The sequence below is a fragment of the Pseudomonas sp. 05N432 genome, assembly GCF_056396945.1.
In genome coordinates, this window is sequence record NZ_JBFTMM010000028.1 from 1 (window position 1) to 56,864 (window position 56,864).

General features: G+C 60.8%; 55 protein-coding genes, 1 pseudogene and 1 riboswitch (1 of these 57 running past the window's edge). Of the genes and pseudogenes, 32 read left to right on the forward strand and 24 right to left on the reverse strand.

Going from position 1 to position 56,864, the window contains the following annotated elements; all coding sequences use genetic code 11:
• Positions 1–171 precede the first annotated feature (171 nt).
• Positions 172–1,542: an aspartate aminotransferase family protein gene (locus tag AC1DHT_RS27310; protein WP_442114811.1), complete on the reverse strand. Its 1,371-nt coding sequence runs from the start codon at positions 1,540–1,542 to the stop codon at positions 172–174.
• Positions 1,543–1,564: 22 nt separating this feature from the next.
• Positions 1,565–3,055, reverse strand: coding sequence for an aldehyde dehydrogenase (locus AC1DHT_RS27315; RefSeq protein WP_427543251.1), 1,491 nt, complete (start codon positions 3,053–3,055; stop codon positions 1,565–1,567).
• 245 nt (positions 3,056–3,300) lie between these two features.
• On the opposite strand from AC1DHT_RS27315, the gene AC1DHT_RS27320 reads away from it, so the two are divergent.
• Positions 3,301–4,215, forward strand: coding sequence for a LysR family transcriptional regulator (locus AC1DHT_RS27320; protein ID WP_054598237.1), 915 nt, complete (start codon positions 3,301–3,303; stop codon positions 4,213–4,215).
• Between the two features lie 10 nt (positions 4,216–4,225).
• Here AC1DHT_RS27320 and AC1DHT_RS27325 read toward each other — a convergent pair whose 3' ends face one another.
• The 5 genes from AC1DHT_RS27325 to AC1DHT_RS27345 all read right to left on the reverse strand — a co-directional run bounded on the left by AC1DHT_RS27325 (position 4,226) and on the right by AC1DHT_RS27345 (position 13,259).
• On the reverse strand, positions 4,226–6,964 hold the full coding sequence (locus AC1DHT_RS27325; RefSeq protein ID WP_427543248.1) for a winged helix-turn-helix domain-containing protein: 2,739 nt from the start codon (positions 6,962–6,964) through the stop codon (positions 4,226–4,228).
• 217 nt (positions 6,965–7,181) lie between these two features.
• The gene (locus tag AC1DHT_RS27330; protein WP_427543245.1) at positions 7,182–8,546 is read right to left on the reverse strand and encodes a DUF1329 domain-containing protein; all 1,365 of its coding nucleotides are present in this window, start codon (positions 8,544–8,546) and stop codon (positions 7,182–7,184) included.
• Positions 8,547–8,574: 28 nt separating this feature from the next.
• The gene (locus AC1DHT_RS27335; RefSeq protein ID WP_427543242.1) at positions 8,575–10,464 is read right to left on the reverse strand and encodes a DUF1302 domain-containing protein; all 1,890 of its coding nucleotides are present in this window, start codon (positions 10,462–10,464) and stop codon (positions 8,575–8,577) included.
• A 337-nt stretch (positions 10,465–10,801) separates the two neighbouring features.
• Positions 10,802–12,484, reverse strand: coding sequence for a fatty acid--CoA ligase (locus tag AC1DHT_RS27340; RefSeq protein ID WP_054595665.1), 1,683 nt, complete (start codon positions 12,482–12,484; stop codon positions 10,802–10,804).
• Between the two features lie 145 nt (positions 12,485–12,629).
• A complete protein-coding gene (locus AC1DHT_RS27345) occupies positions 12,630–13,259 on the reverse strand; it encodes a LysE family translocator (protein ID WP_054595664.1) in 630 nt (209 codons plus the stop codon).
• Positions 13,260–13,351: 92 nt separating this feature from the next.
• On the opposite strand from AC1DHT_RS27345, the gene AC1DHT_RS27350 reads away from it, so the two are divergent.
• The 3 genes from AC1DHT_RS27350 to AC1DHT_RS27360 all read left to right on the forward strand — a co-directional run bounded on the left by AC1DHT_RS27350 (position 13,352) and on the right by AC1DHT_RS27360 (position 16,185).
• Positions 13,352–14,317 (forward strand): 2-hydroxyacid dehydrogenase, encoded by a 966-nt coding sequence (locus tag AC1DHT_RS27350; RefSeq protein WP_427543239.1) that lies wholly within the window; start codon positions 13,352–13,354, stop codon positions 14,315–14,317.
• A 33-nt stretch (positions 14,318–14,350) separates the two neighbouring features.
• Complete coding sequence (locus tag AC1DHT_RS27355) at positions 14,351–15,349, forward strand: methyltransferase (RefSeq protein ID WP_427531408.1); 999 nt, start codon at positions 14,351–14,353, stop codon at positions 15,347–15,349.
• Between the two features lie 39 nt (positions 15,350–15,388).
• Positions 15,389–15,512, forward strand: a riboswitch (yybP-ykoY riboswitch).
• Between the two features lie 88 nt (positions 15,513–15,600).
• A complete protein-coding gene (locus AC1DHT_RS27360) occupies positions 15,601–16,185 on the forward strand; it encodes a TMEM165/GDT1 family protein (RefSeq protein WP_427543236.1) in 585 nt (194 codons plus the stop codon).
• 133 nt (positions 16,186–16,318) lie between these two features.
• Here the strand turns inward: AC1DHT_RS27360 and AC1DHT_RS27365 are convergent, their stop codons facing one another.
• Positions 16,319–17,137, reverse strand: coding sequence for a M48 family metallopeptidase (locus AC1DHT_RS27365; RefSeq protein ID WP_427531411.1), 819 nt, complete (start codon positions 17,135–17,137; stop codon positions 16,319–16,321).
• Between the two features lie 1,365 nt (positions 17,138–18,502).
• Here AC1DHT_RS27365 and AC1DHT_RS27370 point away from each other — a divergent pair.
• Positions 18,503–18,700 (forward strand): annotated as a pseudogene (locus AC1DHT_RS27370) (HAMP domain-containing protein); the annotation flags it as partial.
• 111 nt (positions 18,701–18,811) lie between these two features.
• Positions 18,812–19,555, forward strand: coding sequence for a methyl-accepting chemotaxis protein (locus tag AC1DHT_RS27375; protein ID WP_371917635.1), 744 nt, complete (start codon positions 18,812–18,814; stop codon positions 19,553–19,555).
• A gap of 126 nt (positions 19,556–19,681) precedes the next feature.
• Here AC1DHT_RS27375 and AC1DHT_RS27380 read toward each other — a convergent pair whose 3' ends face one another.
• Genes AC1DHT_RS27380 through AC1DHT_RS27390 form a run of 3 tightly spaced genes read right to left on the reverse strand, consistent with a single transcriptional unit; the run spans position 19,682 to position 20,794 of the window.
• Positions 19,682–20,302, reverse strand: coding sequence for an SOS response-associated peptidase (locus AC1DHT_RS27380; protein WP_103320210.1), 621 nt, complete (start codon positions 20,300–20,302; stop codon positions 19,682–19,684).
• Between the two features lie 36 nt (positions 20,303–20,338).
• Positions 20,339–20,599, reverse strand: a complete 261-nt coding sequence (locus AC1DHT_RS27385; RefSeq protein WP_054595657.1) for a putative signal transducing protein — start codon at positions 20,597–20,599, stop codon at positions 20,339–20,341.
• A gap of 12 nt (positions 20,600–20,611) precedes the next feature.
• Entirely contained in the window at positions 20,612–20,794 is a 183-nt protein-coding gene (locus tag AC1DHT_RS27390; protein WP_081013733.1) for a CPXCG motif-containing cysteine-rich protein, read from the reverse strand.
• A 140-nt stretch (positions 20,795–20,934) separates the two neighbouring features.
• On the opposite strand from AC1DHT_RS27390, the gene AC1DHT_RS27395 reads away from it, so the two are divergent.
• On the forward strand, positions 20,935–22,101 hold the full coding sequence (locus tag AC1DHT_RS27395; protein WP_427543232.1) for a 1-acyl-sn-glycerol-3-phosphate acyltransferase: 1,167 nt from the start codon (positions 20,935–20,937) through the stop codon (positions 22,099–22,101).
• A 60-nt stretch (positions 22,102–22,161) separates the two neighbouring features.
• Here AC1DHT_RS27395 and AC1DHT_RS27400 read toward each other — a convergent pair whose 3' ends face one another.
• The gene (locus tag AC1DHT_RS27400) at positions 22,162–22,449 is read right to left on the reverse strand and encodes a hypothetical protein (protein WP_477761545.1); all 288 of its coding nucleotides are present in this window, start codon (positions 22,447–22,449) and stop codon (positions 22,162–22,164) included.
• 182 nt (positions 22,450–22,631) lie between these two features.
• Here AC1DHT_RS27400 and AC1DHT_RS27405 point away from each other — a divergent pair, with 182 nt between their 5' ends.
• A complete protein-coding gene (locus AC1DHT_RS27405; protein ID WP_427543226.1) occupies positions 22,632–22,838 on the forward strand; it encodes a hypothetical protein in 207 nt (68 codons plus the stop codon).
• 660 nt (positions 22,839–23,498) lie between these two features.
• Here AC1DHT_RS27405 and AC1DHT_RS27410 read toward each other — a convergent pair.
• Positions 23,499–24,083 (reverse strand): YajG family lipoprotein, encoded by a 585-nt coding sequence (locus AC1DHT_RS27410; RefSeq protein ID WP_019693608.1) that lies wholly within the window; start codon positions 24,081–24,083, stop codon positions 23,499–23,501.
• Between the two features lie 182 nt (positions 24,084–24,265).
• On the opposite strand from AC1DHT_RS27410, the gene AC1DHT_RS27415 reads away from it, so the two are divergent.
• A complete protein-coding gene (locus tag AC1DHT_RS27415) occupies positions 24,266–24,490 on the forward strand; it encodes a hypothetical protein (RefSeq protein WP_054595652.1) in 225 nt (74 codons plus the stop codon).
• Between the two features lie 748 nt (positions 24,491–25,238).
• Positions 25,239–26,747, forward strand: a complete 1,509-nt coding sequence (gene mqo / locus AC1DHT_RS27420) for a malate dehydrogenase (quinone) (protein ID WP_427543223.1) — start codon at positions 25,239–25,241, stop codon at positions 26,745–26,747.
• Between the two features lie 81 nt (positions 26,748–26,828).
• Here mqo and AC1DHT_RS27425 read toward each other — a convergent pair whose 3' ends face one another.
• Complete coding sequence (locus AC1DHT_RS27425; RefSeq protein WP_054595650.1) at positions 26,829–27,116, reverse strand: PA4642 family protein; 288 nt, start codon at positions 27,114–27,116, stop codon at positions 26,829–26,831.
• A 178-nt stretch (positions 27,117–27,294) separates the two neighbouring features.
• On the opposite strand from AC1DHT_RS27425, the gene AC1DHT_RS27430 reads away from it, so the two are divergent.
• From AC1DHT_RS27430 to AC1DHT_RS27490, 13 genes are all read left to right on the forward strand, one after another.
• Entirely contained in the window at positions 27,295–27,975 is a 681-nt protein-coding gene (locus tag AC1DHT_RS27430) for a GntR family transcriptional regulator (protein WP_054595649.1), read from the forward strand.
• 106 nt (positions 27,976–28,081) lie between these two features.
• Positions 28,082–29,017: a 4-hydroxyproline epimerase gene (locus AC1DHT_RS27435; RefSeq protein WP_427543219.1), complete on the forward strand. Its 936-nt coding sequence runs from the start codon at positions 28,082–28,084 to the stop codon at positions 29,015–29,017.
• Positions 29,014–30,129, forward strand: coding sequence for an NAD(P)/FAD-dependent oxidoreductase (locus tag AC1DHT_RS27440; RefSeq protein ID WP_427543217.1), 1,116 nt, complete (start codon positions 29,014–29,016; stop codon positions 30,127–30,129). Before AC1DHT_RS27435 ends, AC1DHT_RS27440 begins: the two co-directional genes overlap by 4 nt.
• The gene (locus AC1DHT_RS27445; protein WP_427543214.1) at positions 30,126–30,362 is read left to right on the forward strand and encodes a (2Fe-2S)-binding protein; all 237 of its coding nucleotides are present in this window, start codon (positions 30,126–30,128) and stop codon (positions 30,360–30,362) included. Before AC1DHT_RS27440 ends, AC1DHT_RS27445 begins: the two co-directional genes overlap by 4 nt.
• Positions 30,359–31,627 carry an FAD-dependent oxidoreductase gene (locus AC1DHT_RS27450; protein WP_427543211.1) on the forward strand — a complete coding sequence of 423 codons (1,269 nt, stop codon included), beginning with the start codon at positions 30,359–30,361 and terminating at the stop codon, positions 31,625–31,627. Before AC1DHT_RS27445 ends, AC1DHT_RS27450 begins: the two co-directional genes overlap by 4 nt.
• Before the next feature lie 28 nt (positions 31,628–31,655).
• The gene (locus AC1DHT_RS27455) at positions 31,656–32,402 is read left to right on the forward strand and encodes an AraC family transcriptional regulator (RefSeq protein WP_427543208.1); all 747 of its coding nucleotides are present in this window, start codon (positions 31,656–31,658) and stop codon (positions 32,400–32,402) included.
• Positions 32,403–32,683: 281 nt separating this feature from the next.
• Positions 32,684–33,502 (forward strand): ABC transporter substrate-binding protein, encoded by an 819-nt coding sequence (locus tag AC1DHT_RS27460; RefSeq protein WP_103318457.1) that lies wholly within the window; start codon positions 32,684–32,686, stop codon positions 33,500–33,502.
• A gap of 222 nt (positions 33,503–33,724) precedes the next feature.
• A complete protein-coding gene (locus AC1DHT_RS27465) occupies positions 33,725–34,390 on the forward strand; it encodes an amino acid ABC transporter permease (protein WP_054595642.1) in 666 nt (221 codons plus the stop codon).
• Between the two features lie 9 nt (positions 34,391–34,399).
• Entirely contained in the window at positions 34,400–35,050 is a 651-nt protein-coding gene (locus AC1DHT_RS27470; RefSeq protein ID WP_054595641.1) for an amino acid ABC transporter permease, read from the forward strand.
• Positions 35,043–35,765, forward strand: a complete 723-nt coding sequence (locus AC1DHT_RS27475) for an amino acid ABC transporter ATP-binding protein (protein ID WP_427543204.1) — start codon at positions 35,043–35,045, stop codon at positions 35,763–35,765. The genes AC1DHT_RS27470 and AC1DHT_RS27475 overlap by 8 nt, the downstream gene beginning before the upstream one ends.
• 27 nt (positions 35,766–35,792) lie before the next feature.
• Positions 35,793–36,830, forward strand: a complete 1,038-nt coding sequence (locus tag AC1DHT_RS27480; RefSeq protein WP_427543201.1) for a trans-3-hydroxy-L-proline dehydratase — start codon at positions 35,793–35,795, stop codon at positions 36,828–36,830.
• 96 nt (positions 36,831–36,926) lie between these two features.
• Complete coding sequence (locus tag AC1DHT_RS27485; protein WP_427543198.1) at positions 36,927–37,844, forward strand: dihydrodipicolinate synthase family protein; 918 nt, start codon at positions 36,927–36,929, stop codon at positions 37,842–37,844.
• A 56-nt stretch (positions 37,845–37,900) separates the two neighbouring features.
• Positions 37,901–39,493, forward strand: a complete 1,593-nt coding sequence (locus AC1DHT_RS27490; protein ID WP_427543195.1) for an aldehyde dehydrogenase (NADP(+)) — start codon at positions 37,901–37,903, stop codon at positions 39,491–39,493.
• Positions 39,494–39,509: 16 nt separating this feature from the next.
• Here AC1DHT_RS27490 and AC1DHT_RS27495 read toward each other — a convergent pair whose 3' ends face one another.
• Positions 39,510–39,983 (reverse strand): WbuC family cupin fold metalloprotein, encoded by a 474-nt coding sequence (locus AC1DHT_RS27495; RefSeq protein WP_427543193.1) that lies wholly within the window; start codon positions 39,981–39,983, stop codon positions 39,510–39,512.
• Positions 39,984–39,985: 2 nt separating this feature from the next.
• Entirely contained in the window at positions 39,986–40,543 is a 558-nt protein-coding gene (locus tag AC1DHT_RS27500; RefSeq protein ID WP_427543190.1) for a hypoxanthine-guanine phosphoribosyltransferase, read from the reverse strand.
• A gap of 166 nt (positions 40,544–40,709) precedes the next feature.
• Here AC1DHT_RS27500 and upp point away from each other — a divergent pair, with 166 nt between their 5' ends.
• Positions 40,710–41,348, forward strand: coding sequence for a uracil phosphoribosyltransferase (upp, locus tag AC1DHT_RS27505; RefSeq protein ID WP_477761546.1), 639 nt, complete (start codon positions 40,710–40,712; stop codon positions 41,346–41,348).
• A 2-nt stretch (positions 41,349–41,350) separates the two neighbouring features.
• Positions 41,351–42,625 carry a uracil-xanthine permease family protein gene (locus tag AC1DHT_RS27510; protein WP_427543187.1) on the forward strand — a complete coding sequence of 425 codons (1,275 nt, stop codon included), beginning with the start codon at positions 41,351–41,353 and terminating at the stop codon, positions 42,623–42,625.
• Between the two features lie 161 nt (positions 42,626–42,786).
• Here AC1DHT_RS27510 and hemH read toward each other — a convergent pair whose 3' ends face one another.
• Positions 42,787–43,809, reverse strand: coding sequence for a ferrochelatase (gene hemH, locus AC1DHT_RS27515; protein ID WP_427543184.1), 1,023 nt, complete (start codon positions 43,807–43,809; stop codon positions 42,787–42,789).
• Between the two features lie 13 nt (positions 43,810–43,822).
• Positions 43,823–44,725 carry a TIGR01777 family oxidoreductase gene (locus AC1DHT_RS27520; protein ID WP_477761547.1) on the reverse strand — a complete coding sequence of 301 codons (903 nt, stop codon included), beginning with the start codon at positions 44,723–44,725 and terminating at the stop codon, positions 43,823–43,825.
• Positions 44,726–44,921: 196 nt separating this feature from the next.
• Here AC1DHT_RS27520 and AC1DHT_RS27525 point away from each other — a divergent pair, with 196 nt between their 5' ends.
• The 6 genes from AC1DHT_RS27525 to AC1DHT_RS27550 all read left to right on the forward strand — a co-directional run bounded on the left by AC1DHT_RS27525 (position 44,922) and on the right by AC1DHT_RS27550 (position 50,640).
• Complete coding sequence (locus tag AC1DHT_RS27525) at positions 44,922–45,908, forward strand: NAD(P)/FAD-dependent oxidoreductase (protein ID WP_427531450.1); 987 nt, start codon at positions 44,922–44,924, stop codon at positions 45,906–45,908.
• Between the two features lie 159 nt (positions 45,909–46,067).
• Positions 46,068–47,030 (forward strand): YbgA family protein, encoded by a 963-nt coding sequence (locus AC1DHT_RS27530; RefSeq protein ID WP_427543178.1) that lies wholly within the window; start codon positions 46,068–46,070, stop codon positions 47,028–47,030.
• On the forward strand, positions 47,031–47,975 hold the full coding sequence (locus AC1DHT_RS27535; RefSeq protein WP_427543175.1) for a MerR family transcriptional regulator: 945 nt from the start codon (positions 47,031–47,033) through the stop codon (positions 47,973–47,975).
• A complete protein-coding gene (gene phrB, locus AC1DHT_RS27540; RefSeq protein ID WP_427543172.1) occupies positions 47,976–49,442 on the forward strand; it encodes a deoxyribodipyrimidine photo-lyase in 1,467 nt (488 codons plus the stop codon).
• A gap of 13 nt (positions 49,443–49,455) precedes the next feature.
• Positions 49,456–50,280 (forward strand): SDR family NAD(P)-dependent oxidoreductase, encoded by an 825-nt coding sequence (locus tag AC1DHT_RS27545; RefSeq protein WP_427543306.1) that lies wholly within the window; start codon positions 49,456–49,458, stop codon positions 50,278–50,280.
• Between the two features lie 54 nt (positions 50,281–50,334).
• The gene (locus AC1DHT_RS27550; protein WP_427531455.1) at positions 50,335–50,640 is read left to right on the forward strand and encodes a YkgJ family cysteine cluster protein; all 306 of its coding nucleotides are present in this window, start codon (positions 50,335–50,337) and stop codon (positions 50,638–50,640) included.
• A 119-nt stretch (positions 50,641–50,759) separates the two neighbouring features.
• On the opposite strand, the gene AC1DHT_RS27555 is transcribed toward AC1DHT_RS27550, so the two are convergent.
• From AC1DHT_RS27555 to hemA, 6 genes are all read right to left on the reverse strand, one after another.
• The gene (locus tag AC1DHT_RS27555) at positions 50,760–51,278 is read right to left on the reverse strand and encodes an acyloxyacyl hydrolase (RefSeq protein ID WP_427543169.1); all 519 of its coding nucleotides are present in this window, start codon (positions 51,276–51,278) and stop codon (positions 50,760–50,762) included.
• Between the two features lie 114 nt (positions 51,279–51,392).
• Positions 51,393–52,184: a glutamate racemase gene (gene murI, locus AC1DHT_RS27560; RefSeq protein ID WP_216741291.1), complete on the reverse strand. Its 792-nt coding sequence runs from the start codon at positions 52,182–52,184 to the stop codon at positions 51,393–51,395.
• Complete coding sequence (locus AC1DHT_RS27565) at positions 52,177–52,932, reverse strand: molybdopterin-synthase adenylyltransferase MoeB (protein WP_427543165.1); 756 nt, start codon at positions 52,930–52,932, stop codon at positions 52,177–52,179. Before AC1DHT_RS27565 ends, murI begins: the two co-directional genes overlap by 8 nt.
• A complete protein-coding gene (gene prmC / locus AC1DHT_RS27570; RefSeq protein WP_427543162.1) occupies positions 52,926–53,756 on the reverse strand; it encodes a peptide chain release factor N(5)-glutamine methyltransferase in 831 nt (276 codons plus the stop codon). The genes AC1DHT_RS27565 and prmC overlap by 7 nt, the downstream gene beginning before the upstream one ends.
• Complete coding sequence (gene prfA / locus AC1DHT_RS27575; RefSeq protein ID WP_054595622.1) at positions 53,757–54,839, reverse strand: peptide chain release factor 1; 1,083 nt, start codon at positions 54,837–54,839, stop codon at positions 53,757–53,759. It lies immediately after the preceding gene.
• Positions 54,836–56,125 carry a glutamyl-tRNA reductase gene (gene hemA, locus AC1DHT_RS27580; RefSeq protein ID WP_145019834.1) on the reverse strand — a complete coding sequence of 430 codons (1,290 nt, stop codon included), beginning with the start codon at positions 56,123–56,125 and terminating at the stop codon, positions 54,836–54,838. Before hemA ends, prfA begins: the two co-directional genes overlap by 4 nt.
• Before the next feature lie 216 nt (positions 56,126–56,341).
• Here hemA and AC1DHT_RS27585 point away from each other — a divergent pair, with 216 nt between their 5' ends.
• Positions 56,342–56,864, forward strand: partial view of a tetratricopeptide repeat protein gene (locus AC1DHT_RS27585; protein WP_429540275.1) — the start only. The gene runs 1,202 nt beyond the window's last position; only the first 523 of its 1,725 coding nucleotides appear in the window; it begins with the start codon at positions 56,342–56,344; the stop codon falls past the right edge of the window.

The window sequence follows — 56,864 nt, forward strand, 5'->3', positions numbered from 1 at the left end:
GGGTGCGCGGGGTGGGTGCAGGCGGTGAGGAGTGTGTTGAATGGGCGAAAGCAATCGCGAGCAGGCTCGCTCCCACAGGGGTTCTATGTCGACCTCATTACCGAAGTCAACGCAGTTCCAATGTGGGAGCGAGCTTGCTCGCGATAAGGTCCGCAGGACCTTCCAGCAATCTCAGAGCCGGCCGTATTCCCGCGCCGTACGATCTACCGCGCGCAAGGTTTTGCCGACCAGTTCATCCACTTCTTCACGCGTGGCAATCAGTGCCGGAGCCATGATCATCCGGCCGAGTGTGGAGCGAATGATCACCCCTTCTTCGAAGCCAATCGTGCGGCAGCGCCAGGCGATGTCGTTCTCGTTGGCGAAGCGTTTGCGGCTGGTTTTGTCCTCGGCCAACTGCAAGGCCGCGACCATACCCACGCCCTGGATATCACCGACCAACGGGTGATTGCCGAACACTTCGCGCAGGCACTTTTGCAGGTACGGGCCGATGTCGTCCTTGACCCGCGTGACCACACCTTCATCGCGCAAGGCCTTGAGGTTGGCAATCGCCACTGCCGCCGCCACCGGGTGCCCGGAATAGGTCAGGCCATGAGCGAATACCCCGCCCTGCTCCACCAACACCTGGGCCATTTTTTTCGACAGAATCAGCCCGCCCATGGGGATGTAGCCCGAGGTCAGGCCCTTGGCAATGGACAAGGTGTCGGGCTCGAAACCGAAGTGCTCGTGGGCGAACCATTCACCGGTGCGCCCGAAGCCGCCGATCACTTCATCGGCACACAGCAGCACATCGTATTTACGGCAGATCCGCTGAATTTCCGGCCAGTAACTCTCTGGCGGAAAGATCATCCCGCCAGCGCCTTGGAACGGTTCGGCGATGAAACCGGCGACCTTATCGGCACCCAGTTCAAGAATCTTCTCTTCGAGTTGCTGCGCTGCTCGCAGACCAAACTCGGCGGGCGTGAGGTTGCCTTCATGGGCGAAAAAGTACGGTTCGTCGATGTGCGCAATGTCTGGAATCATCCCGCCCATTTCGTGCATGAACTTCATCCCGCCCAGCGCCGTCGCGGCCAGGGTCGAGCCGTGGTAACCGTTCCAGCGGCCGATCATGACTTTCTTCTCGGGCTTGCCGAGGATTGTCCAGTAGCGCCGTACCGTGCGGATCAGCACCTCGTTGGCCTCGGAGCCGGAGTTGGTGTAGATCGCGTGGCTGTAGTGCCCCGGCAGCAAGCTGAACAGCAGTTCGGAGAGCTCGATCACCTGCGGGTGGGTGGTGTGGAAAAACATGTTGTAGTACGGCAACTGCTCCAGTTGCTGGCTCGCCGCAGCCGCCAGGTCCTTGCGCCCGTAACCGAGGTTGGTGCACCACAGCCCGGACATGCCATCCAGATAACGCCGACCGTCGTTGTCCCACAGATGCAGGCGGTCGCCACGGACCATCACCCGTGGCCCTTCGTCGTTGAGGGCTTTCTGATCGACGAACGCGTGGATGTGATGCGCAGCATCGGCGGCCTGGTAGTCGCGGGTTTCACGTGGGGTGGTCATCGCCAGTTCTCCGTTTTTATTGTCAGCGCAGTTGAAACCAGGTGGTCTTCAACTGGGTGTATTTATCGAATGAGTGCAGCGACAGGTCGCGACCAAAACCGGACTGCTTGCCGCCACCAAAAGGCACCGTTACGTCGAGCGCATCGACGCTATTGACTGACACCGTCCCGGCGCGCAATTGACGCGCCACGCGGTGGGCGCGGTTGAGGTCGTCGGTCCACAGTGACGCGGCTAGACCATAGACGCTGTCGTTGGCCAGTTGCAGTGCGCAGGCTTCGTCATCGAACGCCGTGACCGCCAATACCGGGCCAAACACTTCGTCGCGAAACAGCGGCATGTCCGCCGTCACACCAGTAAAAATCGTCGGCTGAATGAAGTTGTCCGAGCCGTTGAAAATCGACTGCCGACCGCCGCACACACGCTTCGCACCCTGGCGTTCAGCCTGCTGGATGAATTTCATGATTCGCGCCGTTTGCCGGCTGTCGACTATCGCCCCAGCCGTACTCGACGGGTCCAGCGGATCGCCCGGCTGCCAGCGCTCGACCTGGACCTTGAGGCGCTCGACAAACTCATCATGGATCGAGCGTTCCACCAGCAGCCGCGAGTTGGCGGAGCAGACTTCGCCCTGATTGAAGAAGATCCCGAACGCGGCTTTCTGCGCCGCCAGGTCGAGGTCCTGACAGTCGGCGAACACCAGATTGGCGCTCTTGCCGCCGCACTCCAGCCACACCTGTTTGAGGTTCGACTGCGCCGAGTACTGCATGAAATATTTGCCGACTTCAGTCGATCCGGTGAACACCAGGCAATCGATGTCCGGGTGCAAACCCAAGGCCTTGCCGGCCTGTTCACCGAGGCCCGGCAGCACGTTGAGCACGCCTGCCGGTACACCCGCTTCCAGCGCCAGTTCGCCCAGACGCAAGGCGGAGAATGGCGATTGCTCGGCCGGCTTGAGGATCACCGAATTGCCGGCGGCCAGCGCTGGTGCAAGTTTCCAGGCGGCCATGTCCAGCGGAAAATTCCACGGCACCACCGCGGCCACCACGCCAAGGGCTTCGCGGGTGATGGTCGCCAGCACGTTCTGCGCACTCGGCGCAATCTGGTCGTAGAGTTTGTCGAGGCTTTCGGCGTACCAGCGAAACACCCCGGCGGCGCCCGGCACGTCGATGGTGTAGGCGTCCATCACCGGTTTGCCCATGTTCAGCGAATCGAGCAGCGCCAGTTCTTCGCGGTTGGCCATGATCAGCTCGGCCAACCGCAGCAGCACCTGTTTACGCTCACTGGGTGAACGCGCCGACCACACGCCCGACTCAAACGCCTGTCGCGCGCTGATCACCGCTGCATCGACGTCTTCATTACCGCAAGCCGCCACCTCGGCGAGAACAGCGCCAGTAGCCGGGTTGATCGCGGTAAAGGTTTGCCCGGACTGCGCCGGCCGCTGGTTGCCCTCAATCAACGCCTGCCTACGAAACTGCAGTGCGGCGGCCTGGCCTTGCCAATATTCAAGCTCGAACACGTTCGGATGCTCCTTGGACTTTTTATTGTGCAATCGATGGTGGCTCAGGCGGCTGCCGGGGAAAAATAGTAAATATGTGGTCGCAGGCCATGAAAAAACTGGGCAGCCAAACTCCCCGCGTGCGCGCCATGTGGTTATTGTTCAAGCACAACAAAACCGTCGCCGCAGTGGATAAGGGCGGTGCGCAAATTGCTTGGGTTCAACGGTCAAGACTGGCGTCGAACCCATCCACCCCGAGGTTTGCTGTGGCTGCCTACAATCTGCGTCAATTGAAGTACTTCATTACCACCGTCGAGTGCGGCAGCGTCGCCGAGGCTTCGCGGAAGCTGTACATCGCCCAGCCGTCGATTTCCACGGCGATCAAGGGTCTGGAAAACAGCTTTGGCGTGCAGTTGCTGATTCGTCACCACGCCCAGGGCGTTTCCCTGACACCCAGCGGCGCACGCTTCTACCGCAAGGCTCAGGAGCTGCTGCGCATGGCCAAGGAGTTCGAACAGAACGCCCTGGCCGACAACGACGTGGTGTCCGGGCAGATCGATATCGGCTGCTTTGAAACGGTCGCGCCGTTGTACCTGCCGCAATTGATTGCCGGGTTCTCGGCGCTGTATCCGGGGGTGGAAATCCGCATCCGCGACGGCGAGCAGCAAGAGCTGGTACAGAACCTGACCTCGGGCGCTTTCGATCTGGCGATCCTCTACGAGCACGACCTGGACGCCACCATCGAAACCGAACCACTGATGCCGGCGCAACGGCCTTACGCGCTGCTGCCGGCCGATCATCGTTTTGCCCAGCAAGCGCAAGTGTCCCTGCGTGACCTGTGCCTGGAACCAATGATTCTGCTCGACGTGCAGCCGAGCCGGACCTACTTCGTCAGTTTGTTTGAAGAACTTGGCCTGACGCCCAGAATCGCTTTCAGCTCGCCGTCGATCGAGATGGTGCGCGGGATGGTTGGCCAGGGTTTCGGCTTTTCGATTCTGGTCACCCGGCCGCATTCGGAATGCACCTATGACGGGCAGAAAGTGGTGTGCGTCGACATTGTCGAAGACGTCACCGGTTCGGGGTTGGTGGCGGCCTGGCTCAAACGTGGGCAACTGACCAAACCGGCGCAGTTGTTTGCCGATTATTGCCGGGAGCAACTGACCGCCAAGGCCCGTCCCTGATCGCTGGTCGTTACACCAACAAGCCCAATTCCTTGGCCCGAGCCACGGCCTGGGTGCGGCGTTCGACACCGAGTTTGCTGTTGATGTGGCTGGCGTGGGTTTTGACGGTATGCAGCGAGATGAACAGCTGATCGCTGATTTCCTGATTCGAGCAGCCTTGGGCGATCAATTGCAGGACTGCCTGTTCGCGGACGCTGAGGGCTTCACCGGGGTGCTGCGGCTCAACCGTCTCGCGGGCAGCGGCTTGGGGCAAGCGCTCGATCAGGCTCTCACGCAGGGCACCGGCCGGACACTGCGCCAGTTGCTCACGCAACCAGTCCGGGTGATCGCGCAGTAACCCGCCAAAAGGTTGCAGCACGCCACCGGCCGCCGCCTCGAAGGCCTGCCCCAACGCCTGACGCGCTTCAGGTTCACGGCCATTATTCAGTAGCAGTGCCACCTTCTGACTCAACGCCATCACGCTGAGCATCTGCCTTCCGGTCTTCTGCCCATGTTCCAGCAGTGCGTTCAGCCGCCCTTCCGCCAGCATCGGCTGCCCCTGGATGGACTCCAGCAGCGCTTGTTGCAATTCGATGTGCAGCGGCATTTGCGGATGAAACTCCGGTGGTGCCGCGGCGTGCTCGCCGTTGTAGGTCTGACCGAGTCGCGCCAGCCAGGCTTCGGCCAGATCGGTGCGCCCCTGAGCCAGCCACAGCTCGCATTTCACCAGCGTGATCATCGCCAGGTAGTAAATCGGCGGCACGTCCCAGATGTGCATCAGCCGTTCGGCCTCGGCCAGTTCGGCAAACGCCCGGGCGAACTCGCCGTTGCAGCCTTCAAGCTTGGCGATCACACAATGACCGATCAGCACGCTGATATCGCGACAGGCCCGCGCTTCGTTCAACCCCGTCCGCAATCGCGCCAGCCCGGTTTCGGGTTGCAGGAGCAGGGTCAGCAGAAAACCTTCATACAAGGTCAGGCGCGCGCGAATCGCATACAGCCGCTGCGACGATAGACCCTGCAAACGTTGCTGGCCCTGATGCACTTCATCCAGCGAGCGAAGAATTTCCCCGCGCGCTTGCAGCACCCGTGCGCGGTCGTAATGGGCCAGCGCCTCGAACAGCGGATTACCGACCCGTTGCGCCAGCTCCAGCGACTCACGGTTCAAACCCCGGGCGCGCCACAGGTCCGCGTCGGCGATCGCCAGGTTGGACAAGGTCGACAGGCACATCAAGCGCTGCCCGTAGCGTTTGTGCGGCAGGCTCTCCAGCGCTTCGGTGCAATACAGCAGCGTCAGTTCACGCTGGCCGCGACCACGAGCGATGATCCCGCTGAGCGCCAGCCACTGCGCCAGCATGGATTTCTGCGCGGTGGCCGACGGTGCCGGCAGGAAGCGACTCAAGTGATTGGCCAACTCTTCAGCCGCATCAAGCTGGCAGGCCAGACCCAGCGCCCAGCTGTACAGCACGATCAGTCGCGGGGTGCTGATCAGCAGGCTGTCGGGCAAGTCCATTTTCCAGCGCAGCAGCATGCCGACGTTCTGTTCGGCCAGCAGTTGTTCTTCGGAAAGGTTCTGTACCAGGTTCGCCGCTACATCCAGGTGCCCGGCGCGCAATGCCTGCTCTACCGCTTCATCGAGCAAACCCTGGGCGTTGAACCAGCGGCAGGCGCGCAGGTGCAGGCTGGCGGTGGGCACCATGGCATTGGCGGTCGGCCGACTGCGCAACAGGTCGGAAAACAGATGGTGATAACGGTACCAATGACCGTGCTCGTCGAGCGGCACCAGGAACACTTGATGGGACAGCAGAAAGCGCAGGATCTCGGCGCTGTCATGGGCTTCGCGCACCGCATCGCAGAGCTCGCTGCAGAAGCGCTCTTGCGGTGCGGTGTCGTACAGAAACGACTGCACTTCGGCGGGCAGGCAATCGATGACTTCTTCAAGCAAATAGTCGCGTATCAAGCCCTCGCCACCGTGCAGCGGCTGCGGCAACGCGCCGCCATTGCGCGCTTCAGAGGCGGCCAGCAACCAGAAACGCAGCCCCGCGACCCAACCTTCGCTGCGCTGGATCAAACTCTCCAGCGCCTCGCCGCGCAATGAGCTGCTGTGTCGATCCAGCAGGGTCAGGGATTCGTCGTGGGTCAGGCGCAGGTCCTGTTCGCTCAGCTCAAGCAATTGCCGCGACAGGCGCAAACGCGCCAGGTGCCAGTCGGGACGCTGGCGACTGGTCACCAGCACCAGCAGGCCATCGGGTAAGTGATTGAGGAAAAATTGCAGGCAGCGATCGAGCACCGGGCCCTGGGCCAGATGGTAGTCATCCAGAACCAGCAGCAACGGCGTGCTCGGTGACAGGTGAATGGCCAGCTCATCGAGCAGCCCGTCCAGCCATTCTTCGAAGGCGAACGGTTGATGGCGTTGACGCATTTTCAGCAGGCCGAGGGCCTGGCTGCCTAGCTGTGGAAAATAGTTTTGCAGGCCGTCAAGCAACCGTTCGAGGAAACGTCCGGGGTCATTGTCGCGCGGGCTCAACCCCAGCCAGAGACTTTGCCAATGCGCCGGCAGGCTCTGACAGAACTCTACCGCCAATGAGCTTTTACCGAACCCCGCCGGCGCGCTGACCAGCAGCAATCGCCCCTGCAACCCGGCGCTCAGCCGCTCGCACAGACGAGGCCGCAGCACATAGCTGTCGGGCAAGGGGGGCCGGTAAAACCGCCCTTCCAGCACAGGCATTGCCGCGCCGGATGGCCTTTGGATTCGGAACAGGTCAGTCATAGCCAACTCTTGTTTAGGTGCTGTTGTCGGCATTGCAGATGTCCGCAGACTAGCGGTAAACCGGAGCGGATTGAAGGTTCCTGCTACAAATGGCTACAAAAAGACTACGAACTAAAGTTGCGGGGCTGGTGATGCACCGATCTTTTTTCGAGACAAAAAAAACGCCCCGAACCAGTCGGGGCGTTTTTCGAGGATGCGGCCTCGGTGTTACGACACGTTAGCGAACACCGTCCTGAGCCAGTGCAGCCGGGGTGAAATCACTGGTGCTGGCGGTAAAGCCGAAGTCATACGCACGTTTCTCTTCGTTCTTCATCCCCAGTGCCAGATAGCGCCCGGACTGCAGGTCGTAGAGGGTTTCCAGGGCATACCACGGCACTTGCTGGTCGTAGTAGTTCTCGGCATGCGCCTCAGCCACACGCCAGAGTTGACCACGGCCGTCGTAGTGATCGATGACCGCGGCTTGCCAGGTGTCTTCGTCAATGTAGAAGTCACGCTTGGCATAAATGTGGCGCTGACCTTCCTTCAGGGTCGCAACCACATGCCAGACGCGACGCAGTTCGTAACGCGCCAGGTCCTGGTTGATATGACCGGCCTTGATGATTTCGTCGTACTTGAGCGCCGGCGAGTCGAGCTTGTAGCTGTCGGAGGCGATGTACATCTCTTTCTTGCCTTCGAGCTTCCAGTCGTAACGATCCGGAGCACCGTTGTACATGTCCAGGTTATCGGAAGTACGCAGGCCATCGGCAGCGGTACCCGGGCCGTCATAGGACACTTGCGGGGCACGACGCACACGACGCTGACCGGCGTTGTAGACCCACGCCGAACGCGGTTCCTTCACCTGGTCGAGGGTTTCATGCACCAGCAGCACGCCACCGGCCAGACGCGCCGGCGCGGTCACTTTCTGCTTGAAGTAGAACAGGATGTTGCCCGGGTTTTTCGGGTCGTAATCCTTCATCTTGTCGCGGAACACGAACTGGTCCTGGAAGTACACCAGGCTGTAGGAGCCGTTCGGTTGCGGCGTGGCCTGGGTCACCAGACGGGTCACGCTGCCACCGCGATAGCGGGTGATGTGGTTCCAGATGACTTCGACGCCGCTTTTCGGAATCGGGAACGGCACGGCGGTTTCGAAGTTTTCCAAGCCGTTGCCGCCGGACACCAGGTTGGTGTTGGTGGCGTTCTTCTTGATGGCGGCGAACACCTGATCCGGCACGGTCGCGCCGCGATGAGACGGGTAAACCGGCATTTTGAAGGTGTCCGGGTAACGCTTGAACATCGCGTATTGGCCCGGCGCCAGTTTGTCTTTGTACTGGTCGACGTTTTTCGCGGTGATGGTGAACAGAGGTTGCTCACTGGCATACGGGTTGGACAGGAAACCCTTGCTGTCGACGGTGCCGGCGTTTTTCGGCATGGGTTTCCAGGCCGGGATCGAGCCATCGGCATTGCCTGCCATTTCCGCACCCATTGGCGTCAGGCTCTTGCCCAACTTGTCCGCTTCAGCAGCCGGAACCGCTGCCATGACTGCGGTCGCCAGCAGCGAAAGCCCGAGGACACCCGCTTGCAACAGACTTTTGGTTACTTTCATATTCTTGTTCGTCCTGAAGATGCAGTGCTTAGAAGTTCACGCCGACGCTGAGCGCAACGAAGTCGCGATCATCCACGGTGCTGTACTTGCCGCCAAAGAAGTTGGTGTACGCGAGGCTCGCGGTGTAGGTGTTCTGGTACTCGGCATCGAGACCCAGGCTGACCGCTTTGCGACCTTCCTCGAAGTTGCCGCCAGGGCCTGGCGAGTAACCGCTGACGTCATGGGACCAGGCGACGTTGGGCTTGAGGTTCACGCCGGCGAAGACGTCCGGGTATTCCCAGATGGCGCGTGCGCGGTAGCCCCAGGAGTTGGCAGTGGTGAAACCGTCGCTATTGCAGTTGGTACTACGGTTGTTCGTCGCAGCGCCTGCCCCGGCACCGTTGATGGTGGAGGTGTTAAGGATCTGCGAGCAGGTGTCCAGAGCACCCGTGGCGGGCAGTTCGCCTGGGCCGAAGACCGGATCGCGGCCATAACGGACATCGGACTTGCTTTCCAGGCCACCGACGTGAGTCAGTCCGACTTCACCCACCACGGTCAGACGCTGGGCGCCCATGACCTGATCGAAGAAGTGCGTGAAGGTGGTCTGGATCTGGGTGATTTCCTTGCGGCGATAGCCGTGCAGGTCTTCCCCAGGAACACCCTGGAGCAGCGAAGCATTGGTCAGCGCGCCCCCCAGCGGACGAACACCGGCGAACAGGATATCGGTGGAGTTCAACTGCACCGGCGCATTCGGCCGGTAGCTGATCTCACCGCTCCACGCCGTACCGGTAGGCAGGGTGGTGGAGAAGCTCAGACCGTAGAGGCGGATGTCTTCCGGGTACTCGACGAAGTACTGCGAGTTACCCGCGACCAGCAGCGGACCGAGGGCCTGGAACGGCCCCGGCAATGCCTTGACACCGTTATAGATCGACTGCGGAGCACCGGTAGCACTGAAGATCGGTGCACGGCTGTGGTAGTTCATGAAGTAGGCACCGAACTCGGTGTCCAGCGGATCGAACATGTACTTGAAGGCCGCGCCCCACTGGCCGCTATTGCTCGCCTCGCGGTCTTGCCCGCGACGCACCAGTACACCCTCTTCGTTGACGTTGACACCGTTCGCAGCCAATGGCCCCAAGGCGATGGGCGGGATGGTCGAGCGCTTGTTCAGCACGCGCAGATTGTCCGTGCAACCGTTGGCAATGATGTCTGGCTGGGAGAAGAACGTGCCGCAGTTGTCGACAACGGTCTGGTCCCAACCAATCTGGTAGAACGCTTGGGCCGACAGGTTCTCGGTCAGGCTTTGCGAGATGTAGAACATGTTGACCGGGATCAGGCCTTCCTTGATCTCGGCACCCGGGCGACGGAATGCGGACACGTCGATCGGGTTGATCGAGTTGATGCCGCCACCGATGAAGGTACTTTCACCCCAGTTGACCACCTGTTTGCCCAAGCGCACGGAACCCGGCTCATCGGCAATGGAGTAGTTGTGATAGACGAAGGCGTCGAGGATTTCCCCACCCGACGACTTGGCGCCTTCCTTGCGTCCGTCATTGCTGACGTTCTTGAATTCCAGGTCCTGGTTTTGCAGCGCGAAGTCGTACCAGTATTTACCGCGCACGAAGACGCCGGTATCACCGTATTTCAGTTCAAGGTCATGGATGCCCTTGAAGATTTTCGAAAAGGCTTGCCCGCTCTTGAAGTTCAAGTGACCGTCATCGGAGGTCTGGGACAGGCCCTTGCCACCATTGTTGACACCAATCAGGTTCTTGTTCGGCTGTTGGGTGGACACACTCATGCCCAGGGAGAGGGACGAGTCGAACTGACCTTCGATTTCACCGACGTTGAAACTGACGCCGAAGGCAGGCCCGGCGAGCGTAGAGGCGAGACTGACTGCCAGAGGCAGTTTTGCCCGGCGCCAGAACTGGTTTATTGATGTCATCGACGCTACTCCATGTGCTTTTATTGTTATGGCATTGAGCACTTCTAAAAACGCTCTGAATAACGGGGAGCCCATGTCGTCCCGAAGTCATTCAAAGTTGCATCGCCCCGTTTTGTGCGTTTGCCCCGTTCTTAAAAATCCTTGAGCGGACTATAGCCAGCAGGTAGTACTGCTTGATCCCTCTAAAGTGTGATTTGCAGCCCCCACCACTCTGGAACAGTCCTGTTGCCAATCCGACAGATGTCGGCCCGGCAAGGATGGCTGAAAATTCTGAATAAACAAGCCAAGCGCTTGCTTGGTGGGCTTGCCGGGCCCTTTCGGGCCCGGCAAAGGACGCTTACAGCGTCGAAAGGAAGGTGCTGTTGCTGGCTTGCCATTGTGCGATGTCGACGCGGATACGCTTCTTGTCGAGCTTGCCGACACTGGTCTTGGGAATTTCAGTAACAAGGGCGATCTGGCTCGGGATGGCCCACTTGCTCAGGTGCCCCAGCTCGACGAAAGGCTTGAGGTGTTCCTTGAGTTCCCGGGCGCCTATCGCATGGCCTTCACGGAGCACCAGCAAGGCAAACGGGCGTTCGCCCCATTGCGGGTCAGGGATACCGACCACTGCTACTTCGCGTACCCCCGGATGGCGGCTGATCAGGTCTTCGAGGTCCAGGGAGGAAATCCACTCGCCACCGGTCTTGATCACGTCCTTGATCCGGTCACGGATGTCGATCACCCCCATGCTGTCCAGGGTCGCCACATCGCCCGTGTGCAGCCAGCCCCCGGCCCAGAGCTCTTTGCCCTTCTCGGGTTCATTGAAATAACCTTCGGTGAGCCACGGCGCACGCAGCACCAGTTCGCCCTGGGACTCGCCATCGGCCGGCAGGAAGTTGCCATCAGCGTCAATGATCGCCGCTTCCACCAAGGGACCCGGCACGCCGGCCTTGATGCGATACGTGGTGCGTTCGTCTTCGGTGCCGGCCATCAGTTCATCGTTGAGGTGAGCGCAGGACACCAGCGGGCCGGTTTCCGACATGCCATAGGCGGCAGTCAACTGAATGCCCTTGGCCTTGGCCGCTTCGTACAGCGCGCGGTTCAGGGCGCTGCCGCCGATGACGATTTTCCAGCCGCCGAAATCCGTGCCTTGCGCGGACTTGGCGTTGAGGACCATTTGCAGGATGGTCGGCACGCAATGGGAAAAGCTGACCTTTTCCTTGCGCCACAACTCCACCAGGTATTCCGGGTCGTAGCGGCCGGGGTAAACCTGCTTGAGCCCAAGCATGGTCGCCACGTACGGCAAGCCCCAGGCATGCACGTGGAACATCGGGGTAATCGGCATGTACACGTCGTTGGTGCCCAGCAGGCGCACGCTGTCGATGCTGCCCATGATTGTCGACACACCCATGGTGTGCAGCACCAGCTGCCGATGGGTGAAATACACGCCCTTGGGATTGCCGGTGGTGCCGGTGGTGTAGAAGGTGGTCGCCACCGAGTTTTCGTCGAAATCTTCGAAGGTGTACTGGGTGCTCGCGGCAGCCAGCAGTTGCTCGTACTCGCCGACCAGGTTGGGCAGGTCGGCGGTTTTTTCCGGCAGATCGGTGAGCAGCAGGGTTTTCTCGACCGTGGTCAGGTGCCCGGCAAGCGCCTGGTACAGCCCGACGAACTCGCTGTTGACCAGCACGAAGCGGTCCTCGGCGTGATTCATGGTGTAGAGAATCTGTTCGGGCGACAGGCGCACGTTAATGGTGTGGATCACCGCACCGATCATCGGGATGGCAAACATGCATTCGAGGTAGCGATGGCTGTCCCAATCCATCACGGCCACGGTATCCCCGGCCTTGACCCCGGCCGCCGTGAGCACGTTGGCCAGCCGCGCGACACGCTCGATGAGGGTCGGGTAGCTGTAGCGCAACTGGTCGCGGTAGACAATCTCGCGGGTTTTCTCGTAACGGCTGCCGGACATCAGTAGCCGCTTGATCAACAGCGGGTATTGATAAGCGCCTTCGGCTGGCGGAATAACGCGCGTCTCCAACATAAGCATCCCTTTATCTGACTACACGGTCGTGACTGAAAAGATAAGCACTTTAGTCAGCCGGAGCGCCAGCTAAATCAGCCAAAGGGATGATTTGCAGAGCCGTACAAATGCTGGCTTTGCGCCAGCATTTGTTTCCGAGAGTGGATCAATGCATCTCGGTCAGGGCCAGCTTCACGCCGATGGCGATCAGCACCACGCCCATCGTACGGTCGAACCAGTGGCCCATGCGGGCAAAACCGGCCCGTACGCGCTGCTGGCTGAACAGCATCGCCACCAGGCAGAACCAGATTGCGGTGGCCGCAGCCAGGTAAACGCCGTAACCGGCCTGAATCGCCAGCGGTGTGTGCGGGTTGATCACCACGGTAAACAGCGACAGGAAAAACAGCGTGGCTTTAGGGTTCAGGCCGTTGGTCACGAAACCTGAGGTAAATGCGCCGCGGGCGGTGCGCTCGCCGGCTTCCTTGTGCAGGTTTTCAGTGGCAGGTTTCGCAGGCTGCGCGCGCAGGGCCTTGAAGCCGATGTACAGCAAGTAGGCGGCCGCCAGCCATTTCAGCGCGTTGAACAGCATGATCGACTGCGAGACGATCAGGCCGATACCCAGCAACGAGTAGCCCACGTGCAGGAAAATCGCCGAGCCGACACCCAGCGCCGTCCAGGTCCCTGCGCGACGACCGTGGGTCACGGCCTCACGCACCACCACGGCAAAGTCCGGACCCGGGCTTGCGACGGCAAGCAGGTGAATCAGGGCGACGGTCAAAAACTCTGTCCAGTACATGGGGGGCTCCTTTAGGCCAAGCGTAACGACTTGTTTCATCTGGTAGGCTCGGCAGATTACGCCTTCAGACTCATGCGCAAAAGGTACAGTTAATGACGAACAATCGCCGCGCCGTATTCCTCGACCACAGTTCACTGGACCTCGGCGACCTGGACCTCAGTGGGTTGCAGCAGTGCTTCGATGACTTGCAACTGCGCTCGCTGACCACGCCTGACAACATCGTCGAACGGCTGAAAGGCGCCAGCGTGGCGATCAGCAATAAAGTCCTGCTGAACGCCGAAACCCTCAAGGCCTGCCCCGAACTGAAGCTGATCCTGATCGCCGCCACGGGCACCAACAATGTCGACCTGGCCGTCGCCCGCGCCCAAGGGATTACCGTGAGCAACTGCCAGGGTTACGGCACGCCGTCAGTGGCGCAGCACACGATCATGCTGTTGCTGAACCTCGCCACCCGCCTGAGCGACTATCAGAAAGCCGTCGCTGAAGGTCGCTGGCAGCAGGCCAAACAGTTCTGCCTGCTGGATTTCCCGATCGTCGAACTCGAAGGCAAAACCCTTGGCCTGCTCGGCCATGGTGAATTGGGTGGTGCCGTCGCGCGGCTGGCCGAAGCCTTTGGCATGCGCGTGTTGCTCGGCCAACTGCCTGGACGCCCGGCCCGTGCCGACCGTTTGCCGCTGGATGAACTGCTGCCGCAAATCGACGCGCTGACCCTGCACTGCCCACTCAACGAACATACCCGTAATTTCATCGGTGCCCGCGAACTGGCGCTGCTCAAACCCGGCGCCTTTGTGGTCAACACCGCACGCGGTGGGCTGATCGACGAACAAGCCTTGGCCGATGCGTTGCGCAACGGGCATCTGGGCGGCGCGGCGACCGACGTCTTGAGCGTCGAGCCACCCACCGCCGGCAATCCGCTGTTGGCTGCCGACATCCCGCGCTTGATCGTCACCCCGCACAACGCCTGGGGCAGCCGCGAGGCGCGGCAACGGATCGTCGGTCAACTGGCCGAAAACGCCCAAGGCTTCTTCAGCGGTACAGCGCGGCGGGTCGTCAGTTGATAAACTGCCGCACTTTTTTTCAAGGAGCAGAGTATGGATCCGCGCAGTGAAGTACTGCTTCGTCAGGCCGAATTGTTTCAAGGCGATTTGCTGTTGGCCGGTTTGCCCGCCGATGACTTGCTCGGCAAATTGCCCAACGCTCACGGCTGGTGCTGGCACGCAGGCGACCAGGCGGCGCTGGACGCACGCTTTGCCGAGCGCAGCCACTTTGGCGTGAATGCCCCGAGCCGAGAGTTTGAAACGGCGGTGGTGTTCCTGCCCAAATCCAAGGACCTGACCGACTACATCCTCAACGCCCTCGCCTCGCGCCTGGCCGGTCGTGAGCTGTACCTGGTGGGTGAAAAACGCAGCGGCATCGAAGGCGCGGCCAAACAGCTGAACCCCTTCGGCAAACCGCGCAAGCTCGACAGCGCACGCCACTGCCAGCTCTGGCAAGTCACTGTGGCTAATGCGCCGGAGGCCAAATCGCTGGAAAGCCTGGCACAGGAATACGAACTGCCGCTGGCTGAAGGCCCACTGAAAGTCATCAGCCTGCCGGGCGTGTTCAGTCACGGTCGACTGGATCGCGGCAGCGCGCTGCTGCTCGAACACCTCGACAAACTGCCAAGCGGTCACTTGCTCGACTTCGGTTGTGGTGCCGGCGTGTTGGGCGCGGCGGTGAAACGGCGTTATCCACACAACACCGTCACCCTGCTCGACGTTGATGCGTTCGCCGCCGCCAGCAGCCGCCTGACATTGGCGGCCAACGGTCTGGAGGCAGAGGTGCTGACCGGCGATGGCATCGACGCTGCGCCGATGGGTTTGAGCGCGATTCTGAGCAATCCGCCGTTTCATGTCGGGGTCCACACCGATTATCACGCCACGGAGAATCTGCTGCGAAAAGCAGCCAAGCATCTGAAAAACGGCGGCGAACTTCGCCTGGTGGCTAACAGCTTCCTGAAATATCAGCCGCTGATCGAGGAGCATCTCGGTGTGTGTGCGATCAAGGCCGAAGGGCAAGGTTTCCGGATCTACCGGGCCAAGCGCGGCTAGAAATTAGCGCTTGCCGAATGGATTTTGCCTAGGCAGAATCCGCTCCGTCCTAGGGGAGTAGTCTCCCACGAGCGCCATGCTCGTCCGGCATACGTCAACATACTTGGTCCTCAGACCATGGCGTATGCGACCCAAGCGTCCACTCAGATGGATCGCAGGGTTTGACAAGACCTATGACACGAACACCTTACCCGGGGCGGGGAGGCTGTACGTGTCATAGCCGTGTCGACCCGCCCCTTAGGAAAACCCTGATGCTGGATTCTCTGCTCGTTCCCACCGCTGTCGTTGCCTTGGCCGAAATCGGCGACAAGACGCAATTGCTCGCGCTCATTCTCGCCGCCCGCTTTCGCAAACCCTGGCCGATCATCGCCGGTATCGTCGCTGCAACCCTGGCCAACCACGCGGCTGCAGGTGCCGTCGGTGCCTGGTTCGGGAGTTTCTTCTCGGATGCGACGCTGCACTGGATCCTCGCCGCAAGCTTTACCGCGACCGCGCTGTGGACCCTGGTGCCGGACAAGATGGATGAGGACGAAGCCAGCACTGCGCGCAAATTCGGGCCGTTCCTGACCACGCTGATTGCGTTCTTCCTCGCTGAAATCGGTGACAAGACCCAGATCGCCACCGTGATGCTTGCCGCCCAGTACCCGGAGCTGTGGCTGGTGGTCATCGGCACCACGCTCGGCATGCTGATTGCCAACGTGCCAGTGGTGCTGGCGGGTAATTTTGCCGCAGACAAACTGCCCCTGACCCTGATCCGCCGCCTGGCAGCGTCGGCGTTCTTCATCCTGGCCATCGTCGCGGTGTACAAGGCGATGCAGAGTAGCGGGTGGATTTGACGTGGTAGGTCGGTAGACCGCGTCATCGTTTATCGCGAGCGGGCTCGCTCCCACATTGGTCCCGTGTACACCAGAGATCAAATGTGGGAGCGAGCCTGCTCGCGATGAGGCCATTACTGACGATATAAAACCATCAGGACTTCTTGGCCTGCAGGTAAAGCGGCATGACTTTCGGAATCGCTGCCTTTAGCGACTCAACCCGGCTGCTGGAGGACGGGTGAGTGCTCATGAACTCTGGTGGAGAACTTTCGGAAGCCTTGTTCATTTTGTCCCACAGGGTGATCGCCGCGTTCGGGTTGTAGCCGGCGCGGGCCGCCAGCTCCAGGCCGATCAGGTCAGCTTCGTTTTCATTGGCGCGGCTGTTGGGCAAGGTCATGCCGTAGTTGGCCACAGTGTCGGCCAATGCCAGGGTGTCCTGCCCCAACCCGAGCAAGGCACCGGCGCCCTGCTTGGCCATTTCGATGCCATAGGCCTTGGACATCGCTTCACGACCATGCTCACGCAAGGCGTGGGCGATTTCATGGCCCATGACCGCAGCGATTTCATCGTCGGTCAGCTTCAGGCTGTCGATCAGCCCGGTGTAGAAAATAATCTTGCCGCCAGGACCACAGTTGGCGTTGAGCTCATCACTCTTGATCAAGTTGACTTCCCACTGCCACTGCGCCGAATCCGGCCGGAAGACCGGTGCCTGCGCGATCAGCCGATTGGCAATCGCCTGGACCCGTTTGGCCTCGCTGCTGTTCTTGTCCAGCACACCCTTGTTGCTCGCCTCACCCACCGTCTTTTGGTAGGACTGGGCATACATCTGGTTGACCTCATCGCTCGACAGCATGCTGAACATGTACTGCTTGCGTTCCACACCCACCGCGCCGCCGTTGGTGGTGTTGACCGACTGGCAACCACTGAGCAGCAGACTTGCACCCAGCACACACAAAACCACTCTCTTGCTCATGAAAACACTCCCTGAAAACATGCCGCGTATCCTAGGCGGTGCATTGTATCGGCGCCAGATACAACAGACGTATAGCGCGGCATTTACCGATACATTTCCTTTCACCGTCGCCATAAATTCATAAAACATCGCTGCCCCGAAAGCACACGGGCCCGACACCTGTCTCTATGCGACCTGCACTGATCAAAAACAGCCATCGACAAAAAAACCGCTCATGGACCGCCACACGTGCGCCGATACAACCCGGCAGACGTCATTCCTGCGTCCGGAGCCCTTATGAAATTCAAGTCGATCCAGTTTTCCGTCGCCGCGCTTGCCGGTGCCATTGTGCTCAGCGTGGTGGCTGCGCTGGTGCTGTATGCACTGTTTTCCGGCGCACGGACCCAGGAAATGGTCCAGCAGCGGACCCAGGCGCAATTCGAGCAAGTCATCGAACAACGCCTGCGTGGACTGGCGCAAACCCAGGTCAGCCAGATCCAGCGCGAACTCGAAGCGCCCCTGCTGATCGCCGGTGGGCTGGTTCGGGTCAACGCCTTGATCGGCTCCCAGGATGCCGACGGCAAACCGGCGCTGACCCTCAGCCGCGAACAGTTGATCAGCCTGATCAAGGAAAACGTCGCGAAGAATCCGAAGATTCTCGGCACGTACATCGGCTGGGAACCGAACGCACTGGATCACAATGACGCGGCCTACATTGGCAGTAAAACCGTCGGCATCGACGCCACCACCGGGCGCTTCCTGCCGTGGTGGTTCCGCAACGACAATGGCACGCTGGGCGTCGACAAGCTGGCGGACGTCAACGACCGTACCGTGTTGTCCACGGGTGTGCGCTCCAGTGAGTACTACCTGTGCTCCCAGGAAAGCAAAAAATCCTGTGTGATCGACCCGGCGCCTTACAAGGTCGGCGACAAGATCGTCATGCTCGCCTCCTTTATTGAACCGATCATGCTCAACGGCACCTTTCAGGGCATCGTCGGCGCTGACTTGTCGGTGAACTTCATTCAGGAAATGCTCCTGGCCGCCAACCAGAAGCTTTATAACGGTGCCGGCGAAATGGCCCTGATCGGCGGCAACCAGCGTCTGGTCGCCTACACCAAGGACCCGAGCAAGTTCGGCGAAAAAGTCAGCGACATCCTCGATGCCACTCAGGTCGCCAACCTCGGCAAGCTCAATCTCGGCGAAGTGACCTATAACGTCGACAAGGCCAACGGCAGGATCGAGCTGTACCTGCCATTCGGCATCGGCCAGACCGATGCACGCTGGACCCTGCTGCTGCAATTGCCGCTGAACGCGGTCATGGCCGACCTGCAACAACTGCAAGGCGACCTGAACACCCAGCGCAAGGCTGACACCTTTGGCATGGCCATGGTCGGTCTGGTGATTGCCGGCCTGGGCTTGCTGGTGATCTGGCTGGTGGGGCACGGCATCGCCCGCCCGCTGAAGCAGATGGTCGTGATGCTCGATGACATTGCTCAGGGCGAAGGTGACCTGACGCGCCGCCTGACCAGTGACCGCGCCGACGAACTCGGCTCGATCGCCAAGGGCTTCAATACCTTCCTCGCCAAGTTGCAGGCGATGATCACCCAGGTGGTGACCTCGGTGCAGAGCGTCAGCGATTCGTCCGAACATACCGCCGACATCGCCATTCGCACCAACCTCGGCGTACACAAGCAAATGGCCGAGATCGATCAGGTGGCCACCGCGGTGCAGGAAATGACCGCCACCGCCCAGGACGTGGCGCGCAATGCGACCCAGGCTGCCCAAGCTGCCAGCCACGCGGATCAGGCCGCCGCCCAAGGCATGCAGATCGTGCGCGACACCTCGACCTCGATTGGCGTGCTCGCGGTGGAAATCGGTAAAGCGGTCGGCGTGGTGCAAACCCTGGCCAAGGACAGCGAGAACATCAATGCGATCCTGATCGCCATTCGCGGGATTGCCGAACAGACCAACTTGCTGGCGTTGAACGCAGCCATCGAGGCCGCACGGGCGGGTGAGCAAGGTCGGGGTTTTGCGGTGGTAGCCGATGAAGTGCGCAACCTGGCGCAGAAAACCCAGCAGGCAACTGAAGAAATCCAGTCGATGATTCAGCAGTTGCAGCAAGGCACGCGCGATGTGGTGCGGGTGATGGAAGACAGCCAGAACAAGACCGATGAAAGCGTGCAGCACGCGGCCAAGGCGGCGCAGGCGCTGGAGACCATCACTCAGGCGGTGTCGGTGATCAATGACATGAACACCCAGATCGCCAGTGCCGCCGAAGAGCAAAGCGCGGTTGCCGATGACATCAACCGCAACGTGATCAATATCGGCCAGGTGGCCAATGAAGTCGCGGGCGGCGCGGATGAATCGAGCGCGGCCAGTGCCGACCTGACGAAACTGGCCGAGCAGCAGCGGCGGTTGATCAATCAGTTCAAGGTTTGATCCCAAGGCCCCATCGCGAGCAGGCTCGCTCTCACATTTGATCTCCAGTGGATACAAAATCCGCGAACAATGGAGATCCAGTGTGGGAGCGAGCCTGCTCGCGATGGCGTCCGAACAGACACCCCATCAACCCGGCGTCAGGCATTCCGGCGCATTGAGTTTCGGATCATTCACCAGGTTCGCCAGCACCCGCTCGCGCAAGGCCGCAGGTTCGCTGGCGAGCAGCGCCTGCAAGGTGTGCAACGGGGTTTCGGGGTTGAGCCAGGCCTCTTGACCAGCGGCATCGAGAATCAACGGACGACGCTGATTCGAGGCGGCCTGAGTCACCACTGCCGTGCTCAGCCACACCTGTTCCTGCACCGGATACGCTTCCCAGATCGCCGCAAAAAACAGCGCCGAACCTTCGCCCGGCGTCAGCCAGTACGGGCGCTTGCGGGTAGTACCGCGCCATTCGTAAAAGCCGTTGGCCGGCAACAGGCAGCGGCGCAGACGGAAAGCCTCACGAAACATCGGTTGCTCGGCGACGGTCTCTGCCCGGGCATGGGCCGGGGTCTTCGACAGGTCGGTCAGCCACGGTGGCGTCAGCCCCCAACGCGCGCGGGCCAGCGTGCGCTGCCCCGCCTCGGCGCGCAGGATCAGCACCGAATCATTGGGCGAAATATTCCACTGCGCCTGCTGATCGGCCGGGAAACCGGGCAAGGCCGCGAACGCGGGGTTCCAACGAAACAGGGCAAAACGTCCACACATGGGGCAACACGACTCTGAACGAAAACGGAGGCCAGCCTAACAGACCAGGACGTCGGGAAAGCTATCCGGTTCGTCGCCGGGCATCGGCAGCGCGGCATTGTACGCAGCGATCAACTCGCGCGCGTATTGCGCCTGATCGTTATCCACCGCCAGGCCCAGCAGCCCGAACACCGGCAACTCGCCCGCGCCGCCCAGCAGATCACGCCCCACCAGATGCGCCTCGACCCCTTCGCTGGCCAGCATGCCTTGCAGCAACTCACCTTCCATCAGGTTTTCCGGTTCGTAGATACGCTGCATAGAAGCCACCCTTCACTCGTTTTCGCTGTGAACTTCGAGCATCCATTCATGACCATCGGTCTGCAGAGTAAATGTGATCGGCCGACAACACACGGGGCAATCCTCGATATACGTCTGATCCCCTCCCGACAAATCCAGAACCGCCTCTGACTCTTCACCACAATAAGGACATTCGTAGCGCTCGGTTTCCAGCATCGCGGTCTCCCAAGTGACTTGTGCGTATAATCGCCGGTCTATTTGCAGGGCCATTTTTGTTTGGGCGTATTTTTCAGACTGTACACCTGCCGTAATCGATCCAATCCATTACTTACCCTAGCCGTTTCTAACAAGAGAGCATGATGGGCGAATTCGATGCCATCCGACCTTATGACGACAGCGAAGTCCCAGCGGTGCTGGCACGTTTGCTGGGCGACAAGGCGTTTCTAGATATCCTCACCCACTTCCGCTTCCCGCGTTTTGCCGGTGCTTTCGGCTGGATGCTCAAACCACTTATAGCTTATCGGCTGCGCCGTGAGTTTGCCGGCGTCCGTTCGGTTGCAACCTTGCAGGACAAGGTCGAGTTTTATGTCGACCACACCATCGAGCGGGCCACCGACGGCGTGACCTACACCGGGGTCGAACAATTCAAGTCCGGCCGCGCTTATCTGTTTCTGGCCAACCACCGTGACATCGTCATGGACCCGGCCTTCGTCAACTACGCGATCTACCACGCCGGCCTGCCGACGCCGCGCATCGCGATTGGCGACAACCTGCTGCAAAAGCCCTTCGTCAGCGATCTGATGCGCCTGAACAAGAGCTTTATCGTGCACCGCTCCATCAGCGGTCGGCGCGAGAAGATGGCGGCGTATCAGTTGCTCTCGGCCTATATCAATCACTCGATCCTCAACGACTGCCAGTCGATCTGGATCGCCCAGGCCGAAGGCCGCGCCAAGGACGGTGACGACCGTACCGAGTCGGCGATCCTCAAGATGTTCCATATGAGCCGCAAGGACGAGCCGTTTGGCGAGGTCATCAAGTCGCTGAACCTGACGCCAGTGTCGATCAGCTACGAGTACGACCCGTGCGATCAGGCCAAGGCCCGCGAGCTGTACATCCGCGCCACCACCGGTAGCTACACCAAGGCGCCCGGCGAGGACGATGTGAGCATCGCCAAAGGCATCACCGGCTACAAAGGCCGGGTCCACGTGAACTTCGCGGCACCGATCAGCGAACTGTTCGAAGACACCAAGCAACTGGCAATCGAGATGGACCGGCAGATCCTCGGCGGTTACCGGTTGTTCCCGGTGCACTACCTGGCGTACGCCCAATGGAGCAACGCCGACCCGCAACTGCAGGTGCCGAGCGCAGCCACGCTGTTCCCGGCCGAGGAATTGGCCAAGGCCCAGCAAGAATGGCAAAGCCGCCTCGACGCCTGCCCCGAGGAACATCGGCCGTTCCTGGTGCTGCAATACGCAACACCGGTGCGCAATCAGTACCGGGTCAAAGCGGGATTGCCGCTGTAAAGTTTTGGCTGAATACAAAAACGGCGCCTCGGGGCGCCGTTTTCATGTGCGATGCGAATCTCAAAAATGCCGGCTGATCCACGACAGCAATAGCGCCAAGGYCAGGCAGGCAAAGCCGAAACGGTAGCAAAACCGGTTCAGGCGCAGCGTCGCGCTTTCCGGAAACAGCAGCGGTTCATCGACCGCCCGTACCGCGCTTTGTGCCCCCAGGTTCTTCAGCGCCAGCCGTTCGCGACGACGGGTCACGTGCAACAGCCAGGCACCGGGCAAGGCGATCAACAACGCAAAAAGATTCATCAGGCCGCCGGGATGGGCGCTGACAGCAGACCAGCTCATATGCAGCGACATTATGCCCCTCACGTAAAAAACAGCACTTGTGGCCTGAAAACAGCGGCAAGTGGCCAGACGCTTTTTACGCCCTGCGTTTTGCACTCCAGTGACCGGTAATTTACTGATTAATGTGCGCTGTCACCTGAACGTCACCTTAACAAGCCAGTCTGTCGCCCCTCGAAACCGACAGGGAGCCTGTCATGCTGCACGCAGAAAACCAGGATCGCCTCTACCTCATCACCCCCAGCGACGAACAACAAAACCTCGTCGGCAGCCTCGCTTTCAACGTCCAGGACCGCCACTGGCTCGTCTACTGCGCCCTCGGCGGCCACCCACACGCCGACCTGCCGGAAACCGACCTGTTGACCGGCGTGAGCATGCTGGATTTTTATGTAGAAGCGGCCTAGAAGCTGCCGCACCCCGTCAAAAAGCCAAGACCGCCCACCCACATCGAAGTGATGCGCCCCTACCACTCAGGCCGGCCGGAAGGCCGCCATGCTGTTGATCTTGATCTTGATCCACCCGCCCCTTCGGAAGGCCGAGTGGAGGTGTTCATCAGGGGGGGCGCGCAGCGCCGTACGGCGCAGCCGGACACATCGAGAGGAGGTCGTCGCGAAGCAGACCGTAGGCGATGCCCCCTGATGGACACCGGAATGAGGGGACGCCGAGCCTAGGCGAGGTGCCGTACGCTTGGGGCGAAGCCTTTTGCTTACTTTTCGGCGTCTGGAAAAGTGAGTCGCCGTAAGGGCGAAACCCTAAGCAGCCGTTACCGCAGGAATGGATATGTACACCTGCAAGAGATTGGTCGGCTTTCAGGCCGCCATCGCGAGCAGGCTCGCTCCCACAGTGGATTGGTGTACATCTGCGGGAGATGGGTCGGCTGTCCGACCGCCTTCGCGAGCAGGCTCGCTCCCACAGTAGATCTATGTATATCTGCGGGAGATGGGTCGGCTGTCGGGGCGCCTTCGCGAGCAGGCTCGCTCCCACGGAAAGCCCCCCAAAAACCGGCAGGCACAAAAAAAGCCCGGAGCCATCACTGGCGCCGGGCTTCTTGAAGACAACGACCGTTATTGGGCGAGCATCTGGCCCACCGTCGGATCCTTGAACAACCGGGTCAACGCATCACTCAACACATCGCTCACCAGCTTGGTGTTGGTTTCCTGATTCGGCGCCATACCAAAACGCTGATTCAGCGACGCCGCATAACGGCCGCTGTAACGATGATTGGCATTCTGCACATCAGAGCGGAAAGCCGCGCCAATAGTCGCCTCAGTCACATACATGCCTTCTTTGGGCGACTGATACGTCAGCTCCGCCAGCGTCACCGTCAACTGCGGCGCGTTGTAAGCATTAGGCGTTGGCGTGAACCCCAGCAAACGCACAGCCGCTTCGGCCTGAGCCTGCAGTTTCGGCAGGATTTGCGCACCTTGCACCGTGATTGCGCTGGTTTCAGGGTACAGGCCACCACGGGTGCCCAACGTTGGCGACGGACGGCCATCGACCACCCTCACCACCACCGGCTGACCATGTCCGACCGGCGCCAACTGAGTCGTCAGTTTCGGCTCCGGGGCTAGTTGTTGCGGGCTGTTGGCGCAGCCAACCAGGGTCAAGCTGGTCACAGTGATCAAACCGAACAACAGGCGTTGCAACATGCGCTAATCTCCAGATACAAATACAGACAGACCCGCAGTATAGCGGTCGGCATCCTCTTCGAACCAGCAACCCTGAACACTTGCTGAAGAGATATGTAATGTCACGTGTATCGGGTGCTCCGTAACACCAGTGTCATGCCACACTGCTAACTTCAAGGCCGTCTCACCTCGAGGGCATTGCCATGCAATTTCTTTGGTTGCTGTTTGCTTCACGCCGCAAATATCGCTACTTCGCCCAGCTCGACAGCAATCAATGCTGCCTGGCGTTCAAGCACTGTCGCGTGCCGCCAGAGGGCGATGGTTGGGTGGAAATCGAAGAGATTCGTCTCAACTGGCTGCACCAGCCGCTGCCGGCCAGCGCCCGTCTGAGCCCGCGCAATGCTCACGCACGGTTGCATGCCGTGTAGCCCACCTGACCAAACGGCTAATAAAAGTCATTAAACACGACCATTTCCCTGCGTTTCTTCGCTACAATCTCCCCCCGATTATAAGGACGTCTCCTGATCGGGCCTCGCAGCATCGTCAATGCGCTTGTATTGACACCCCGCACCGCCCACAGAGAGCCGCCCACACAGATCGAGTGAAGCTGGCGAGCTTGCTGTTTATCCTGCAAACCACCACTTTTCGCGAATCTGCCAGAGCTGTCGTTACGCTCGGTCACTGAGCTGTTTGCCCGTTTTGCCTGCCCTGTATCCCATGGCGGCAATCCATGCGGACACGGTGCCAGGCTGGGACAGCCCTTTTTTGAGGTTCACGTCTTCAAAAGAGCGTGAAAAAAACGGGTTTTCACAACTTCACAAGAGTGTGGCGAGCAAATGAATAGTTTTGCGTCAGAACATGCACCATTAGCGTCTACAACAGCCCAACGACACAGGACCGAGTACTCCTCAAGAACTGGAGCCTGAAGCCTGTCCACTACGGATTTGGTTGCACAAACGGACGTATCGACCATAAGTCGAATTGCCTCCCGCGCGCTGAAGTGAGTTCATAGAACCCTAAGCCCGGTGGGTAGCGTCTGTCGAAGTTGCAAAAAATTGCGAAGATTCGGACATGGCGATCCTGGCCATGGGTGACCCGGGGCTCTACAGAGCATGCCCCGTCACGCCTGGCAGCTATGCCGACAATTTGGTGCTGCAGATTTTGGAGACGCGTTAAATGGCGCATAACGAAGCAGTCGACGTAGTACTGGTTGGGGCCGGCATCATGAGTGCCACCCTTGCTGTATTGCTCAAAGAGCTCGACCCCGCGATCAAGCTGGAAGTCGTCGAGCTGATGGACTCCGGTGCCGCGGAGAGTTCCAACCCGTGGAACAACGCCGGTACCGGGCATGCCGGGCTATGTGAGCTGAACTACACGCCACAGGCCGCTGACGGCAGCGTCGACATCAAGAAAGCCGTGCACATCAACACCCAGTTCGAGGTGTCGAAGCAGTTCTGGTCCTACCTGACCCGAAAAGGCACCTTCGGCTCGTCGAAATCCTTCATCAGCCCGGTTCCGCACCTGAGCTTCGTGCAAGGTGAGGCTGGCGTTTCGTTCCTCAAGGAACGTTTCAAGGTGCTGAGCAAGCACCACGCCTTCTCCGAGATGGAGTACACCGAAGACAAGGCAAAAATGGCCGAATGGATGCCATTGATGATGCCGGGGCGTCCGGCCGACGAAGTCATCGCCGCAACCCGCGTGATGAACGGCACCGACGTCAACTTCGGCGCCCTGACCAATCAACTGCTCAAGCACCTGACCAGCGCACCCGATGCCCAGGTCAAGTACTGCAAGCGCGTGACCGGTCTCAAGCGTAACGGCAACGGCTGGACCGTCAGCATCAAGGACGTCAACAGCGGCAACACCCGCGAAGTCGATGCCAAATTCGTCTTCCTCGGTGCTGGCGGCGCGGCCTTGCCGTTGTTGCAGGCTTCGGGCATCGAAGAAAGCAAAGGTTTCGGCGGCTTCCCGATCAGCGGCCAATGGCTGCGTTGCGACAACCCGGAAGTGGTCAAGCACCACCAGGCCAAGGTCTACAGCCAGGCAGCAGTGGGTTCGCCACCGATGTCGGTGCCGCACCTGGACACCCGCGTCGTCGATGGTCAGAAGTCCCTGCTGTTCGGACCTTACGCCGGCTTCACCACCAAGTTCCTCAAGCACGGTTCGTTCATGGACCTGCCAATGTCGGTTCGCCTCGGCAACATCGGCCCGATGCTGGCCGTGGCGAAAAACAACATGGACCTGACCAAGTACCTGGTCAGCGAAGTGATGCAATCGATGGAACAACGCCTGGAATCGCTGCGCCGCTTCTACCCTCAAGCCAAGGCCGAAGACTGGCGTCTGGAAGTCGCTGGCCAGCGCGTGCAGATCATCAAGAAAGACCCGAAAAAAGGCGGCATCCTGCAGTTCGGTACCGAACTGGTTGCGGCCAAGGACGGATCGCTTGCCGCGCTGCTCGGTGCCTCGCCTGGCGCGTCGGTCACCGTGTCGATCATGCTTGAGCTGATCGAAAAATGCTTCCCGAACAAAGCCAAGGGTGAGTGGGCGGCCAAGCTGGCCGAAATCTTCCCGGCCCGGGAAAAAGTCCTGGAAACCGATGCTGCGCTGTATCGCAAGATCAATGCGCAGAACAACATCGCGCTGGAACTGGTTGAAGAAAGCAGCGAGACCCCAAGCTTCGCTTGATGCTCGCCCCCTTCCCCCAAAAAAAGAAAACGCCCCGTTCTCGTTGAGAGCGGGGCGTTTTTTTATGGCTTTTGAAAGATCTTAGCCGCGAGCTTTCTGGATCAACTCGATGTAGTCGGCGGCATTACGCTGATCCTGGATCAGGGCAACGAAGTCCTTGCCGTGCTCGTCCTTGCCGTCCAGGTCATAACCGGCCTCGACGAAGAACGCCAGGAAACGCTCGAAATCGTCGATACGCAGGCCACGGTAGGCCTTGATCAGTTTGTGCAGAGACGGTGAAGTTGCGTCGACCGGTTCAAAATCGAGGAACAATTTGATCTGCGCATCGCCAATCTCGTCACCAATCACCTGTTTCTTATCTTTACGCATTGCCGACTCCAGCTCGCAGACATCTCACGGGGCGGGCAGTTTACCCCCGCCTCGCCCCAAGCCTCAACGACCAGCACTCAATGCGTGCGCCCAGACAATGCGCCTGACGGAAAAGCGCTTGGTGCGCTGACGCGCTCGTATACAATATTCGCCATCACGCCTGCCGGGATTCATTCACGTGCCTCTACCCAGCTTCAATGCCCCCAATCTGGGGATTGTGCCTTCAGCGTCGGAAGTCATCGTCAAGCATCTGCGCGAGGCCATCATCGGCGGTCACTTTGCCGAAGACGAACCGATCCGTCAGGACGACATCGCCCGCTTGTTCAATGTCAGCAAGATCCCCGTGCGCGAGGCGCTCAAACGCCTTGAGGCGGAAGGCCTGGTGCAGTTCCAGCGCAACAAGGGCGCGGTGGTGACGAAGATTTCCGAGCCCGAACTGGCGCAGATCTTTGAAGTCCGGGTGCTGCTGGAGGTCCAGGCGATTCGCCTGGCCGTGCCGAACATGACCGAAGCCACGTTCGCCCGCGCTGAAAGCATCTGTGCCGAGTTCCTCGACGAAAACAACATCGGGCGCTGGGCCGAGTTGAACTGGGCGTTGCACGCCTGCCTCTACGAGCCGGCGCAACGGCCGTTCCTGCTCAACCTGATTCGCTCGATTCACGACAAGGTCGAACGCTACCTGCGCATGCAAATGAGTTTTTCCGAAGGCAAGGACCGTGCAGACCACGAACACCGCGAGATTATCGCCGCGTGCCGGGCCGGTGACGCCGACAAAGCCGCCGAACTGATCGAGCAGCACATCATTGGCGTGTGCCGCACGCTCTATGAACACCTGCCCAATGCCCCCGCGCGGATCTGATCGGGTGTGCCGATTTCGTCATCGGTAACGGCTAAAACCCTCAAGCCATCCCGCGCCTCAAACGCCAGTCTTGCACAGACATTTCCTGTGCAAGGTGGCGCCCTTCATGAAACGTATCCACGTCCTCGATTCTCACACTGGCGGTGAACCGACACGCCTGGTGATCGCCGGTTTCCCGGAACTGGGCAGCGGCTCCATGGCCGAACGCAAGCGCCGCCTCGCCGAAGAGCACGACCACTGGCGCGCCGCCACGGTGCTTGAACCGCGCGGCAGCGATGTGCTGGTCGGCGCCCTGCTCTGCGAGCCACAGGATCCCGGCGCCTGTGCCGGGGTAATCTTCTTCAACAACAGCGGCTACCTCGGCATGTGCGGTCACGGCACCATTGGACTGGTGGCCTCGCTGGCGTATCTCAAACGCATCGAGCCTGGCGTGCACCGGATCGAAACCCCGGTCGGCACGGTCGAGGCGACGTTGCACGCGGATCGCTCGGTCAGCGTGCGCAACGTCCCGGCCTATCGCTATCGCAAGGCCGTGCAGCTGACACTGCCGGGTTACGGCACCGTCAACGGCGACATCGCCTGGGGCGGCAACTGGTTTTTCCTGATCGCCGACCACGGCCAACGCATCGCCAGCGACAACCTCGAAGCCCTGACCGCCTACACCTGGGCAGTCCGCGAAGCGCTGAAAAACCAGGGCATTCGTGGCGAGGACGGCGGCGAAATCGATCACATCGAGCTGTTTGCCGACGACCCGGTGGCCGACAGCCGCAACTTTGTCCTCTGCCCCGGCAAAGCCTACGACCGCTCACCTTGCGGCACTGGCACCAGCGCCAAGCTGGCGTGCCTGGCAGCCGACGGCAAACTGCAGCCCGGTGAAGTCTGGCGCCAGGCCAGTGTGATCGGCAGCCAGTTCGAAGCCAGCTACGAGCGGCTCGACGAACAGCGCATCATTCCGACGATTCGCGGTCGCGCCCACATGAGTGGCGAGAGCCACTTGTTGCTAGAGGAAGACGACCCGTTCGTGTGGGGCATCGGTTCATGAATGCCGACGTCATTGTCATCGGCGCCGGCATTGTCGGCAGTGCCTGTGCCTTTGAGCTGGCGCAACGCGGGCTCGACGTGCTGGTGCTTGACAGCCAGCGCGGCGGTGCCACGGCAGTCGGCATGGGTCACCTGGTGGCGATGGATGACAACCCGGCCGAACTGGCGCTGAGCCAATACTCCATCGAGCTCTGGCGACAATGGGCGCCGCGTCTGGACCCCGATTGCGCCTACCGCAATTGCGGCACGCTGTGGCTGGCCGCCAATGACGAGGAAATGGCCGGCGCCGAGCACAAACGTCAGACGCTCAAGGCCCGCGGCATCGACTGCGAAATGCTCGACCCGCGCGCCCTCTACAAGGCTGAACCCATGCTCCGTCCCGGCCTGAGTGGCGCGCTGAAGGTCAGCGGCGACGGCATTCTCTACGCGCCGAATGCGGCTCACTGGCTGCTCAAGCAAAGCGCTGGGCGGATCACTCGGCGCACGGTCGAGGTCACGCAGGTCGACGGCAATCAGTTGCGCTTGAGCACCGGCGAGCAGTTACGTGCCGAAGCGGTGGTGCTGGCCAACGGCATTCACGCCACCGAACTGTGCCCCGACCTGCCGATTCGCCCGAAGAAGGGTCATCTGCTGATCACCGACCGCTACCCCGGCAAGATCCATCATCAGTTGGTCGAGCTGGGCTATGTCACCAGTGCTCACGCCAGCGAAGGCACCTCGGTGGCTTTCAATGCCCAACCACGCCCGACCGGGCAACTCTTTCTCGGCTCAACGCGTCAGTTCGACACCACCGACTTGAGCGTCGAACCGGCCGTGTTGGCGCGCATGCTGCGCCGGGCGATCGACTATTTGCCGGAACTGGCCGGGATGAACGCTATCCGCAGTTGGACCGGCCTGCGCGCCGCCACGCCCGATGGCTTGCCACTGCTCGGCGAACATCCACAGCAAGCGGGTTTGTGGCTGGCGGCCGGGCATGAAGGATTGGGCGTGACCACCGCCCCCGGCAGCGCCCAGCTGTTGGCTGCGCAGCTGTGTAAAACCACCCCGGCCATCGACCCGACGCCTTATCTGCCGGGGCGCTTCCTGTCCACTGCACAAGGGTTACGCGCATGATTGAAGTGAGTCTCGATGGCCGCACAGTAGCGGTCGATGCCGGCACTACGGTTGCGGCGCTGCTCTATCTGGCAGGCGACGGCTGCAGTCGAACCTCGGTCAGCGGTCAGCACCGGGCACCGTTTTGCGGGATGGGGGTTTGCCAGGAGTGCCGGGTGAACATCGACGGTCAGCGCCGCCTCGCCTGCCAGACCACCTGCCGCACAGGCATGCACGTGGAGACCCGGCCATGAACGTCGAGCTGCTGATTATCGGCGCAGGGCCGGCAGGCATGGCGGCAGCGTTGGCCGCCGCACCGAGCGGCGCACGCATCGCCATCATCGATGACAACCCGGCACCCGGCGGGCAAATCTGGCGGGATGGGGTTAACGCACACTTGCCAGCCAGTGCCCAGGCTCATCGCCAGAAACTGGCAGCGGCGAGTAACGTGCAGGTGTTCAACTCGACACGCGTGGTCGCCTTGGCCGGCCCGAAAAAACTGTTGCTGGAAGACCCTGAACACGGCTGGATCATTGAGTACGAGCAACTGATTCTGTGCACCGGTGCCCGTGAACTGTTGCTGCCGTTTCCTGGCTGGACCTTGCCCGGCGTCACCGGCGCAGGCGGGTTGCAAGCGCTGATCAAGGGCGGCATGCCGGTGGCCGGTGAGCGGCTGGTGATTGCCGGCAGTGGTCCGCTGCTGCTGGCCAGCGCCGCTACCGCGAAAAAGGCGGGCGCTCAGGTTCTGCAGATTGCCGAACAAGCGCCACTGAGTGCGGTCGCCGGGTTCGCCTTGCAACTGCGCAAATGGCCGGCCAAAGGCCTGCAAGCGGTTCAACTGTTCGATCGTCACTACCGCTGCGACAGTCATGTCCTTGAAGCCTATGGCGACAGTCACCTGCAAGGCGTTCGCCTGAACTGTCAGGGGCGGATCGTCGACATCCCCTGCGAGCGGCTGGCCTGCGGCTTCGGCCTGATCCCCAATACCCAATTGGCCCAAGCGCTGGGCTGCGAATTAAAGGACGACGCAATTGCCGTCGACACCAGCCAGCTCAGTAGCCTGAACGGGCACTATGCGGCGGGCGAATGCACAGGTTTCGGAGGCAGTGAGCTGGCGCTGGTCGAAGGCGCCATCGCCGGGCTGATGGCCGTCGGCGAAGTGCAGCAGGCCCGCACACTCTGGCCGCGACGGCAGCGCTGGCAAGCGTTCGCCGATCAGTTACGGCGCAGCTTTGCCCTGCGCGATGAACTCAAACAGCTGGCAACGCCTGACACGCTGGTCTGCCGTTGTGAAGACGTGGCGCTGTCGGCGCTCAAGACTTGCACCGGCTGGAACCAGGCCAAACTGCACACCCGCTGCGGCATGGGCGCCTGCCAGGGGCGAGTCTGTGGTGCAGCGACCCGTTACCTGTTCGACTGGCCACAACCGGCGCCACGCCCGCCGTTTTCCCCAACGCGCATCGACACGCTGTTGCAGCTTGCCGAGCTTCCCAATGGCGCGTCCGTCACCGTAGAGTAAGGCCCTCATCCTTGCGGGCCGCCACCTGATGACGTTCCCCTTGCCACTGCCCTGCCCCCGCGATCTGCCCGAGCTATTGGGCAGTTTGCAACTGATCACTCCGCTGCTCGATGCCATGCCCGGCGTGGTGTTCTTCATCAAGGACACCGCCGCCCGCTACGTGCTGATCAATCAGACCCTGGCCCAGCGCTGTGGCGCCAAAGACCCCAACGCGCTTCTTGGCAAGACGGCTGAGCAGGTATTTCCCTCGCACTTCGGCCCGCATTACACCGAGCAGGACCGGCGAGTACTGAGTGACGGCAGCCCGTTGAGCGATCAGCTGGAATTGCACCTTTATCCCGGACGCGAACCTGGCTGGTGCCTGACCCACAAACTGGCGCTGCGCGATGCTCAGGGCAGCATCATCGGCATGGCGGGGATTTCCTACGATCTGCTCGCACCCCAGTCCAGTCATCCGGCTTACGAAAAACTCGCGGCGGTCGACGGGCATATCCGCGAGCATTACGCGCAACACATCGCCCTCGGTGAGCTCACGGCCCTCAGCGGGTTTTCCGTGGCGCAACTGGAGCGCCTGTGCAAACGGATCTTCCAGCTGACACCCCGGCAGATGATTCACAAGGCACGCCTGGGCGCGGCCACGCAGCTGCTGTCGGGCGAGCTGCCGATCACCGAGATCGCCCTGCGTTGCGGCTACACCGACCACAGCGCCTTCAGCCGCCAGTTCAAGGCGCTCACCGGCGTGTCCCCTTCGCAGTATCGCGATAACCATCGCTGACTGTTACCCGTTACTGCGCACCCCGCCAAACCTTGCTCCCTTTTGTGACATGGCACCCATCGTCGAGGTGTTCGTCCTTGCCGCGTATGCCCCTGGCTTGAATCTGCGTCGCTGGCGGCTGGCGTCTGTTTCGGGCCTCGCAGACCGTCGAAGGTTTAACCCGATGTGGCTTGCGGTTTTTTGGCACATCCAGTGCATATCAAATATCGTATACGAAATTCTAAATACACATTTGATAAGAACTGCCCAACGCTCGACACCATCCGACAACGAGGCCCCTTATGAAAAATCCTGCACCCGCCGTCTTCATTACCGCCCTGCTGAGCAGCGCGTTCATCGCCCAGGCCCAGGCCGACAAACTCGACGACATCATCGAGTCCGGCAGCTTGCGTTGCGCGGTCACCCTGGACTTCCCGCCGATGGGTTTTCGCGATGAGAAGAACACCCCGGCCGGCTTCGATGTCGACTACTGCAATGACCTGGCAAAAACCCTCGGGGTCAAAGCCGAGATTGTCGAGACGCCGTTCCCTGACCGAATCCCGGCACTGGTTTCCGGCCGCGCCGACGTGATCGTCGCCTCCACCTCCGACACCCTGGAGCGGGCCAAGACCGTGGGCATGACCATTCCCTACTTCGCCTTCCAGATGGTGGTGCTGACCCGCAGCGACGCCGGGATCAAATCCTACGATGACCTCAAGGGCCATTCGGTGGGCGGCCCGGCCGGCACGTTCGAAGCCATCGCACTGGAAAACGACGTGAAGAAATGGGCCAACGCCAAGGGTGCTTTCCATGCCTATCAGTCGCTGGCCGACGCGGTGCTTGCGCTGAGCCAGGGGCAGATCGACGCGACGACCGTGACCTCGACGGTCGCCTCATCGCTGATCAAGTCCGGCAAGTATAAAAACCTCAGCGTCGCCGGCACCGCGCCGTATGACATCGACTATGTGTCGCTGGGCGCCAAGCGCAATGAGTTCGGCCTGATCAACTACCTGAACCTGTTCGTCAATCACCAGGTGCGCTCCGGGCGGTATCAGGAGCTGTTCGCGCAATGGGTCGGCGGCACCGCGCCACAGCTGACGGCCAGCGGTGTGTATCGCTAAGGACTGCATAGCCGAGGGGACAGGCTGGCCCTGAATGTCAGTCAAGTGCAGAACCTGTGGCGAGGGAGCTTGCTCCCGCTGGGGCGCGAAGCGGCCCTGAAAATGGGACTGCTACGCAGTCCAGCGGGAGCAAGCTCCCTCGCCACAGGTTCTGCGTTTAGCCGATAGATATTCAGGACAAACCCGGCCCCCAAATCAGTTGAAAACCAAGGAACTCCTTTGATGTTCGACTACACCTTCCATTGGCGCGCCGCCTTCCAGGCGTTGCCGGAAATGCTCGACGGCGCGCGGATCACTCTGGAAATCGCGGTGCTGTCGATGTTGGCCGGCACGCTGATCGCCATGTTCCTGGCCCTCGGCCAACTGTCCGACAAGCGCCTGCTGCGGGCGATGGCCGCCAGTTGGGTGTCGATTGCACGCAACACGCCAGCCCTGTTCCAGGTGTACATCCTGTACTTCGGCCTCGGCGCCTTTGGCATTCACATGGGCTCATGGCTGGCGTTGCTGATCGGCATCACCTTCAACAACGCCGGCTACCTGGCGGAGACTTTTCGCGGTGGCCTCAACGCCGTGCCGGAAACCCAATTGCGCGCCGCCCGCTCGCTGGGCATGAGCGCACCGAAGGCTTATCGGCTGGTGGTCCTGCCGCAATTGCTGCGCGTGGTGTTTTACCCACTGACCAATCAAATGGTCTGGGCCTTGCTGATGACGTCACTGGGCGTGGTGGTCGGCCTGACCAGCGACCTCACCGGCGTAACCCAGGCGCTGAACGTGAAGACCTTTCGCACCTTCGAGTTCTTCGCCATCGCCGCCGTCCTCTACTTCGTCCTGGCCAAGCTGGTGGTGTTGATCGCCCGCCTGCTGGCCTGGCGTTTGTTTCGGTACTAGGAGGTCTGCATGTACACCTCAAGTTTTACCTCGGGCGACTTCCTCTACCTGCTGCAAGGTGCCGGCACCACGCTGTTGCTGACGTTCTGGGCGATGTTGATCGGCACGTTGCTGGGGGTCGCGTGTGGCCTGGTTCGGGCCTTGCTGCCACGTGTGAGTCTGCCGCTGGCCTGGGTGCTGGACGTGTTTCGCAGCGTGCCGTTGCTGATCCAGTTTGTGCTGCTCAACTCGTTCAAGTCGATCGTCGGCCTGAACTGGAGCGCGTTCACCGTGGCCTGCGTGATCCTCGGCGCCTACTCCACCGCCTACTGCGCAGAAATCGTCCGCGGCGGCGTGCTCTCGGTACCGTTGAGCACGCGGCGGGCCGCCCGTTCGCTGGGCCTCAGTCACCGCCAGGACTTGCTGCACATTGTCCTGCCGATGGCTACGCGGGTGGCGTTTCCGGGCTGGATCAACCTGACACTGGCGGTCATGAAAGACACCTCGCTGGTGCTCTGGATCGGCATCGTCGAATTGCTGCGCGCTTCGCAAACCATCGTCACCCGGCTCCAGGAACCGTTGTTCGTCCTGGCCCTGGCCGGCCTTATCTACTACGTCATGAGCCTGGTGATCGCTCGTCTGGGTGCGCGGCTCGAACAGAGGTGGCAGGAAAATGATTGAGATCGAGAACGTTCGTAAATCCTTCGGCAACCTGGAAGTCGTGAAGGGGGTCGACCTGACCGTGAACAAAGGCGAAGTGCTGTCGATCATCGGCGGCTCGGGCTCGGGAAAATCGACCTTGCTGATGTGCATCAACGGCCTGGAAGCCATTCAGGCTGGGCAGATTCGCGTCGACGGCACGCCGGTGCATGCCAGTGGCACCGACCTGAACAAGTTGCGGCAGAAAATCGGCATCGTCTTCCAGCAATGGAACGCCTTCCCGCACCTCACGGTGATGGAGAACGTGATGCTCGCCCCGCGCAAGGTGCTCGGCAAAAGCCGTCAGGAGGCTGAAGAAATCGCCGTGCGCCAGCTCACCCATGTGGGACTTGGCGACAAGCTCAAGGTGTTTCCGAGCAAGCTTTCCGGCGGTCAGCAACAGCGCATGGCGATTGCCCGGGCACTGGCCATGTCGCCGGACTACATGCTGTTCGACGAAGCCACTTCTGCCCTCGACCCGCAACTGGTCGGTGAAGTGCTGGACACCATGCGCCTGCTCGCCGAGGAAGGCATGACCATGGTCTTGGTGACCCACGAAATCCGCTTCGCCCGGGATGTGTCGGATCGGGTGGCGTTCTTTCGCGACGGCAAGATCCACGAAATCGGTTCACCGGACCAGGTGATCGGCCAGCCGCAACGCGCGGAAACCGCCGACTTCCTGAAGTCGGTGTTGTAACCCACAGTCAGGCCTCAGGAGACAGTCATGCGTTCGAGCAAGATCATTCATGTGGTGAGTTGCCACGCCGAAGGTGAAGTCGGTGACGTTATCGTCGGCGGCGTCGCACCACCGCCCGGCGCAACCCTCTGGGAGCAGTCGCGCTGGATTGCCGAGGACCAGACCCTGCGCAACTTCGTGCTGAACGAGCCGCGCGGCGGCGTCTTTCGTCACGTCAATCTGCTGGTGCCGTCCAAGAACCCGCTCGCCGACATGGCGTGGATCATCATGGAACCGGCTGATACGCCGCCGATGTCCGGTTCCAACTCGCTGTGCGTAGCCACGGTACTGCTCGACAGCGGCATTTTACCGATGACCGAACCGCTGACCCGGCTGGTGCTCGAAGCCCCAGGCGGCTTGATCGAAGTGACTGCCCAGTGTCGCAACGGCAAGGCCGAGCGGGTCGAGGTGCGGAACGTGGTGTCGTTTGCCGACAAGCTCGATGCCTGGATCGAAGTCGAAGGCCTCGGCTCGCTGCAAGTCGATACTGCCTATGGCGGCGACAGCTTCGTGATCGTCGATGCCCAGCGCCTGGGCTTCTCGCTGACCGCTGATGAAGCGGCGGACCTGGTTGCCAGCGGCCTGAAGATCACTCAAGCAGCCAATGAACAATTGGGTTTCGTGCACCCGCTGAACCCGGATTGGGAGCATATTTCGTTCTGCCAGATCGCCGCGCCGCTCGACCGCACCAACGGTGTGGCCAGTGCCGCCAATGCGGTGGTGATCCGCCCCGGCAAGATCGATCGCTCGCCCTGCGGCACCGGTTGCTCGGCGCGCATGGCGGTGCTGCACGCCAAAGGCCAACTGGCAGTGGGTGAAGTGTTCATCGGGCGTTCGATCATCGGTTCCGAGTTTCGTTGCCGGATCGACAGCACCAGCGAAATCGCCGACCGTCCGGCCATTATCCCCTGCCTGTCCGGGCGCGCCTGGATCACCGGCACCCACCAGCATCTGCTCGACCCAAGCGATCCTTGGCCGGGCGGTTATCGACTGTCCGACACCTGGCCCGTCGAACTGACTATTTGAAACACCGTACCTGGCAAAACCCTTTGAACCCCACGGCACTTTCAGTGCTCAATTTAAACGTATACGAAATACTATAAAATCATCTTTGGAGGCAACATGAGCAAGCACGTTAACTGGAGCGGCGTTTTCCCTGCGGTCACTACTCAGTTCAACCCGGACTTTTCCATCGACTATGAAGGCACGCACAAGGTCATCAGCGGGCTGGTGCGTGACGGCGTGTCGGGGCTGGTGATCTGCGGCACCGTCGGCGAGAACACCTCGCTGAGCACCGAAGAAAAAATCAGCCTGGTGGAAGTCGCCAGGGACGCCGCCGCAGGTCGGGTGCCGGTGATCTCCGGTGTCGCCGAATTCACCAGCGCCAACGCCAGCAAGGTCGCCAAGGAAATCCAGCGCGTGGGCGCCGACGGCATCATGTTGATGCCGGCGCTGGTCTACTCCTCGAAGCCCTTCGAGACCGCCGCGCACTTTCGCAGCGTCGCCGCCAGCATCGACCTGCCGGTGATGGTCTACAACAACCCGCCGATCTACAAAAACGATGTCACACCGGACATCCTGATCTCCCTGGCCGACTGCGACAACGTCGTCTGCTTCAAGGATTCCTCGGGCGATACCCGGCGCTTCATCGATGTGCGCAATGAAGTCGGCGACCGTTTTGTGCTGTTCGCCGGACTCGATGACGTGGTGCTCGAAAGCATTGCCGTCGGTGCGGTGGGCTGGGTTTCCGGGATGTCCAATGCCTTCCCGAAAGAAGGCGAGACGCTGTTCCGCCTGGCCCGCGACGGCCGCTTCAAAGAGGCCATGCCGATCTACGAATGGTTCATGCCACTGCTGCACCTCGATGCCCGCCCGGACCTGGTGCAGTGCATCAAGCTCTGTGAAGAACTGATGGGTCGCGGCACAGCGCTGACCCGCCCGCCTCGCCTGGGTCTGCTTGACCACGAGCGCAGCGAGGTCGAGACGCTGGTCAAGGCCGCGCTCGCCAATCGCCCGAGCTTGCCGGACGTCGGTCTGTAACCGCCCCTCCCCACTGCCGCGCTCGGCATCGAGCGCGGCCATGCCGAGCATTTTTTATGTCTGCCATTATCGGCCACAACTTTATCGGCTTCGGCCGTAGCGCCGCAGGTGATCAGGTCCTGCACAGCGTCGACGCCCACAGCGGTGAACCGCTGCCCTATGGCTTTAGCCAGGCCAGCACCGAGGAAATCGACAACGCCGCCCACTGCGCTGCCAGGGCCTACCCGATTTATCGCAACCTGCCGGCCAGTGTCCGCGCCGGTTTTCTCGAGACCATCGCCGAAGAAATTGACGCACTGGGCGATGACTTCATCGCCATCGTCTGCCGCGAGACGGCCTTGCCCGCTGCGCGAATTCAGGGCGAACGGGCGCGAACCAGCGGCCAGTTGCGGCTGTTCGCCCGGGTCCTGCGTCAAGGCGACTTCCTCGGTGCGCGTATCGACCGCGCCCTGCCTGAGCGCCAACCTTTGCCACGGCCCGATCTGCGCCAATGGCGCATCGGCCTGGGTCCCGTGGCGGTGTTCGGTGCGAGCAACTTTCCGCTGGCGTTTTCCACCGCCGGCGGCGATACCGCCGCCGCCCTGGCCGCCGGTTGCCCGGTGGTGTTCAAGGCCCACAGCGGGCATATGGCAACCGCCGAGCTGGTAGCAGCAGCGATCATTCGCGCGGCACAGCGCAGTGGCATGCCCGAGGGCGTGTTCAACATGATTTATGGCGCGGGCGTCGGTGAGGCGCTGGTCAAACACCCGGCGATCCAGGCGGTAGGGTTCACTGGCTCGCTCAACGGTGGCCGGGCGCTGTGCGACATGGCTGCTGCACGGCCGCAACCGATACCGGTGTTTGCCGAGATGTCGAGCATCAACCCGGTGCTGCTGCTACCCGCCGCCCTGGCAGCCCGCAGCGCAAGCATCGCCAGTGAGTTGAGCGCTTCGATCGTGCTGGGGGGCGGCCAGTTCTGTACCAATCCGGGTTTGATCATCGGCCTGCGCTCGACGGCGTTCAGCGCCTTCATCGAACAACTCACCGCACAGATCAACGAAAAACCGCCCCAGACCCTGCTCAACAGCGGTACCCGGCGTAGCTACGAAGGCGGCGTGCAGCGCTTGCTCGAACATCCACGGGTAGCGCGTTTGAGCGGCGCCTGCGCGTCAGGCAATCAGGTGCAGCCGCAGTTGTTCAAGGCTGACGTCAGTCTGCTGCTTGAGGGGGATGAGGTACTGCAAGAAGAAGTGTTCGGTCCGGCCAGCATCGTGCTGGAGGTGGCCGACGAGCGAGAGCTCAGGTTGGCGCTGCTGGCCTTGCACGGGCAACTGACCGCCACGCTGATCGCCGAACCGCAAGACCTTGCGCTGTGCGCGCAGCTGATACCGATCCTCGAACAGAAAGCCGGACGCCTGCTGCTCAACGGCTATCCGACCGGTGTCGAAGTGTGCGATGCAATGGTCCACGGCGGACCGTATCCCGCGACGTCGGACGCTCGCGGCACCTCGGTCGGCAGCCTCGCAATCGAGCGGTTCCTGCGACCGGTGTGCTATCAGAACTGTCCGGACAAATTACTGCCGGACGCCCTGAAGAACGCCAATCCGCTGGGGATTTTGCGTCTGGTCGACGGGGTGTATACCCGCAAGGAATTGAATCAAGCGGGCTGACGCCCGCTGTTCACCATCAGTCGAACTGTGCGCGCATCCAGGCCTGGTACTCGGCAACACCAGGCTCGCCTTCGCGGGGGGCCCAATGCGCATGTTCACCCTCGCCCACCGGACGATAAGGACCGGCCTTGCATTCGAACATCACGCTGTCTGCTTCCAGCACCACCAGACCGTGGTAGACCCCCGTTGGCAGGTCTACCCCCACCGAATCGCCACCGCCCTGCAAGACTCGCTTGGCAACCACCTGGCCCGCGTCATCAAATACCAGCACCCCCAGACGGCCCTTGAGGACCAACAAGGTTTCAGCCTTGTCGCCGCCCAAATGCCGATGAGGTGGAATGTAGGTCGATGGCTGCAATCCAATCGCCATGCGGTGGCACGACTCCTCCATCTGGTGGAAGTTGTGATGCTGCCGACCACGAGGATTGGCCGCAGCCTTCTCGGTCAGCTCGGTAAACAGTGTTTGATCAAGAAAGCTCGGCGTGGTCATGCTTACATTCCTTTGACGGCGTAGATCCCGGCGGCGTTGCGCCAGTAGCCTTTGTAGTCCATGCCGTAACCGAAGATGTAGCGGTCGATGCACGGCAGGCCGACGAAATCGGCTTTCAGGTCCGGGCGAGCCTTGCGGTCGTGCTTTTTATCGATCAGTACCGCGGTGTGTACGGCGCGGGCGCCAGCATGTTTGCAGAAGTCGATGATCGCGCCCAGGGTGTGGCCTTCGTCGAGGATGTCGTCGATGATCAGCACGTCACGGTCGATGAACGAGATTTCTGGCTTGGCCTTCCAGAACAGGTCGCCGCCGCTGGTTTCGTTGCGATAGCGGGTAGCGTGCAGGTAGGACGCTTCCAGCGGGAAATTCAGATGGGTCAGCAGCTTGCCGGAGAAAATCAGGCCGCCGTTCATCACGCAGAACACCACCGGGTTGCTTTCAGCCAGCTGATCATTGATTTGCGCACCAACGCGGGCGATGGCCGCCTCGACTTCAGCTTCGGTGTACAGGCAGTCAGCCTCTCGCATGATTTGACGGATATGCTCGAGATCAGCGGACATGGTGCTCTCCAAGGGGGGTGGCGGATTCGGAAAAGCGAGCAAAGGTACGCATCCAGCCGGGTCAGATCAAGCGTTTCTGGACTAACGTACTGTATGTCTATAGGACAACACCCTCGGATAGATTAATCTAGGCCGGTTTTTTTGCCTGCCGCCGGAGCCTTCCCCTATGCCCATCCGTGAGATCCGCCATCCGCTGATCCGACACAAACTTGGCCTTATGCGCCGCGCCGACATTAGCACGAAGAATTTCCGCGAGCTCGCTCAGGAAGTCGGTGCCCTGCTGACCTACGAGGCGACCAAAGACCTGCCCCTTGAAACCTACGATATCGAAGGCTGGTGCGGCACTGTTTCGGTCGAGAAGATCGCCGGCAAGAAAATTACCGTGGTGCCGATCCTGCGCGCCGGCATCGGCATGCTGGAAGGCGTGCTCAGCCTGATTCCGGGCGCCAAAGTCAGCGCCGTGGGCGTGGCCCGCAACGAGGAAACCCTCGAAGCGCACACGTATCTGGAAAAACTGGTTCCGGAAATCGACGAACGCCTGGCAATGATCATCGACCCGATGCTCGCCACCGGCGGCTCGATGGTCGCCACCATCGACCTGCTGAAAAAGGCCGGTTGCAAGGACATCCGCGCGATGGTCCTGGTGGCGGCCCCTGAAGGCATCGCCGCGGTAGAGAAGGCTCACCCGGACGTGACCATCTACACCGCGTMAATTGATCAAAAATTGAACGAACACGGCTATATCATTCCTGGTCTGGGCGATGCCGGTGACAAGATCTTCGGTACCAAGCAGAAGGACGCGTGAGCATGCAGGATGAGTTCAACGACCCGCTCTGGCGCACGGTGCTGTCTGGCGCGCAGATGCTGTTCGTGGCGTTTGGCGCGTTGGTGTTGATGCCATTGATTACCGGCCTCGACCCGAATGTCGCGCTGTTCACGGCGGGCCTCGGGACTCTGTTGTTCCAGCTGGTCACCGGGCGGCAAGTGCCGGTGTTCCTGGCGTCGAGCTTTGCCTTCATCACCCCGATCATTCTCGCCAAGGGCCAGTTCGGCCTCGCGGCGACCATGGGTGGGGTGATGGCGGCAGGCTTCGTTTATACCTTTCTCGGCGTGGCCGTAAAGATCAAGGGCACCGGTTTCATCGACCGTTTGTTGCCACCAGTGGTGATTGGCCCGGTGATCATCTCGATCGGCCTGGCGATGGCGCCGATTGCCGCGAACATGGCGATGGGCAAGGCCGGTGACGGTTCCGAACTGATTCACTACCAGACCGCCATGATGATCTCCATGCCGGCGCTGCTGACGACACTGATCGTGGCGGTGTTCGGCAGAGGCATCTTCCGCCTGGTGCCGATCATCTCCGGTGTACTGGTCGGGTTTGGCATGGCGTTCTTCTTCGGCGTCGTCGACACCGCGAAGATTGCTGCCGCGCCGTGGTTTGCGTTGCCGCACTTCACCGCTCCGGAATTCAACTGGCAGGCGATTCTGTTCATTGTCCCGGTGGCGCTGGCCCCGGCCATCGAGCATATCGGTGGGGTGATCGCGGTCGGCAGCGTGACCGGACGTGATTACCTGAAGAAGCCCGGCCTGCACCGCACGCTGTTTGGCGACGGCATCGCGACCACTGCCGCCGGCCTGCTCGGTGGCCCACCTAACACCACGTACGCCGAAGTGACGGGCGCGGTGATGCTGACCAAGAACTACAACCCGAAAATCATGACCTGGGCGGCGATCTTTGCTATCAGCCTGGCGTTTATCGGCAAGTTCGGTGCGCTGCTGCAAAGCATCCCGGTGCCGGTGATGGGCGGGATTCTTTGCCTGTTGTTCGGGTCGATTGCTGCGGTGGGCATGAACACCATGATCCGCCACAAGATCGATTTGGCCGAAGCGCGCAACCTGGTGATTGTCTCGGTCACGCTGGTGTTCGGGATTGGCGGCATGCTGGTCGGCACCGGTACCGGCGCGCAAGACTTCGGCCTCAAGGGCATCGCGCTGTGCGCTGTCGTGGCGATTGCGCTGAACCTGATCCTGCCGGGCAATGACAGCTGGAAGCACAAGAAGGCGGATGAGCCGTTGCTTTAACGGCTTACACAGCCCCCTGTGGCGAGGGAGCTTGCTCCCGCTGGGTCGCGAAGCGACCCTAAAACCTGCAACCGCATATCTTCAGACATATCGCGTTTGCCGAATTTACGACTGCTTCGCAGCCGAGCGGGAGCAAGCTCCCTCGCCACATTACCGCTCGCCTACAAAGCCAACGGCGCCCTTTCACACAAGGTGTTCAACGCCTGCGCCCACTGCGGGTCATCGTTGAGACACGGCACCAGCACCAACTCCTCGCCTCCCGCCTCGCGGAACTGCTCGAGCCCACGGTCACCGATTTCTTCCAGGGTTTCGATGCAGTCGGCCACGAACGCCGGGCACATCACCAGAATCTTCTTCACGCCCTGCTTGGCCAACGCGTCGAGACGCGCTTCGGTGTAGGGTTCGATCCATTTGGCGCGGCCCAGCCGTGACTGGAACGACACCGACCATTTGCCGTCCGGCAAGCCCAAGCGCTCGGCAAATGCTGCCGCGGTACGCAGGCACTGACCGCGATAACAGGTTGCAACCACTTCCGGCGGCGCGCCGGCACAGCAATCACCGTCGCCCTCAAAGCTATGGCCCGGGTTGAGCTTCTTCAAGTGCCGCTCCGGCAATCCATGGAAACTCAGCAACAGGTGATCGTAATCCTGCTCCAGGTACGGCCTGGCGCTGGCAACCAGCGCGTCGAGGTATTCCGGCTGATCGTAGAACGGCTGGAGAATCGAGAACTGCACATCCAGTTTCTTCTCGCGCACCACCCGCTTGGCCTCTTCAATCACCGTGGTCACGGTGCTGTCGGCGAACTGTGGATAAAGCGGTGCGAGGGTGACTTTTTTGATCCCTTGAGCCGCCATGCGGGTCAACACCGACTCAATCGACGGCTCGCCGTAACGCATGGCCAACTCGACCGGCCCCTGGGTCCACTGCGCGGTCATCGTTTGCTGCAAACGGCGACTGAGCACCACCAGCGGCGAACCTTCGTCCCACCAGATCGAGGCATAGGCGTGAGCCGATTGCTCAGGGCGCTTGATCAGAATCAGCGAGACCAGCAAACGTCGCACTGGCCATGGCAGGTCAATGACGTAAGGGTCCATCAGAAATTGATTGAGGTAGCTGCGCACGTCCGCCACCTGTGTGGAAGCGGGCGAACCCAGATTGACCAGGAGCAACGCGTGATCGGTCATGCAACGTCCTATTTCAAAGGCGGCTGGACAGGTCGTCCAAGGCCGCACGCAAATCAGTGAAGCGGAATGTGAAACCTGCCGCCAGCAAGCGCGCCGGTGTTGCCCGCTGACCACCCAGCAGCAACAGTGACAACTCGCCAAGAGCGACCTTCAGGGCARATGATGGCATCGGCATGAACGCCGGCCGATGCAAAACGCTGGCGAGGGTCTTGGCAAACTCGCGATTGCGCACCGGTTTTGGCGCGCAGGCATTATAAGGACCGCTGGCGTCTTTCTGATGCAGAAGAAAATCAATCAGGGCGATTTGATCATCGATGTGAATCCACGGCATCCACTGCCGACCATTGCCGATCGGCCCGCCCAGCCCCCATTTGAACGGCAATAACAGCCGCGACAAAAAGCCGCCCTCCGCCGACAGCACCAACCCGGTACGCACCAGCACTACCCGAATCCCCAACGCCTCGGCGCGCTGTGCGGTCTCCTCCCAGGCAATGCACAACTGGCTGGCGAAGTCTTCGCTGACCGGCGGCGATGTCTCGGTCAACTCACGCTCACCGCCGTCGCCGTACCAGCCGACTGCAGAGCCCGAAATCAACAACTGCGGTTTCTGCTCGCAGCTTTCAAGCCACGCCAGCAGGGTTTCGGTAAGCTTGATACGACTGCTCCAGAGCAGCGCCTTGCGTCGATGAGTCCAGAGGCGATCAGCAATCGGTGCTCCAGCGAGATTGATCACCGCATCCACCGGGCGTTGGCCAATGTCTTCCAGACGCCTGATGCCACGTACCTGAGCGCCGCACAATTTGGCGACTTGTTCCGGCCTGCGACTCCACACCGTCAGACTATGGCCCTGGCTCAACCAGTGTCGGCAGAGTTGACGTCCTATCAAACCAGTACCGCCGGTCAGCAATATGTGCATGACATCTTCCTCGCGTGGCGTTTTACCCTGATCACTAGTCTATTTTTATAAGCAGGGATGTTTCGGATCTGGCAGGTTCTGTGTTTAACAATAGGCCAACCTGCCAGAACGAGAACGCTGAAAGTTATACCAGAAATCGATGTTGTATAGGTTTAACCTGCAGCGTAGCCTGTACAGAAAGGTAAACGAGGCCTCTATGACTGTACCCATCGCAATCATCGGCACCGGCATCGCCGGACTCTCGGCAGCCCAAGCCTTGCAAGAGGCCGGGTACGTCGTTCAATTGTTCGATAAAAGCCGTGGCAGCGGCGGTCGCATGTCGAGCAAACGCAGCGACGCCGGCGCACTGGACATGGGCGCACAATATTTCACCGCCCGTGATCGCCGCTTTGTCATTGAAGTCCAGCGCTGGCAAGCCAATGGCTGGGTTGCCGAATGGACGCCGCAGCTCTACCACTATCAGGGTGGCCAGCTCAGCCCATCACCGGATGAACAGACCCGCTGGGTCGGCACCCCACGCATGAGCGCCATCACCCGCGCGCTGATCGGTGATACGGAAGCGCATTTCGCTTGCCGGATTACCGAGGTCTATCGTGGCGAAGAACATTGGCATTTGCAGGATGCCGAAGGCTTCACCCATGGTCCCTTCAGCCATGTCGTCATCGCTACGCCTGCGCCGCAAGCCACTGCCCTGCTGGCCGCCGCGCCGAAACTCGCCGGGGTCGCCGCCGGGGTGAAAATGGACCCGACCTGGGCCATTGCGCTGGCCTTCGACACGCCACTGGATACGCCGATGGAAGGCTGCTTTGTACAGGACAGCCCACTCGACTGGCTGGCGCGTAACCGCAGCAAACCGGGGCGCGACACCACCCTCGACACCTGGGTATTGCACGCCAACAGCAACTGGAGCCGACAACATATCGACCTGTCTAAAGAGGCAGTGATCGAGCAACTGCACGGCGCCTTCGCCGAGTTGCTGCACGATTCCATGCCTGCGCCGGTCTTCAGCCTTGCCCATCGCTGGCTCTACGCCCGTCCGTCCAGCAGCCATGAATGGGGCGTATTGGCCGATGCCGACCTGGGCTTGTACGTGTGTGGCGACTGGTGCCTGTCAGGGCGGGTCGAAGGCGCCTGGATGAGCGGCCAGGAAGCGGCTCGCCGCCTGCACGCGCACCTGCAGTGAAACGCGTCAACCCGCGCAGACATTGCACGATGAATCCCACAGGAAGAGGGAGCCGGTAAAACTTGTACAAATAATTTGACTTGTACACCCTTGGATCTATGATCAAACCGTGTTGTACAGCGCGAACAGCCTGTACAGGTATAGATCCGAGGTGCCTCCATGCCCAGCGACTCAGCAAGCAAACCGAAAATCGCTGTCAGTGCCTGCCTGATGGGCGCCGAGGTGCGTTACAACGGCGGGCATAAAGCCTCTCCGCTGTGCAGTCGAACCCTCACGGATTATTTCGAGTTCATTGCAGTGTGCCCGGAGGTCGCCATCGGTCTGGGGGTTCCCCGTGAACCGATTCGACTGGTCGGCGATCCGCAGCATCCTCACGCCGTCGGTACAGTTCATCACGAACTGGATGTCACTGAGCCGCTGACGAACTACGGCCAGCAAATGGCCGGTGCGCTGGGCGATATTTGCGGCTATATCTTCATGCAGAAATCACCGTCCTGTGGCCTGGAGCGGGTCAAGGTTTACCACCCCAACGGCAGCCCGCACGACGGCGGTGCACGCGGCATCTACGCTCAAGCATTTTGCGCCCGCCACCCGGACCTGCCGGTGGAAGAAGACGGTCGACTGAACGATCCGGTACTGCGCGAGAATTTCCTGACCCGGGTATTTGCCTACGCGGCCTGGCAGGAGCTGCTGAAAAACGGCTTGAGTCGCAATGGCCTGACTGACTTTCACGCACGCTACAAGTACCTGTTGATGGCCCATAACCCACTGCAATACAAAGCCTTGGGCAAGCTCTTGGGTGATATGGGCCAGACTGATCCCGATGAACTCGGCCCGCGCTATTTCAGCGAGCTGATGACGGCACTGAAAAAATGCGCCACCCGCGGCACCCACACCAATGTACTGCAACACCTCAGCGGCTATTTCAAACAGGTCATCAGCGCCGAAGACAAACAGGAAGTGCAGCACGTGATCGGCCAGTACCGCCACGGCATCGTGCCCTTGGTGGTACCGCTGACATTGCTCAAGCATCACTTGCGCCATCATCCCGATCCGTACGTCATGCGGCAGACGTACCTGCAACCGCACCCTGAAAACCTCAGCTTGCGAAACGCGATTTAAATGAAAACCGAACCTGACACTCATCCCCATGACGACGCCCCTGGCGCCGACTATCAACAGGCCCTTGAGGACGGTTGGCTGCCGATCCGCGATGTCGCCCGAATCACCGGCGTCAACGCCGTTACTCTGCGCGCCTGGGAACGCCGTTACGGGCTGATCGTGCCGCAGCGCACGCCCAAGGGACACCGGCTGTTCTCGGCAGAGCATGTGCAACGGATCCATAACATCCTCACCTGGCTCAATCGCGGCGTAGCCGTCAGCCAGGTCAAGCAACTGCTGGGTATGCCACAAACGTTGAGCGGCCCCGTCGGGAACGACTGGCACGCCTTGCGAGTGAACCTGATACAGGCGATCAGCCAACTGGCCGAGCGTCAGGTCGACGACACACTCAATCAGGCCATGTCGCTGTATCCACCGCGCACCTTGTGCGAGCAACTGCTGATGCCGCTGCTGGCCGAACTCGAGCAGCGCTGGCAAGGTCAGTTCGGCGCGCAGATGGAGCGGGCGTTCTTTTATTCCTGGTTGCGCAGCAAGTTCGGTGCGAGGGTCTACCACAACAACCGTCAGTTGCGCGGCACGCCGTTGCTGCTGATCAATCACTCCGACTTACCCCTGGAGCCGCATCTGTGGCTCACCGCCTGGCTCGTCAGCAGCGCCGATTGCCCCGTGGAAGTGTTCGACTGGCCGTTGCCGACCGGTGAACTGGCGCTGGCGGTCGAGCATCTGCAAGCGCGCGGTGTGCTGCTGTATTCCAGTCAATCAATCGATCTCAAACATTTATCGAAACTTCTGACCAATGTCGGTTGCCCAAAACTCATTGCCGGCCCTGCGGTGTGCATCCACCACGCCGAGTTGTCCGCCAAAACCTCTGAAATAGCCGATTTATTTCTGGCCGAAGATCCGTTGTCGGCCCATCAGGCACTGGTGCAGCGTGGGCTCATTTAAATGCTTGTAGGCAAAACTTCCTTCCAATTGATCTGGCTGCGCAGCGACTTGCGTCTGCATGACAACACTGCCCTCTCGGCCGCCGCAGCTCGTGGCCCGTGCGTGGCGGTGTATTTGTTGAGCCCGCAGCAATGGCAGATCCACGACGATGCACCGTGCAAAGTGGATTTCTGGCTGCGTAACCTGCGCGAGTTGAGCCAGGCCCTCGGCGAGCTGAACATTCCCTTGCTGATCCGTACTGCCGAGCGCTGGGAAGATGCACCGCGGGTACTTGGCCAGTTAGGCACAGAGCTGAACGTCGAGGCGGTTCACGTCAACGAGGAATACGGCGTAAACGAAAGTCGCCGTGATGCGGCCGTCAGCAAGACTCTCGACGCAGCGGGCATTGGCTTTTACAGCTACCTCGATCAATTGCTGTTCAAGCCCGGCAGCGTGCTGACCAGGACCGGTACGTACTTCCAGGTCTTCAGCCAGTTCCGCAAAGCCTGCTGCGCCCGCTTGTACGGCGCGTTGCCCCGCCTGATTGCCGCCCCCGGGGTTCAGGTGCCAACGGCCATCAACCGTGACCCGATTCCATTACAGGTCGAGGGTTTCGAGGCTCCGCACGAACAGCTACGCGCACTCTGGCCGGCTGGCGAAGGAGAAGCCCATCGGCGTCTGGAATACTTCGCCCAAGGGCCGCTCGACGATTACAAAGACCAACGCGACTTCCCGGCGAAACCCGGTACCAGCCAGTTGTCCGCGTACCTCGCAGCCGGGGTGATTTCGCCACGCCAGTGCTTGCACGCCGCCGTGCAAAGCAATCAAGGCGAGTTCGAAAGCGGCAGCGCCGGTGCTGTCGCCTGGATCAACGAACTGCTCTGGCGCGAGTTTTACAAACACATTCTGGTGGGCTATCCACGGGTCTCCCGACACCGCGCCTTTCGCCCGGAAACCGAAGCCCTTGCCTGGCGCGACGCTCCGGATGAGCTGGCGGCCTGGAAAGAGGCGCGTACCGGGTTGCCGATCATCGACGCCGCCATGCGCCAACTGCTGGAAACAGGCTGGATGCACAACCGTCTGCGGATGCTGGTGGCGATGTTCCTGACAAAAAACCTGCTGATCGACTGGCGCGAAGGCGAGCGTTTTTTCATGCGCCATTTGATCGATGGCGATCTGGCCGCGAATAACGGCGGCTGGCAGTGGAGCGCTTCCACCGGCACCGATTCGGCGCCCTGGTTCCGGATTTTCAACCCGCTGAGCCAGTCGGAAAAATTCGACGCGGAGGGTCTGTTCATCAAGCACTGGCTGCCGGAGCTGGCGGGGCTGGACAACAAAGCTATCCATAACCCGGCGGCCTTGGGCGGATTGTTTGGTGTGGCCGACTATCCGCAACCAATCGTCAATCTGGGTCAGTCACGCGAACGCGCACTGGCGGCATTCAAACATTTGCCTTCGCGTCTGGATCTCGGAGCGATACATGACTGAAAAGGAGAGTGGATTGAGTCATACAACGCCACGACGGTATTGGCTGACAGGAGCCGGCAACGGCATTGGTGCTGCACTGGCCGAAGAACTGTTGAAGTCCGGCATGCACCTGGCGGTCAGCGCCCGCGCGATTGCGCCTTTAAAAGTCCTGGCCCATCGGTATCCGGGGCAAGTGCTGGTGGTGGCGGGCAATCTGACCAACAGCCAGACCGTGCGCGAGATCGGCGAACGTATCCAGCAGGAGTGGGGCTCGCTGGACACCGTAATTATTAATGGCGGCACCTGTGAATATGTTGACACCCAGCAGTTCGACGCCTCGATCATCGAACATGTGGTGCGTACCAACCTGCTCGCCAGCAGCTATTGCATCGAAGCCGCCCTGCCGTTGCTGCACGCGGGCATCGCCCCCCTTCTGGTGGGTATCGTCAGCTCGGTAACCGACCTGGCCCTGCCTCGGGCCGAAGCCTATGGTGCCTCGAAAGCCGGGCTGCGGTTTCTGTTTGAGTCCCTGCGCACCGATCCGGCATCGGAAGGCGTGGAAGTCACCCTGGTTAGCCCCGGCTCCGTCGCCACCCTGCTGACCGGGAACAACGATTATCCGACGCCACAGATCTGGTCGGCCGACAAAGCCGCGCGCCATGTCGTCGAAACCCTCAAGCAGCGCCCGCAGGAAATCCCCCTCATGGCCCTGTCCATGGCTGCACTCTGGCCTTTGTCGAAAATGTCCAACCGCGCAAAACTAGTGATCGGCAAACGCGTGGTCAGGCGCTCGCCGCCAAGCATCGATACGCCACAAACCGGTCACGATCAACGCCTGTCGACACCCCCATCCGGATGAACGCCCGGCAGACCTTTCACACAGCACCGACGCGCTGCCTTACACTGCGCACCTATGAACACGATCCCCATCAAGACCATCGCTGAACCGGTGGTCACTTGCTCGACCTGTGCAGCCTGCTGTTGCCAGCTCGAAGTCATGCTGATCACCGACACAGGCGTGCCCGAACGTTTTATCGACACCGACGATTGGGGCGGGGAAGTCATGCTGCGCCTGGATGACGGCTGGTGCGCCGCGCTGGATCGCGACAGCATGATGTGCACCATTTATGAAAAGCGCCCGCTGATCTGCCGGGAGTTCGAGATGGGTGCGCCGGAGTGCATCGACGAGCGTCAGGGGATTGCGACGGCGTATCGCTGAGTACAAGTTAACCAAATACACCTGTGGGAGCGAGCCTGCTCGCGATAGCGGTTTAACATTCAACATTGCAGCTGACTGTCAGACCGCTATCGCGAGCAGGCTCGTAAAGCAGCCTGTCATTACAGCGGCATCGTGTAATGCAACGCGAAGCTTTCTATGCCGTCATTGGTGATGTTGATATGGGCGTTGGAGTAATGCGTCGCGCGAATCCCGATTTCATGCCCGCCAGCAAACCGCAGGCCGAACCCCAGGCGGTCTTCGAATTGAAAGGCCGAGCCCAACCGTCGGTCTTCCACTTCGTCGTGAGCGAACAGCGCAACGCCGATGCCGGCTTCCAGATAAGGTTTGACGGTTTGCCCGGCAAACTCATAAACGAACACCGGAGAGAACGACAGGCTGTGATTGCTTACGGTCTTRTCACCATTCCAATAGGTGTACGCACCGCTCCAGTAGCCCGTCACGCGCCCGACATCAGTCTGCCACCAGCTTTTATCCCAATCCCATTGCAGGCCCAGGCGATACGTCTGGGTCGAACCGCTGGTATGGCCAACCGCAAACTCGACGCCAGCCGCTTGTGCGGTAAAACTGTGCCCCAACAACGCGACCGCGATCGCGGCTAAACAGAACAGTCGCTTCATGAGAAACATCCTTTTCTGAACGATTATGTTTGTTTTTTTGGCTCAACAGACGCGCCATGAAGATCCACGCTTCAATAGGAATGCATCCACTTGAAGCGCTCCCCAAACGACTTTCTACAGACTGAAGCTTTGCACAACACCGGCGTTATGCCAGAGCAGCGGCAGGATATTTCTCAAATGCTCGGGGCTGGCACTGGTCCAGAACTGCGCGTCGCGAGGTGGCCCCTCTGCGAGCAACTCACGCTCGGCCAGCAGGCGCTGGGTTTGCCGGGCAACCGCCGCGCCAGTATCGATCAGGCTGATGTCGGCGGGGAGCATCTGCTTGAGCAATGGCTTGAGGAAAGGATAGTGCGTGCAACCGAGAATAATCGTGTCACACCCGGCCGCCAGCAAGGGTTCGAGATAACCAGCCAGTAACTGGCATAGCTCCTGGCTGTGCAGGTCACCGGCTTCGATCAGCTCCACCAACCCTGGGCACGGCTGAGTGATGACCCGCACATCGGTGGCGAAACGGTCGAGCAAGGCAGCGAACTTGGCGCTCTGCAACGTCCCGGTGGTGGCGAGCACACCGACCACGCCACTGCGAGTGGCCGCGGCGGCTGGCTTGACCGCAGGCTCCATGCCGATGATGGGCCAGTCCGGGTAGTCGCGACGCAAATCCGCGACACCGGCCACGGTTGCCGTGTTGCAGGCCACGACCAAGGCCTTGGCGCCTTGCCGGACAAAAAACTCCGCGACTACGCTGCAACGTTGGCGAATGAACTCGGGAGATTTCTCACCATAGGGAATGTTCCCGCAATCGCCGACATACAACAGCGATTCATTGGGCAACAATTGCTGGATCTCAGCCAGCACCGACAACCCGCCGACCCCGGAATCGAACACGCCGATGGGCGCTTCACGCATGCCTGCCCCCGCAAACACTGCAGCCTGGATCACGCTTGACCCGCAACTCACGGAACCGCGTCCCCAAGGCATCGATTAATAATAACCGCCCCACCAACGGCTCACCGAACCCGACCAACAGTTTCAGCGCCTCAAGCGCTTGCAGGCTGCCCACCAACCCCACCAGCGGCCCCAGCACGCCGGCTTCGCTGCAGGTCAGTTCGGCTTCGCTGCCGTGCCCGTACAAGCAGTGGTAACACGGGCTCTCGGCGCGACGCGGGTCGAACACCGACAACTGCCCTTCCAGGCGAATCGCCGCGCCGCTGACCAGGGGTTTTCGCGCCGCCACACACGCCGCGTTCACCGCTTCGCGGGTGGAAAAATTGTCGGAGCAGTCGAGCACCACGTCAACCGCCGACACCGCAACCGCCAACGAGTCTTCGTCCAGCGCAGTGCGATGAGCGATCAGTTGAATCTCGGGGTTGATCGCCGTCAGACGACGGATAGCCGAGTCGACCTTGCTCATCCCGACGCTGTCGGTGTCGTGAATGATCTGTCGTTGCAGGTTGGTCAGGTCGACCGTGTCGAAGTCCGCCAGATGCAACTCGCCGACGCCGGCAGCCGCCAGGTACAGCGCAACCGGCGCACCCAGCCCACCGAGGCCGACGATCAAGACGCGGCTTTGCTTGAGTCGCAATTGGCCGTCGATGTCGACGTGTTGCAACAGAATCTGCCGGCTATAACGCAACAGCTCCTGATCATTCAGCACGGTAGACGCCCCAGACTGATACGTTCATGGTCACCGAGGTCCTTGCGGCTGTGGACCTCTTCAAAACCTTGGGCCAGCAACAAATCGCGCACGGCATCGGCCTGATCATAACCGTGCTCGAGCATCAACCAGCCGCCCGCTTCCAGGTGCTGCGGCGCCTGGGCGATGATCAAACGCAAGTCATCGAGCCCATCGGTGCCGGCGACCAACGCACTGGCTGGTTCGAATCGCACGTCACCGGCCACCAGATGCGGGTCGGCGCAGGCGATATAAGGCGGGTTGCTGATGATCAGCGTGTAACGATGATCTTTCAGCGCACTGAACCAGTGACTGCTGAGCACCGTGACGTTGTTCAAGTGCAGACGCTGGCGATTGCGCTCGGCCAGGGCCACGGCCTCGAGGATCCGGTCCACTGCAGTGACTTGCCAGGCTGGACGCTCGCTGGCCAAAGCCAGGGCAATCGCGCCGCTGCCGGTGCCCAGATCAAGAACCCTGGCCGGTGTTGCGGGCAACAGTTCCAGCGCAGTTTCAACCAGCAACTCGGTGTCCGGGCGCGGGATCAGTGTATGCGGCGCCACTTCCAGGTCCAGCTTCCAGAAACCCTGCTGGCCGAGAATGTAGGCCACCGGCTCGCCGGAGCGGCGGCGTTGCAGGTACTCGGCAAAGAGCAGCGCCGCTTCGCTGGGAACGATGCGCTCCGGCCAGGTGTGCAAAAAACTGCGGGACTTGCCCAAGGCAGCGGCCAGCAGCAACTCGGCATCCAGACGCGCGGTCGGCGAGTCTGGCAGGTCGGCTGCACGCAACAAACTGGCAATGATGGTCATTTATTCACCTATCGCTGCCAGTTGGTCTGCCTGGAACTCGGCCAATAACGGCTCGATCACGGCATCGACGCCACCCGCGAGGATTTCGTCGAGGGAATACAGCGTCAGGTTGACCCGGTGGTCGGTGACCCGGCCCTGGGCAAAGTTGTAGGTACGGATTCGCTCGGAACGGTCGCCCGACCCCACCAGCAACTTGCGCTCGCTGGCGATGGCATTCGCTGCGGCGCTGGTTTGCTGGTCGTTCAATTTAGCCGAAAGCCAGGACATCGCCCGCGCCCGGTTCTTGTGCTGGGAGCGTTCTTCCTGGCACTCGACCACGATGCCCGACGGCAAGTGGGTAATCCGGATCGCCGAGTCGGTCTTGTTCACGTGCTGACCGCCTGCGCCGGAAGAGCGATAGGTATCGACACGCAAATCTGCCGGGTTGATCTCGATCGCTTCCTGTTCGTCCGGCTCAGGCAACACCGCCACGGTACAGGCCGAGGTGTGGATACGGCCCTGGGATTCGGTGGCCGGAACCCGTTGCACGCGGTGCGCGCCGGACTCGAACTTCAGCTTGCCGTAGACATTGTCGCCTTCGACCCGCGCGATAACTTCTTTAAAGCCGCCATGCTCCCCGATGTTCTCCGACAGAATCTCGACCCGCCAGCCACGCCGCTCGGCGTAACGCGAATACATGCGGAACAGGTCACCGGAGAAGATCGCCGCTTCGTCACCACCGGTGCCGGCGCGAATTTCAAGGAACACGTTGCGCCCGTCGTTCGGGTCCTTGGGCAGCAGCATGCGTTGCAGGCTGGCTTCAAGTTCGATCAGTTGCTCTTTGGCTTCGCGGACTTCTTCGACGGCCATTTCGCGCATGTCCGGATCGCTGTCCTTGAGCAGCGCCTGGGCACCTTCGAGATCGCCCTGAACCTTGAGCAACTGTTTATAGGTGGCGACAATCGGCTCAACTTCCGCGTACTCCTTGGAATAGGTGCGGAATTTGTTCTGATCGGAAATGACTTCGCCATCGCCAAGCAAGGCGGTCAGTTCCTCGAAACGGTCCTGGAGGATGTCCAGCTTATTGAGCAGTGACGCTTTCATTGCGGTTTTTTATCCGAAGAGCTATCCGAGTTGCCCTCACCGAGGGCAAAGAGTTCCTGGGCCATGGCCAGCGCATCGAGGCGGCCTTCGGCGGTAAGCTTTTTCAACTGCACGCTGGGGGCATGCAACAGTTTGTTGGTCAGGCCACGAGCCAGTTGCACCAGCACATCTTCAGCGCTGCTGCCGTTGGCAAGCAGACGCTGGGCCTTTTGCAATTCCTCATCGCGCAGGCGCTCGCTCTGTTGACGATAGGCCTTGAGCACATCCACCGCCGCCAGTTCACGCAGACGAACCATGAAGTCATCGGCACCGATGGAAACCATCTCTTCCGCCGCCTGGGCAGCACCCTGACGACTCTTGAGGTTTTCAGCGACCACTTCGTGGAGATCGTCGACGCTATAGAGGTAAACGTCGTCCAACTCGCCGACTTCCGGCTCGATATCCCGTGGTACAGCGATATCAACCATGAAGATCGGTTTATGTTTGCGCAGTTTCAAGGCACTTTCTACCGCGCCTTTGCCAAGAATCGGCAACTGGCTGGCGGTCGAGCTGATGACGATATCACTGCGCACCAGTTCTGCCGGGATGTCCGAGAGTAGCACCGCGTGGGCGCCAAACTGCTCAGCCAGGATGCTGGCGCGCTCCAGGGTCCGGTTGGCGACCACGATCCGCTTCACGCCCAGCTCATGCAAATGGCGGGCGACCAGGGTAATGGTCTCGCCAGCGCCGATCAGCAATGCCTGGCTGCGCTGCAAATCGCTGAAAATCTGTTTCGCCAGGCTGACCGCGGCAAACGCCACGGACACCGGGTTTTCACCGATGGCGGTGTCGGTTCGCACCTGCTTCGCCGCATTGAACGTGGCCTGGAACAAACGCCCAAGCAGCGGACCAATGGTGCCGGCCTCGCGGGCCACGGCGTAGGCCGATTTCATCTGGCCAAGAATCTGCGGTTCGCCCAACACCAGCGAGTCGAGCCCGGAGGCGACACGCATCATGTGACGAACTGCCGCATCATCTTCGTGCACATAAGCGCTGGCACGCAGCTCATCGAGGCTCAAATGGTGATAATCGGCCAACCAGCGCAACACGGTATCGGCAGAAAGCTGATCCTGTTCTATATAGAGTTCACTGCGATTGCAGGTGGAGAGGATCGCAGCTTCGCGGCTGTCGGTGAGTCGGCAGAGCTGCTGCAAGGCCTCAACCAGCTGTTCCGGGGTAAAAGCCACGCGCTCGCGGACGTCTACGGAAGCAGTCTTGTGGTTAATACCGAGTGCAAGGAAGGCCATTCAAGATCGCTGATGATGTCGAGAAGCCGACAATTGTCCTACTTCGCCTGACTCAGAACAACCATTGCCGACTATTGTCCTGATACCTTGCCTCTATACAGGTGCTCGAGCACCTGCACAGGGATTGAGTTCAACGGCAAATTGACAGGCCGGTTATGTTTGGTCGAAGGCTTGTGTCATGATGATCCGACCGCAGGTTAGTCGTCCTCTTCCCCTATGAATAGATCTTCCGCGTTGCTCCTCGCTTTTGTCTTCCTCAGCGGCTGCCAGGCCTTGGCACCCGTTTCGCCGAGCGGCACGCCGCCGGTCGAAGGCAGCACGAAAGCCCCTGAAAAGCCCAAGGTTTACAGCTCGTTCAGCGAAGACACGATCTTCAGCCTGCTGAGCGCGGAACTGGCTGGCCAGCGCAATCGTTTCGACATCGCGCTGGACAACTACGTGACCCAGGCCGTCAATACCCAGGACCCGGGCATCTCCGAGCGAGCCTTTCGCATCGCCGAATACCTTGGCGCCGATCAGGCAGCGCTTGATAGCTCGCTGATCTGGGCGAAAAACGCGCCGAACGACCTCGAAGCACAGCGCGCCGCCGCCGTGCAACTGGCCCGCGCCGGGCGTTATGACGACTCCATGGCCTATATGGAGAAGGTTCTGCTGGGCAAGGGCGATACTCACTTCGACTTCCTCGCCCTGTCTGCGGCCGATACCGATCAGGACACCCGCAACGGCCTGATGAAAAGTT

Bases quoted from the DNA above. Each gene is read 5' to 3' on its own strand.
- AC1DHT_RS27310 (WP_442114811.1), bottom strand. From the start codon at position 1,542: ATGACCACCCCACGTGAAACCCGCGACTACCAGGCCGCCGATGCTGCG.
- AC1DHT_RS27325 (WP_427543248.1), bottom strand. From the start codon at position 6,964: ATGACTGACCTGTTCCGAATCCAAAGGCCATCCGGCGCGGCAATGCCT.
- AC1DHT_RS27330 (WP_427543245.1), bottom strand. From the start codon at position 8,546: ATGAAAGTAACCAAAAGTCTGTTGCAAGCGGGTGTCCTCGGGCTTTCG.
- AC1DHT_RS27335 (WP_427543242.1), bottom strand. From the start codon at position 10,464: ATGACATCAATAAACCAGTTCTGGCGCCGGGCAAAACTGCCTCTGGCA.
- AC1DHT_RS27340 (WP_054595665.1), bottom strand. From the start codon at position 12,484: ATGTTGGAGACGCGCGTTATTCCGCCAGCCGAAGGCGCTTATCAATAC.
- AC1DHT_RS27345 (WP_054595664.1), bottom strand. From the start codon at position 13,259: ATGTACTGGACAGAGTTTTTGACCGTCGCCCTGATTCACCTGCTTGCC.
- AC1DHT_RS27350 (WP_427543239.1), top strand. From the start codon at position 13,352: ATGACGAACAATCGCCGCGCCGTATTCCTCGACCACAGTTCACTGGAC.
- AC1DHT_RS27355 (WP_427531408.1), top strand. From the start codon at position 14,351: ATGGATCCGCGCAGTGAAGTACTGCTTCGTCAGGCCGAATTGTTTCAA.
- AC1DHT_RS27360 (WP_427543236.1), top strand. From the start codon at position 15,601: ATGCTGGATTCTCTGCTCGTTCCCACCGCTGTCGTTGCCTTGGCCGAA.
- AC1DHT_RS27365 (WP_427531411.1), bottom strand. From the start codon at position 17,137: ATGAGCAAGAGAGTGGTTTTGTGTGTGCTGGGTGCAAGTCTGCTGCTC.
- AC1DHT_RS27375 (WP_371917635.1), top strand. From the start codon at position 18,812: ATGGCCGAGATCGATCAGGTGGCCACCGCGGTGCAGGAAATGACCGCC.
- AC1DHT_RS27380 (WP_103320210.1), bottom strand. From the start codon at position 20,302: ATGTGTGGACGTTTTGCCCTGTTTCGTTGGAACCCCGCGTTCGCGGCC.
- AC1DHT_RS27385 (WP_054595657.1), bottom strand. From the start codon at position 20,599: ATGCAGCGTATCTACGAACCGGAAAACCTGATGGAAGGTGAGTTGCTG.
- AC1DHT_RS27390 (WP_081013733.1), bottom strand. From the start codon at position 20,794: ATGCTGGAAACCGAGCGCTACGAATGTCCTTATTGTGGTGAAGAGTCA.
- AC1DHT_RS27395 (WP_427543232.1), top strand. From the start codon at position 20,935: ATGATGGGCGAATTCGATGCCATCCGACCTTATGACGACAGCGAAGTC.
- AC1DHT_RS27405 (WP_427543226.1), top strand. From the start codon at position 22,632: ATGCTGCACGCAGAAAACCAGGATCGCCTCTACCTCATCACCCCCAGC.
- AC1DHT_RS27410 (WP_019693608.1), bottom strand. From the start codon at position 24,083: ATGTTGCAACGCCTGTTGTTCGGTTTGATCACTGTGACCAGCTTGACC.
- AC1DHT_RS27415 (WP_054595652.1), top strand. From the start codon at position 24,266: ATGCAATTTCTTTGGTTGCTGTTTGCTTCACGCCGCAAATATCGCTAC.
- mqo (WP_427543223.1), top strand. From the start codon at position 25,239: ATGGCGCATAACGAAGCAGTCGACGTAGTACTGGTTGGGGCCGGCATC.
- AC1DHT_RS27425 (WP_054595650.1), bottom strand. From the start codon at position 27,116: ATGCGTAAAGATAAGAAACAGGTGATTGGTGACGAGATTGGCGATGCG.
- AC1DHT_RS27435 (WP_427543219.1), top strand. From the start codon at position 28,082: ATGAAACGTATCCACGTCCTCGATTCTCACACTGGCGGTGAACCGACA.
- AC1DHT_RS27440 (WP_427543217.1), top strand. From the start codon at position 29,014: ATGAATGCCGACGTCATTGTCATCGGCGCCGGCATTGTCGGCAGTGCC.
- AC1DHT_RS27445 (WP_427543214.1), top strand. From the start codon at position 30,126: ATGATTGAAGTGAGTCTCGATGGCCGCACAGTAGCGGTCGATGCCGGC.
- AC1DHT_RS27450 (WP_427543211.1), top strand. From the start codon at position 30,359: ATGAACGTCGAGCTGCTGATTATCGGCGCAGGGCCGGCAGGCATGGCG.
- AC1DHT_RS27455 (WP_427543208.1), top strand. From the start codon at position 31,656: ATGACGTTCCCCTTGCCACTGCCCTGCCCCCGCGATCTGCCCGAGCTA.
- AC1DHT_RS27460 (WP_103318457.1), top strand. From the start codon at position 32,684: ATGAAAAATCCTGCACCCGCCGTCTTCATTACCGCCCTGCTGAGCAGC.
- AC1DHT_RS27465 (WP_054595642.1), top strand. From the start codon at position 33,725: ATGTTCGACTACACCTTCCATTGGCGCGCCGCCTTCCAGGCGTTGCCG.
- AC1DHT_RS27470 (WP_054595641.1), top strand. From the start codon at position 34,400: ATGTACACCTCAAGTTTTACCTCGGGCGACTTCCTCTACCTGCTGCAA.
- AC1DHT_RS27475 (WP_427543204.1), top strand. From the start codon at position 35,043: ATGATTGAGATCGAGAACGTTCGTAAATCCTTCGGCAACCTGGAAGTC.
- AC1DHT_RS27480 (WP_427543201.1), top strand. From the start codon at position 35,793: ATGCGTTCGAGCAAGATCATTCATGTGGTGAGTTGCCACGCCGAAGGT.
- AC1DHT_RS27485 (WP_427543198.1), top strand. From the start codon at position 36,927: ATGAGCAAGCACGTTAACTGGAGCGGCGTTTTCCCTGCGGTCACTACT.
- AC1DHT_RS27490 (WP_427543195.1), top strand. From the start codon at position 37,901: ATGTCTGCCATTATCGGCCACAACTTTATCGGCTTCGGCCGTAGCGCC.
- AC1DHT_RS27495 (WP_427543193.1), bottom strand. From the start codon at position 39,983: ATGACCACGCCGAGCTTTCTTGATCAAACACTGTTTACCGAGCTGACC.
- AC1DHT_RS27500 (WP_427543190.1), bottom strand. From the start codon at position 40,543: ATGTCCGCTGATCTCGAGCATATCCGTCAAATCATGCGAGAGGCTGAC.
- AC1DHT_RS27510 (WP_427543187.1), top strand. From the start codon at position 41,351: ATGCAGGATGAGTTCAACGACCCGCTCTGGCGCACGGTGCTGTCTGGC.
- hemH (WP_427543184.1), bottom strand. From the start codon at position 43,809: ATGACCGATCACGCGTTGCTCCTGGTCAATCTGGGTTCGCCCGCTTCC.
- AC1DHT_RS27525 (WP_427531450.1), top strand. From the start codon at position 44,922: ATGACTGTACCCATCGCAATCATCGGCACCGGCATCGCCGGACTCTCG.
- AC1DHT_RS27530 (WP_427543178.1), top strand. From the start codon at position 46,068: ATGCCCAGCGACTCAGCAAGCAAACCGAAAATCGCTGTCAGTGCCTGC.
- AC1DHT_RS27535 (WP_427543175.1), top strand. From the start codon at position 47,031: ATGAAAACCGAACCTGACACTCATCCCCATGACGACGCCCCTGGCGCC.
- phrB (WP_427543172.1), top strand. From the start codon at position 47,976: ATGCTTGTAGGCAAAACTTCCTTCCAATTGATCTGGCTGCGCAGCGAC.
- AC1DHT_RS27550 (WP_427531455.1), top strand. From the start codon at position 50,335: ATGAACACGATCCCCATCAAGACCATCGCTGAACCGGTGGTCACTTGC.
- murI (WP_216741291.1), bottom strand. From the start codon at position 52,184: ATGCGTGAAGCGCCCATCGGCGTGTTCGATTCCGGGGTCGGCGGGTTG.
- prmC (WP_427543162.1), bottom strand. From the start codon at position 53,756: ATGACCATCATTGCCAGTTTGTTGCGTGCAGCCGACCTGCCAGACTCG.
- prfA (WP_054595622.1), bottom strand. From the start codon at position 54,839: ATGAAAGCGTCACTGCTCAATAAGCTGGACATCCTCCAGGACCGTTTC.
- hemA (WP_145019834.1), bottom strand. From the start codon at position 56,125: ATGGCCTTCCTTGCACTCGGTATTAACCACAAGACTGCTTCCGTAGAC.